The organism is Fictibacillus sp. B-59209, from assembly GCF_036216745.1.
In the GTDB taxonomy this organism is placed as follows: domain Bacteria; phylum Bacillota; class Bacilli; order Bacillales; family Fictibacillaceae; genus Fictibacillus_C; species Fictibacillus_C marinisediminis.
The window spans coordinates 57,672-115,342 of sequence record NZ_JARMMC010000003.1 but is presented as its reverse complement, the minus strand read 5'-3'; the positions used below and the strand labels follow the sequence as shown (position 1 = coordinate 115,342).

At 44.1% G+C, this 57,671-nt stretch carries 48 protein-coding genes and 1 pseudogene (2 of these 49 cut by a window edge); 7 read left to right on the top strand and 42 right to left on the bottom strand.

Features of this window, described 5'->3' with window-relative positions; genetic code table 11:
• On the bottom strand, positions 1-294 hold the 5' end (the start) of the coding sequence (locus P4361_RS01635; protein WP_328088069.1) for a malate:quinone oxidoreductase. 1,212 nt of this gene lie to the left of the window's left edge; the window shows 294 of its 1,506 coding nt (coding positions 1-294); the start codon lies at positions 292-294; its stop codon lies beyond the left edge, outside the window.
• A gap of 519 nt (positions 295-813) precedes the next feature.
• Here P4361_RS01635 and P4361_RS01630 point away from each other — a divergent pair.
• On the top strand, positions 814-1,530 hold the full coding sequence (locus tag P4361_RS01630; RefSeq protein ID WP_328088068.1) for a DUF4163 domain-containing protein: 717 nt from the start codon (positions 814-816) through the stop codon (positions 1,528-1,530).
• A 473-nt stretch (positions 1,531-2,003) separates the two neighbouring features.
• On the opposite strand, the gene P4361_RS01625 is transcribed toward P4361_RS01630, so the two are convergent.
• The 4 genes from P4361_RS01625 to P4361_RS01610 all read right to left on the bottom strand — a co-directional run bounded on the left by P4361_RS01625 (position 2,004) and on the right by P4361_RS01610 (position 6,728).
• Positions 2,004-5,378 carry a hypothetical protein gene (locus P4361_RS01625; protein ID WP_328088067.1) on the bottom strand — a complete coding sequence of 1,125 codons (3,375 nt, stop codon included), beginning with the start codon at positions 5,376-5,378 and terminating at the stop codon, positions 2,004-2,006.
• A 371-nt stretch (positions 5,379-5,749) separates the two neighbouring features.
• Positions 5,750-6,358 carry a hypothetical protein gene (locus tag P4361_RS01620; RefSeq protein ID WP_328088066.1) on the bottom strand — a complete coding sequence of 203 codons (609 nt, stop codon included), beginning with the start codon at positions 6,356-6,358 and terminating at the stop codon, positions 5,750-5,752.
• 6 nt (positions 6,359-6,364) lie between these two features.
• Positions 6,365-6,505 carry a hypothetical protein gene (locus tag P4361_RS01615; RefSeq protein WP_328088065.1) on the bottom strand — a complete coding sequence of 47 codons (141 nt, stop codon included), beginning with the start codon at positions 6,503-6,505 and terminating at the stop codon, positions 6,365-6,367.
• Entirely contained in the window at positions 6,486-6,728 is a 243-nt protein-coding gene (locus P4361_RS01610) for a hypothetical protein (RefSeq protein WP_328088063.1), read from the bottom strand. The genes P4361_RS01615 and P4361_RS01610 overlap by 20 nt, the downstream gene beginning before the upstream one ends.
• A 519-nt stretch (positions 6,729-7,247) precedes the next feature.
• Between P4361_RS01610 and P4361_RS01605 the strand changes: the two genes are divergently transcribed.
• The gene (locus tag P4361_RS01605; RefSeq protein WP_328088062.1) at positions 7,248-9,101 is read left to right on the top strand and encodes an acyltransferase family protein; all 1,854 of its coding nucleotides are present in this window, start codon (positions 7,248-7,250) and stop codon (positions 9,099-9,101) included.
• A 90-nt stretch (positions 9,102-9,191) separates the two neighbouring features.
• Here P4361_RS01605 and P4361_RS01600 read toward each other — a convergent pair whose 3' ends face one another.
• The 5 genes from P4361_RS01600 to P4361_RS01580 form a co-directional block, all read right to left on the bottom strand.
• A complete protein-coding gene (locus P4361_RS01600; protein WP_328088061.1) occupies positions 9,192-9,542 on the bottom strand; it encodes a hypothetical protein in 351 nt (116 codons plus the stop codon).
• 1 nt (position 9,543) lies between these two features.
• Positions 9,544-9,945 (bottom strand): flagellar export chaperone FliS, encoded by a 402-nt coding sequence (gene fliS, locus P4361_RS01595; protein ID WP_328088117.1) that lies wholly within the window; start codon positions 9,943-9,945, stop codon positions 9,544-9,546.
• Positions 9,946-9,972: 27 nt separating this feature from the next.
• The gene (gene fliD / locus P4361_RS01590) at positions 9,973-12,033 is read right to left on the bottom strand and encodes a flagellar filament capping protein FliD (protein ID WP_328088059.1); all 2,061 of its coding nucleotides are present in this window, start codon (positions 12,031-12,033) and stop codon (positions 9,973-9,975) included.
• 15 nt (positions 12,034-12,048) lie between these two features.
• The gene (gene flaG, locus P4361_RS01585; protein WP_328088058.1) at positions 12,049-12,384 is read right to left on the bottom strand and encodes a flagellar protein FlaG; all 336 of its coding nucleotides are present in this window, start codon (positions 12,382-12,384) and stop codon (positions 12,049-12,051) included.
• A gap of 114 nt (positions 12,385-12,498) precedes the next feature.
• Positions 12,499-13,695 (bottom strand): hypothetical protein, encoded by a 1,197-nt coding sequence (locus tag P4361_RS01580; protein ID WP_328088057.1) that lies wholly within the window; start codon positions 13,693-13,695, stop codon positions 12,499-12,501.
• 591 nt (positions 13,696-14,286) lie between these two features.
• Here P4361_RS01580 and P4361_RS01575 point away from each other — a divergent pair.
• A complete protein-coding gene (locus tag P4361_RS01575) occupies positions 14,287-15,147 on the top strand; it encodes a DNA endonuclease (protein ID WP_328088056.1) in 861 nt (286 codons plus the stop codon).
• A gap of 386 nt (positions 15,148-15,533) precedes the next feature.
• Here P4361_RS01575 and P4361_RS01570 read toward each other — a convergent pair whose 3' ends face one another.
• From P4361_RS01570 to P4361_RS01510, 13 genes are all read right to left on the bottom strand, one after another.
• Entirely contained in the window at positions 15,534-16,814 is a 1,281-nt protein-coding gene (locus tag P4361_RS01570; RefSeq protein ID WP_328088055.1) for a flagellin, read from the bottom strand.
• A 149-nt stretch (positions 16,815-16,963) separates the two neighbouring features.
• Positions 16,964-17,188 carry a carbon storage regulator CsrA gene (csrA, locus tag P4361_RS01565; RefSeq protein WP_328088053.1) on the bottom strand — a complete coding sequence of 75 codons (225 nt, stop codon included), beginning with the start codon at positions 17,186-17,188 and terminating at the stop codon, positions 16,964-16,966.
• A 3-nt stretch (positions 17,189-17,191) separates the two neighbouring features.
• Positions 17,192-17,635 carry a flagellar assembly protein FliW gene (gene fliW / locus P4361_RS01560; RefSeq protein ID WP_328088051.1) on the bottom strand — a complete coding sequence of 148 codons (444 nt, stop codon included), beginning with the start codon at positions 17,633-17,635 and terminating at the stop codon, positions 17,192-17,194.
• A gap of 12 nt (positions 17,636-17,647) precedes the next feature.
• Positions 17,648-18,223, bottom strand: coding sequence for a DUF6470 family protein (locus tag P4361_RS01555; RefSeq protein ID WP_328088050.1), 576 nt, complete (start codon positions 18,221-18,223; stop codon positions 17,648-17,650).
• Between the two features lie 48 nt (positions 18,224-18,271).
• Positions 18,272-19,186 carry a flagellar hook-associated protein FlgL gene (gene flgL / locus P4361_RS01550; protein ID WP_328088049.1) on the bottom strand — a complete coding sequence of 305 codons (915 nt, stop codon included), beginning with the start codon at positions 19,184-19,186 and terminating at the stop codon, positions 18,272-18,274.
• Between the two features lie 10 nt (positions 19,187-19,196).
• Entirely contained in the window at positions 19,197-20,708 is a 1,512-nt protein-coding gene (gene flgK, locus P4361_RS01545) for a flagellar hook-associated protein FlgK (protein WP_328088047.1), read from the bottom strand.
• A 15-nt stretch (positions 20,709-20,723) separates the two neighbouring features.
• Positions 20,724-21,182: a flagellar protein FlgN gene (locus tag P4361_RS01540; RefSeq protein ID WP_328088046.1), complete on the bottom strand. Its 459-nt coding sequence runs from the start codon at positions 21,180-21,182 to the stop codon at positions 20,724-20,726.
• Positions 21,183-21,191: 9 nt separating this feature from the next.
• The gene (gene flgM, locus P4361_RS01535) at positions 21,192-21,452 is read right to left on the bottom strand and encodes a flagellar biosynthesis anti-sigma factor FlgM (protein WP_328088045.1); all 261 of its coding nucleotides are present in this window, start codon (positions 21,450-21,452) and stop codon (positions 21,192-21,194) included.
• Between the two features lie 102 nt (positions 21,453-21,554).
• Entirely contained in the window at positions 21,555-21,947 is a 393-nt protein-coding gene (locus P4361_RS01530) for a TIGR03826 family flagellar region protein (RefSeq protein ID WP_248253932.1), read from the bottom strand.
• 100 nt (positions 21,948-22,047) lie between these two features.
• Positions 22,048-22,761 (bottom strand): ComF family protein, encoded by a 714-nt coding sequence (locus P4361_RS01525; protein WP_328088043.1) that lies wholly within the window; start codon positions 22,759-22,761, stop codon positions 22,048-22,050.
• On the bottom strand, positions 22,758-24,257 hold the full coding sequence (locus P4361_RS01520) for a DEAD/DEAH box helicase (protein WP_328088041.1): 1,500 nt from the start codon (positions 24,255-24,257) through the stop codon (positions 22,758-22,760). The genes P4361_RS01525 and P4361_RS01520 overlap by 4 nt, the downstream gene beginning before the upstream one ends.
• A 304-nt stretch (positions 24,258-24,561) precedes the next feature.
• Positions 24,562-25,410, bottom strand: coding sequence for a DegV family protein (locus P4361_RS01515; RefSeq protein WP_328088040.1), 849 nt, complete (start codon positions 25,408-25,410; stop codon positions 24,562-24,564).
• A 127-nt stretch (positions 25,411-25,537) separates the two neighbouring features.
• Complete coding sequence (locus P4361_RS01510; protein ID WP_328088038.1) at positions 25,538-26,512, bottom strand: ROK family protein; 975 nt, start codon at positions 26,510-26,512, stop codon at positions 25,538-25,540.
• A gap of 214 nt (positions 26,513-26,726) precedes the next feature.
• On the opposite strand from P4361_RS01510, the gene P4361_RS01505 reads away from it, so the two are divergent.
• Positions 26,727-28,529 carry an ATP-binding protein gene (locus tag P4361_RS01505; RefSeq protein WP_328088036.1) on the top strand — a complete coding sequence of 601 codons (1,803 nt, stop codon included), beginning with the start codon at positions 26,727-26,729 and terminating at the stop codon, positions 28,527-28,529.
• Positions 28,530-28,826: 297 nt separating this feature from the next.
• Here P4361_RS01505 and P4361_RS01500 read toward each other — a convergent pair whose 3' ends face one another.
• Complete coding sequence (locus P4361_RS01500; protein WP_053356968.1) at positions 28,827-29,567, bottom strand: response regulator; 741 nt, start codon at positions 29,565-29,567, stop codon at positions 28,827-28,829.
• The gene (locus P4361_RS01495) at positions 29,564-30,724 is read right to left on the bottom strand and encodes a sensor histidine kinase (RefSeq protein WP_053356967.1); all 1,161 of its coding nucleotides are present in this window, start codon (positions 30,722-30,724) and stop codon (positions 29,564-29,566) included. The genes P4361_RS01500 and P4361_RS01495 overlap by 4 nt, the downstream gene beginning before the upstream one ends.
• A 346-nt stretch (positions 30,725-31,070) precedes the next feature.
• On the opposite strand from P4361_RS01495, the gene P4361_RS01490 reads away from it, so the two are divergent.
• Both P4361_RS01490 and P4361_RS01485 read left to right on the top strand, forming a co-directional pair.
• The gene (locus P4361_RS01490) at positions 31,071-31,706 is read left to right on the top strand and encodes a YigZ family protein (RefSeq protein WP_328088035.1); all 636 of its coding nucleotides are present in this window, start codon (positions 31,071-31,073) and stop codon (positions 31,704-31,706) included.
• 104 nt (positions 31,707-31,810) lie between these two features.
• Positions 31,811-32,893, top strand: coding sequence for an LCP family protein (locus P4361_RS01485; protein WP_328088034.1), 1,083 nt, complete (start codon positions 31,811-31,813; stop codon positions 32,891-32,893).
• Between the two features lie 428 nt (positions 32,894-33,321).
• On the opposite strand, the gene P4361_RS01480 is transcribed toward P4361_RS01485, so the two are convergent.
• From P4361_RS01480 to P4361_RS01425, 12 genes are all read right to left on the bottom strand, one after another.
• Entirely contained in the window at positions 33,322-34,404 is a 1,083-nt protein-coding gene (locus P4361_RS01480) for an MraY family glycosyltransferase (RefSeq protein WP_328088033.1), read from the bottom strand.
• A gap of 225 nt (positions 34,405-34,629) precedes the next feature.
• Positions 34,630-35,298, bottom strand: coding sequence for a hypothetical protein (locus P4361_RS01475; RefSeq protein ID WP_328088030.1), 669 nt, complete (start codon positions 35,296-35,298; stop codon positions 34,630-34,632).
• Positions 35,299-35,310: 12 nt separating this feature from the next.
• Positions 35,311-36,795, bottom strand: a complete 1,485-nt coding sequence (locus P4361_RS01470) for an O-antigen ligase family protein (protein ID WP_328088028.1) — start codon at positions 36,793-36,795, stop codon at positions 35,311-35,313.
• Between the two features lie 71 nt (positions 36,796-36,866).
• A complete protein-coding gene (locus P4361_RS01465) occupies positions 36,867-37,589 on the bottom strand; it encodes an N-acetyltransferase (protein WP_053356961.1) in 723 nt (240 codons plus the stop codon).
• 26 nt (positions 37,590-37,615) lie between these two features.
• Complete coding sequence (locus tag P4361_RS01460) at positions 37,616-38,764, bottom strand: DegT/DnrJ/EryC1/StrS family aminotransferase (protein WP_256224633.1); 1,149 nt, start codon at positions 38,762-38,764, stop codon at positions 37,616-37,618.
• A gap of 166 nt (positions 38,765-38,930) precedes the next feature.
• A complete protein-coding gene (locus tag P4361_RS01455; RefSeq protein WP_328088026.1) occupies positions 38,931-40,193 on the bottom strand; it encodes a glycosyltransferase family 4 protein in 1,263 nt (420 codons plus the stop codon).
• Positions 40,135-41,352, bottom strand: a complete 1,218-nt coding sequence (locus P4361_RS01450) for a glycosyltransferase family 4 protein (protein WP_328088024.1) — start codon at positions 41,350-41,352, stop codon at positions 40,135-40,137. The genes P4361_RS01455 and P4361_RS01450 overlap by 59 nt, the downstream gene beginning before the upstream one ends.
• A gap of 275 nt (positions 41,353-41,627) precedes the next feature.
• The gene (locus P4361_RS01445; protein ID WP_256224636.1) at positions 41,628-42,968 is read right to left on the bottom strand and encodes a nucleotide sugar dehydrogenase; all 1,341 of its coding nucleotides are present in this window, start codon (positions 42,966-42,968) and stop codon (positions 41,628-41,630) included.
• Positions 42,968-44,002 (bottom strand): Gfo/Idh/MocA family oxidoreductase, encoded by a 1,035-nt coding sequence (locus P4361_RS01440; RefSeq protein ID WP_328088021.1) that lies wholly within the window; start codon positions 44,000-44,002, stop codon positions 42,968-42,970. The genes P4361_RS01445 and P4361_RS01440 overlap by 1 nt, the downstream gene beginning before the upstream one ends.
• 319 nt (positions 44,003-44,321) lie before the next feature.
• The gene (locus P4361_RS01435; RefSeq protein ID WP_328088019.1) at positions 44,322-45,239 is read right to left on the bottom strand and encodes an NAD-dependent epimerase/dehydratase family protein; all 918 of its coding nucleotides are present in this window, start codon (positions 45,237-45,239) and stop codon (positions 44,322-44,324) included.
• 18 nt (positions 45,240-45,257) lie between these two features.
• Positions 45,258-46,586 carry a flippase gene (locus P4361_RS01430; protein WP_328088017.1) on the bottom strand — a complete coding sequence of 443 codons (1,329 nt, stop codon included), beginning with the start codon at positions 46,584-46,586 and terminating at the stop codon, positions 45,258-45,260.
• Position 46,587: 1 nt separating this feature from the next.
• Positions 46,588-47,865 (bottom strand): glycosyltransferase, encoded by a 1,278-nt coding sequence (locus P4361_RS01425; protein WP_328088016.1) that lies wholly within the window; start codon positions 47,863-47,865, stop codon positions 46,588-46,590.
• 453 nt (positions 47,866-48,318) lie between these two features.
• Here P4361_RS01425 and P4361_RS01420 point away from each other — a divergent pair, with 453 nt between their 5' ends.
• Entirely contained in the window at positions 48,319-49,386 is a 1,068-nt protein-coding gene (locus tag P4361_RS01420) for an LCP family protein (protein WP_328088015.1), read from the top strand.
• Between the two features lie 517 nt (positions 49,387-49,903).
• Here P4361_RS01420 and P4361_RS01415 read toward each other — a convergent pair.
• From P4361_RS01415 to P4361_RS01395, 5 genes and pseudogenes are all read right to left on the bottom strand, one after another.
• Positions 49,904-53,254, bottom strand: a complete 3,351-nt coding sequence (locus P4361_RS01415) for a CDP-glycerol glycerophosphotransferase family protein (protein WP_328088014.1) — start codon at positions 53,252-53,254, stop codon at positions 49,904-49,906.
• Positions 53,255-53,476: 222 nt separating this feature from the next.
• Positions 53,477-54,262 (bottom strand): annotated as a pseudogene (gene tagH, locus P4361_RS01410) (teichoic acids export ABC transporter ATP-binding subunit TagH); the annotation flags it as partial.
• A 15-nt stretch (positions 54,263-54,277) separates the two neighbouring features.
• Entirely contained in the window at positions 54,278-55,096 is an 819-nt protein-coding gene (locus P4361_RS01405) for an ABC transporter permease (protein WP_053356949.1), read from the bottom strand.
• A 29-nt stretch (positions 55,097-55,125) separates the two neighbouring features.
• Complete coding sequence (locus P4361_RS01400) at positions 55,126-57,444, bottom strand: CDP-glycerol glycerophosphotransferase family protein (protein ID WP_328088012.1); 2,319 nt, start codon at positions 57,442-57,444, stop codon at positions 55,126-55,128.
• Positions 57,428-57,671, bottom strand: partial view of a CDP-glycerol glycerophosphotransferase family protein gene (locus P4361_RS01395; protein ID WP_062237712.1) — the end only. It continues 956 nt past the right edge of the window; the window shows 244 of its 1,200 coding nt (coding positions 957-1,200); its start codon lies off the right edge, out of view — the gene reads right to left on this strand; the stop codon is at positions 57,428-57,430. Before P4361_RS01395 ends, P4361_RS01400 begins: the two co-directional genes overlap by 17 nt.

The following is a 57,671-nucleotide window of genomic DNA, read 5'->3' as shown; positions in this document are numbered from 1 at the left end:
AAGATAGGACCAGAACTGCGTTGAAAGCTGAAACTGTTCATTAATTTTTATAGCTTTACTAATATCTACAGACCCATCCGGTTTTTCGACCGTGTAGTTAAGCTCGCACAGTGCCGCATGCCCCGTTCCCGCATTATTCCATTCGTTAGAGCTTTCCTCTCCTGCGTTTTCGAGCTTCTCAAACACTTTAATTTCCCATTCCGGTACTAATTCTTTCAAGATTGTCCCTAAAGTCGCACTCATGATTCCGGCGCCAATTAAAATGACGTCAGTGTTAGTTTCTCTGCTGCTCATTTTTACCAACCTTTTCGCCTAAAATTTGCAGAAAAGATGCAGGCCTCACACCAAGCTAAGATGCGATCTAGTCACACACTTTTTCTGTCCCAGTTATAACCATATCATAATGTATTACAATCATTTAAATACTAAATCATCTACTATTATATGATAATTATAAGTTTTTTAAAAGTTGATAAAAGTGATTAGTCCGTCCAAAAGGCCTAGAAACACACAAAAACCAAAGCATTAATGATTTTTTGTCCCAAAAACTTCTTTTACCGTATGGTTAAAATGCAGTTTGGGATGAAATATATTAAGGAGATTTTACCCGCGTATCTATTCAAACTCTGCTGCATATCATCGGCGTACAGTGCAATATACATGCCCTTAAATAAAATTTTGTAACTTCCTACTAGACATTTCGACTAACATATAAAGGGTTATTGGCGTAGGATATTAATACCAAAGTTCAAGCGGAGAATTTCTTTACCCATATGATCAATTAGAAATCTTTTGGGACTGGGAGGATTTCACATGAAAAAACGATCATCTTTTTTGAGAATGGTCTCAGCAGTTCTGTTAATTATGGTTTTTTCCTTTTCTTTTTTCGCGCCAAGTACAGACTCTGATGCAAGCTCACAAAAAGCTGAATTTACAAAACACTCATATAAAGGTATTTATTTATTACGGTATCCTCAAGTTTACGGAATCAATAAAAATGCGGCCAGTAAGATTAATTCCACACTTAAAAAAGCAGCTGAAAAATCGTACAATTCTTACCTTAATGTTAAGAAAGCAGAAAAAGAGGTTCCAAAAAAAGAGTTATGTAAAAAAACTCCTAAATGTAAATATTCATTCAACTCTCTTTATCAAGTAAAGCATAATTCAAATGGTAAATTGAGTATCTATTATTTGGAATACACTTATACTGGGGGAGCACATGGAAAAGGCAAAGTAACAATGTATAACTTTGACCTTTCAACAGGTAAACACTATAAAATTGATGATATTCTTAAAACATCTTGCAATTATAAAAAAGTACAAAAGTATGCATTTAAATATCTTAGTACACATAAACCATATTCTCATTCTGTATTTCAATTAAGCGACGTTACAGTTAACAAAAACTCTCAATTCTCGTTTTATAAAGACGGAATTTATCTGCTATTTCAAGATTATGATGAATATGAAATTGCATCATATGATGATGGGAATCCATTTATTAAAATTCCAAAGTCAGTTTATCAATAAGTGACCCGAATTGGCGTAAGATATTTTTTATTAAGCTGTTTTCTAAAAGATTGTTGCTTGGGAACCTTCTTGTAAAGATGCTTCATTGATAAGTTGATTGGAGTGCAAGGTGCGAGACTCCTCGAAAATGAATTTCACATTTTCTTCGTGCGATATAACGCTGCCGAAGCCTTCCTTGTCCTGCGGGAGCAGCGGGACAGGTGAGACCCACAGGCGCTGGCGCCGAGAAAGTAGGCGCTGGCGCCGGTAAGGCTCAACGCCCGCCCCGCGAAAGTAGGCGTTTACGCCGGTAAAAGCGAGCATCCTGAAACGGAAATCAACCACTCCCAAAAGCAACAAAGCTTACGAAAAAAGCCTTTTATTAAATGCTATATAGCATCTTTATACCAATAATGTACAAGTACGATGAACAATCTTTCCACAAACACCCCAAAAAAGACAGCTCCTATAAGAGGAACTGTCCTTTCGCTATTTTACTTCCAGGCCCCGAACCACGTGCCCCATTTTTGGAGGAGCTGTTCTTTCAGCGATGGAGACTCAATGCCCTTCTGTTTTTTAAATTCATTATAGCCGGCAAACCCGATCAGCAGGATTCCTGCGATCAACAGGTACACCCACCACGGCATGTTGCCCCAGTATGGCCGGGTCTGCACGAGTACATTGACCAGCAGCACGATCAAACCGCTGAAAAAGTAGCTTTTTTGTTTGGAAACAAAGCCATAGAGGATAGCGATAACAGCCAGTGTACCGAGAATAATCGCATCGATAATTTTATAGCTGTACATCGCATCAATCATAAGAATCAATGAGATGACGCCGATCAAGCTGTATTGAACATACATGATCACCTTTTCGCTCAGATTCCACGTCTTTCGCGTCAGCAGATAACTGATCAGGATCCAAGGCAAGACATACAGCTCTGTCATGAGATACTCAGGGAAATCAATCATGTCGATGATCGTATAGTAGGTTAACAGACAAACGAGCAGCGACAGCGTTTGAAGCACTTTTTGTGCGATGGGAACCTCATTGATCCGTCTTGAATGCTGATACAGCAATATCGCAATCAGGGTGAATCCTGCGATAAATACCCATTCCACAGCCTGCATGCAGCCGGTCCATACATAGACCAGCCCCGCTATTCCGTAAAAATCAACTTTTTCCTCATTCTCGTGATGATACAGCTTTTCATATAAAAAGATTCCGATTGCGGTAAACAGAATACCGATCGCATACCACACGACCGCACGGAGTGGAGAAGAAAGACTGTAAATATCCATCAAATCGGCCATCCCGAGCCAGAAAAAAATCAACGGAAAGGCTGCAGCCGTTCTCCAATACCCTTTTAGTGAGTGGAAAAACGCCATGAACACAAAGATGACACCGATATAGAACCAAAGAGAGATTACGTCTCCGCTGTAATAGGAATCAGCCAGGTATTCGGCCATCACCAGAATGGAGAACGGAACGATATACCATCTAAGCCGTTCCTTCCAGGCTTCTGAAAGAACAAAATAAGCAGCCAGCAGCAACAGGCTGTAGACGAGACGGTTCTCGTTAGGAAACCATTCGTTGACCATGAAACCGAATGCCGCGGATAAAACGGTCAGTCCAGCGTAAAGACTGTATTTTCTCTCCGCTTCAAACACGGAACGCCATACATATAACCCATACAAAACCGTCAGCAAGAGATACGGCAGCGTTTCACCCGAAGTAATAAAGTTATAGAATACCGCGTACAGAAGAGCCGCTTGGCCGACAACCAGCGCAGGCAGATGGCTTTGGCGTTCCACCCGCTTTAACACTTCATAGGAAACAAAAAGGAGAGCGGCAATCGTGATCAGTGTGAGCCGTTCGCTCAGCGGATCTGCCGTCAAGTGAAGCAGCGCATAAAAAACAAAGAACAATCCTGCCTGCACCACTCCATAACCGACACTCTGTTTAAAATACCGCGTCCCCACGAACATCATAAAACTAAACAGCAAACTGCAGACGAGACGGATCCAGTCGGCTTCCGTGTCAAAGGAGACAAGAAAACTGATAAGAGAAACGAACATCGCACCGATCAATGCGTATTGACCGAGAATGCGGTCTGTTTTTTTCCAATAATACAGTGCAGCCAGAAGTATTGTTCCTATTCCAATCGCGAGCGCACGATCTGGGTCAGGAATAAGCGCCATTCCCATTGAAAAGCCCGCAAAGAACAGGAAGACCGAGACACCTGCACCAAATACTTTTTGGGAGATGCCCTGCTCGGTCAAATAATGTCTGGCCCCTAGTCCTGTCAGCAGAAGGGCGAGAACCACTGTCTGCCAATACTCAGGAATCAGCAGCGTCAATCCGAAACCAGCCATCAGGAACGCTCCGGCAACATAAAGGCTGGAACGACGGATCGGCACAATGAACTGGCCGATTACATACGCAACCAGCCCGGATATTCCGATAGCAAGCGGCCAATACTTTATGCTGGACGGGCTTGTGAGATGATACACCTCCAGCGCAGCGCTGAAAATGTAAAAAGGCGCAAGATACGTAAAGAGGCGGAAAGCCGTGTTATAGCTTAAGTAAACAAAGTTACCGGCAATCACGAGATACCCCAGAAACATCCACACGCTTCCCTCGCCGCTTGAAAGCATCAGCCCTTTTCCCGTAACGAGTAAAAACGCAAGAGCAGAGACAGCCCCGTTGGCGATCTGGTAGTACTTTTTCAAATTGCCCTTCGAATAGCGGGCAACAGCGAGAAGCACCACTGGCACAATTGGAATGAGTACCAGGCTCAGGCCGGCACCAGCCGCTTGTTCAACGAGCTGATAGAGGCCATACGAAACAAAAGCCATAAACAAGAGCTCATACTCCACCCGTTTGTTGACCATTCTCATCGCCAAATACAGAACAGCGGTCAATATCAGGTTAAAGCTCTGAGAAAGCGGCTGTTCAAACGAAATGATAATGAATAACGTGGATAAGATCAGATTGCTTTGAATAAAGATGGGCAAGACCTTTTGAGAAATGTCTGCCTCCTTCGCTTTTCGTACATGAAAAAGATAGATGTAACCCGCATTTCCGAGTGCATATGCAAAATAGAACGCGTTCTTCTCAATGCCGAATGCCAAAAGAACAAACGCATAGCCGATAGCTGAAGCAATCAGCGTAAACCAGGCGAACAATTTGGATGAAAACGACTTCGTGAACATCCAATAAATCGGCAGACAGATCAGACTGGTTACCGCCCCCAGCACATATTTACCGTCCCCCGAAAAACTCAGCCAGCTGCCAAACAGCTCAAAATATCCTGCCGACAGAATGGTGATCGGCACGAATAGCGCAAACAACACAAAGAACGCAAATGCTGTCTTCCTGATGTAAAGCACCCGCTGTGACAATGCACCGAGCCCTCCGAATAGAGCGGCGATTCCGCCTACAAGCAAGGTTTTCGCCAGAGAACTGAATACGTCCCAGTTGCTCGTTGCAAGGGTAAGCCCGCCAAGCAGAAGAAGCACGACACCCGCTGTCATGAGCAGCGTCAAGTTCCGCTCCCGCTTTTGTTCAGCGGTCAGTGCCGGCTTGGGGGCTGGTTGAGTCACTGGCCTCAGCTTCGGTACAGGCTGATCCTGAGCCGCTGGCACCGTGCTGGTGATGATCGGCTGTTCCCTCTCAAACTGTTGTGGTTCCTCCGAGCGCTTTGGTCCGGATGTTGCCTGTATATACGGTTCCTTTCCTTCTTCAATTCTTCTCTGGTCTTTTTCATAGCGGTTGATCCCTTCAACCACTCTTAAGTAATCTTCGTATTTCAAATATCCCTTTTCCTTCAGGTCAAACAAGTCCTTGATCAATTCTTGACCCTTCATGCGACACCCCGCTTTTGCATCGTTATTGCTAAAAACCAACAGATGAACATTTATTCATTCTATGTATCAACCACATTATACATCACTTTTGGAAATAAAAGGGTGCTTATTGCAGACATATCTACAAAAAATGAGCTTTAGAAGGAAGCCCTCTAAAGCTTGGATTCTTAGGTTTATAATTCTCGTACCTTCCCGTTGAACCTAAACAACCCATTTAAGTAATCCTTTCTGTTTAAACAAATATAAAAAGGGGCTGTCCAGAAAGTCGAAAATTGACCTTCAGGCAGCCCATTTTTGGCTTGAAAAAACTTCAATGAAAAGTTAATTGAAGTGGAAGATGCGAGANNTCTTGGACAGCCCCGTTCGAAAAATTATTTAATAAAAGTTTCAATATCTTGATCATTAAAACTAGTATTTAATATGTTGTCTTCTTTTAGTTTCTCTTCGACCATCTTTAAAATATGCAAGAAATGAGTAAGTCTATACATAACAAAAAATCCTCTTTCAAGCGGCAAAGGCATAGTAGTAAATTGCTTCTGCTTATTTTCGTTAATATAACTAATTATTAAGGTTTGATTTTTGTCCATCTCACCATATATTTGCTGAGGTTCTACATCTCTAAAACTGTATAGCCTTTCCTTAATCCCTATATCATCAAAAAGATCTTTTAATTCTTGAGTACTTTTCACATCGTGAGCTGGATTATTAGGTGGAAATACCTCATAGAAATACGCTTCTTTTAAAACATTTATAAAAAAATGTGTAATTGCAGACTCTTCATCCGAAAAAACTTTTACATTAGTTTTCTTTGGAGGTGTCCGCCTTTCAAAATTAATGACTGAATACTCCCAAATACCATTTATATTTTCAATTTGACTATAGGCCTCATAGTCTCCTTTTATTTGTAAGATGTTATCGGGATTAATTTTTATCTTAATATTTAGCTCGTCACAAGCCTCTAATAATTGGTTCCTATTCAACCGTTATCACATTCCCAGGCAGGCCGCATGGAGAGCGAGATAATCCCATTTTAACGCACCTTTAATCTCACTGCACTGGCTCTCCAGTTTATCGATATCCGAGGCCAGCGCTTCCAGTTCATCCGGCTTAACGCTTATTTGACTCATCCAGCTTTTGCTGCCTCTCGATATCGTTCGCCTTTTCCCTAAGCCTAGTCGCTTCTCTTTTCAACGCATCCTTCAATTGTTCCCCAGTACTTGCTGACGAAAAGTGGGTACTTGCTGCTTCTGACATGATCTGCTTATAGCTCGCTTTGCTTTTGCTTTCCCAGTCTTGAGCTTTGGTCAATACGTGTGCGCGGTCTCGTCCGAGTCGATCCAGCTTATGCAACGACTCCGATACCTTGCCGGATTACCAATCCAGCATATCCGCCTGCATTCTGTATTTTTGCTTGTCAAAAAACATTCGATCACCGCCTGCTTATTCTCTCTCTTCCTATTGTAAAGAAGGCACACGGGCAGAGGTACTAGCCGTTTTTACTAAAATCAGGTAATTACTCAGTCTTTTATCCCCGTTCCACTGCGACATATTTCCTATTCCCGCCTCATTAGCCATTTATTCCTTGATTCGGCAAATCCAATTGCACTATAGTAGACTCTAGGCTAAATTCCCCCGTCATCAGGGATTTTTTAACATAAAAATTTGTCGAAAATAGTAGAATTGTTTTGTTTCCAATACCCTTGAAAACCACTAAACTATTATGGGAGATAAAAAGATCTGCTTTATGCGAAGGGAGAACGACCATGTTTTACATCGCATGCTGCCAGCAGCAAGAATTCACTGCGGGTTATGAGGCGGCAACGTTACAATATAATAAGAAGAAAAATTTCAGGGTAAGGGGGGAGCTGGATGCCTGAACCTACCCAGAAAAACAAGCGGTATATGCCCGGGATTGACGGGCTGAGAGCGTTCGCTGTTCTCGCAGTCATCGCTTATCACTTAAATCTTGGATGGGCACCTGGCGGATTATTGGGCGTGGGCATCTTTTTCGTTCTATCCGGCTACCTGATCACAGATTTAATCATAGCGGAATACCATCGAACCGGAAAAATCGACTTTAAACAGTTCTGGATCAGACGGGCACGCAGACTCCTGCCGGCTTTACTGTCCATGCTGGCTCTTGTCATTCTTTGGGTCCTTCTTTTTGAACGATCGTTTTTACTGGACCTCTGGGGCAATGTTCTATCTGTCCTTACGTACGTAAGCAACTGGTGGCTAATTTTTCACAAAGTGTCTTATTTCGCGCAGTTCGGTCCTCCCTCTCCGCTCAACCATTTATGGTCGCTGGCGGTGGAGGAACAGTTCTATCTTATATGGCCGCTCGTGCTGTTACTCGGCCTGCGTTACATAAAAAATAATAGATTGATTCTCGGGAGCATACTCGTTGCAGCTATCCTTTCCGCCATTGCGATGGCTATGATTTACACACCGGGAGTAGATCCAAGCCGGGTATATTACGGAACAGACACGAGAGCTTTTTCCCTGCTGATCGGAGCCGGACTTGCGATCATTTGGCCAAGCCGAAAGCTGTCCACTCGTCTGCCGAAGGAACAGCGAAAAGCACTCGATATTGTTGGAACGCTCAGTCTCTTTGGGATTTTGCTCTTAATCGGATTCACCAGCCAATTTGATAGCTTCTTATATCGCGGCGGTATGGTCATTCTGTCGATTTTCACCTTATTTGTCGTGGCGGCGCTTGCCCATCCGTCCAGCCGGCTCGGCATGGCCATGGGATGGAAGCCGCTTCGCTGGATTGGTGTCCGGTCGTACGGCATCTATTTATGGCATTTTCCAGTCATCGTTTTCACCAACCCTGCACAGGAAAACGCCCATCCATCCGCATGGCTCAGAATCGCTCAGTTTGCATTAATCCTTATTCTGGCCACGCTGTCCTGGCACTTTATTGAGGAGCCTATCCGTCAAGGAGTATTGAAACGATGGAGAGCGAAACTGAACATGACGGCACATTCCTGGAAACGTGCGACACTCGTGCAAAAGTCGATCCTTGGCTGCTCAGCAGCAGTGATCGTCGTCATCTTTTTCACGGTTGTCATCCCGGAGCTTCACAAGCTTGAAGCCGGACAGAAAAAGAAAGCCGAGCAGGCCATCATGCATCCTGAGCCTGTAAAACCGAAAGAGAAACCGAAGCAAGTACAACCAAAACCGGAAGAAAAGCCAAAACCGGATTCTGATCAAAAGCCTGATCCAAAACCAGCACCTGTCTCGCCGCCTAAACCGGCGGACGAACGAATTTCAGTGATCGGTGACTCGGTCATGGTGAACGTGGCCCCTTATATCAAAGAAAAATTCCCCAAGGCAACGGTTGACGCCAAGATCGGCCGCCAGTTGAAGGATGCTTCAGATGTCATCGATCACATGAAGGCAAACGGAAGCCTGGGACACACAGTCGTCATCGGACTTGGAACGAACGGCCCCTTCTCAAAAGACCAGCTCGTAAACGTACTCGATAAAGTTGGTAAAGACAAAGAAATCGTACTGATCAACAGCCAGGTTCCCCGTTCGTGGGAAAAGCAAGTGAACCGGACGCTCGCGGAAGTGGCTTCTACACATCCTCATACCAAGCTTGTGAACTGGAACCAGGCGAGTGATGGACAAACCTCGTACTTTTATAATGACGGCGTCCATCTCAAGCCAAAAGGCGCTTCCGCCTATGCGAAGCTTGTGGAAAGTGCAGTGAACTAGAATAATAGAAGGATTAGAGAGCAACGGTTTAGCGGCCGTTGTTTTTTTATGGCAAAGAAAAAAACTCCGGCTCACATAAGCCAGAGTTCATTAGTTCTTTTTATCAAAAAACATGCCGTCACTCGAAACTGCCGCATAGGGATTAGCGTACTGTGCGGAGTGGGTTTTCTTTTGGTTCATCAAAGTAATGTCACGCTTAATTTCTGCGAGCTGACGGTCGAGCAGAGGCTGAACAACTTCGTTCAACTGAAGAATGACAAGCCCCATACGCTTCTCTTCATCAGTAAAAGTAACAGGAATTTCGCCCAGCAGCGATTCCCGCTGATCCAACAGCTCATTCAACCGCTCAATGTAGGGTTCGCGCTCTTCTTTTGGAAGACCACTCGCCACGTGACCGTGCAAGTTATGTGTGATCTCAAGTAAAACGCTGACCGCTCCCATCTTATACTCTTCCTCCCTGACCATATTGCTGACGGCGGTTGATCTGGATAACTTCCTTCCACGTATCACGGAATTCCGCCACAAAGCTCTCCACCTCATCCAAGATTTCAACACTGCCCTGAATGTTTGCCTCAATCAAGCGGCGGTTTAGATAGTCGTACATCGGCATGAGTGTCTGTGAAACCGGAGCATCCATGTTCAGTGTTACCATGAGCTCCTGGATGATCTTTTGAGCCTTCAAACAGTTAGTGTTTTTCTCTTGAAGATTTTTATTTTGTATGGCTTGCTTCGCCTGAGTAATAAACTTCAGACAGCCATTATACAGCATCAATGTCAGTTCTCCGGGCGATGCCGTCTGAACCGAGTTATTCTGGTACGACTGATACGGGTTTGGTAAAGACATCATGTCACTCCCTTATTGTATTGCTTGTTACTTGCTGAAATACTGGGACAGGTAGGTGCTCTGCTGGTTGGACCGCTGAATGGCTTGTTCCATCGCGGTAAATTGGCTATAGTAACGATCTTCAACTTGGGTCAAACGTTCATTAAAAGCATCAATGCGCGTATCAAGATCATTCAGCTCTTTCCCGATCACAAACTGGCTGTTTACCAGTAGCGAATTACCTGCTTTATCCTTAACACTATTCATAGTCTTGTTTAAAGTGTCGTATAGTTTTTGCATGAGCCCGTTCTCGCTGCTGATGCTGCTCGTATTGGTAAAGAGTTTTTCAACAGACGCTGGATCATCTTCAATCGCTTTTTTCAGTTTCGCCTCATCAAGAACGAGCTTTCCACCTTCTAAATAATTACTCGAAGTCGTTATTCCTATTTTGGCAAGCTGATTATAATTTGGGTTGATGGAACTATCCGTTACGGTTGCAAACATGTTTTGGCGCATTTCATTTAAAGCTGAGGAAAGCACTGGATCACTCTTGATCAAACCGCTTTTCGCTTTTTCATCCCAAAGCTCAGCTTGCTTATCAGTCATGGCTGATCGCTGTTCATCTGATAATGGATCGTATTTACGATAACGCTCTTCTGAAATTTTATCTTTAACCTTAGAGATGGTTTCATTGTATTTATCGACGAAGGCTTTTATGTTTTTGATGACATCGTCTGAGTTGTTTCCAACTGCCAGTGAAACTGAACCGGTATTGAATGTCTGTTTTAAATTAAACGTTACACCGTTCATTGCAAACGCATTAGAATTCCGCTCCGTTTTAAGGCCGTTTATCGTTAGAACAGCATTATCTCCGCCACTCTCAGTGACCGTACCATCAAATCGTGCAGCCCATGTTAAAAAATCTCCCGAGGTATGAATTTCATTGCCAGTTGGATTAAAGTTTCCTGTTTGCGACCTTGTAAGGGTCATACGATCCGTCTGTGTATCATAAAAGGCAGATATCCCAACACTTGATGAATTAATTTGGTTAATGACACTATTTAAAGAAGTAGAACCATTAATAGCGAACGTCTGATTAACTGCTTTCCCATTCGTATCGTAGGATTGAAGGCCAAATGTAAAATAGTTTTCTTTATAGGTAGCAGATACCTCGGCACCCTTTTCAATAGTATCCGCAAATGATAGAAGACCTGTTTTCTCATCGACATAAACGTTTTTTGTTCCGCTTGTAAGCTGAGTTTTATCGGTGACAACTGTATAGTTATCAATACTCCCAGAAGAAGTTTTTACTGAAACGGAAGTTAATGATCCTGAGGCAATGGAAGTTTTGGTGAGTTGAAAATCTTTGATTCCTCCTGGGACGGTAATGACGTCCGTGTGATCAGGTGTAAAATATGTGACAGATACGGAACTGCCCGCTGTAAGTTGCTCACTGAAGTTCAGCTTACCGTCTGCACCTACAATGACTTGTCCGGGCAATTTAGGATCAGTAAATGAACTAACTACTTGATAATCCTTTCCATTGACTTTAACGCTCGAACTTAACAGCAAATTGTTATCTAAATTCGCCTGTTTTAATTGAATCGTATCCGTTGCCGATTCAATTGTTTTTGATTCTTTTTCTATACTACCCTTCTTCCAATTAAAGCCAGTGCTTGTATTGTCTACGTAACTTGCAAACTTGGTCATTTGATCGTAAAGTCCGGAATCGGCATCTATTTTATCAGTCGCTGATTTAGATAATGCTCCAGCGTTTACCTTTGTTGCGGCACTTGCTAGTTTATCTACAGAAGAGATATTATACGAAGTCAGGCTTGCTGACGAACTTGCTGTGGCTGTAATACGGCTTTCATCTGAAGAAGTAACCGTTCTTGAACGGTAAGAAGAGGTTAACTTCATAGAAAAAGACAAATCCTTCAAACCGGATAGCAAGGTATTCATCGAACGGTAGTCATCTCTTTGCCACTCCAGTATTTGCTTTTTCTGATTCAGCTTATCCATCGGCACCCGCTGAGCTTTCATCATCTCCTTGACCATGGAATCTACATCCATCCCACTGGCAAGTCCGCTAATGCGCAATGTACTCATTCACATCACCTCTCATTAAATTTTTTTATCAATAAACAATCCTACAAAATCTAGCATGGAAGCATACATGTCCAGAAACTTTTTGGAAGGAAGCTCTTTGATCACTTCCTGTGTTTTATCATCAATAATTTGAACGTAATAATCATGTAATTTTTCATGAAGCACAAACTTGGAGGAAGTGTGAGCCGGAATTAACAAATCATTGATTCCTTTCACCATTTCCTTCAATTCTTTTGGGTTCGGTGAGCTTTCACTTTTTGATTGCCTGTCCGTTGGGAATTCACTGACTTTTTCTGCTGGATCTATTTGTGTATTTGGAGCTACAGATGAAGTGATACGAGTTAATTCCACAATAATCTCTCCTGAAATGAAAAAATTGATCTACTAGTTTTATCGGTAAACATCTCTAAAAATCAAGATGAAATCAAAAAAGAACCCTAGCATTTGCTAGGATTCTTTTTGAGATTAGTTTAATGGAAGTTCTGTTGTTTCTTCTTCTGGTACTTCAACTTCGACCTGCTCACTCTCTAAGCTGTAATAGCTTGTCAACGTCACTTGAATTGTGTCTTCCGCTAACTGTGTTTTTAATTTTACAATTACATCGCCAGCTTTTGATGCCTTTGCTGTACCAAGCATGATTTCACCGGAAGCGTCGTATACTTTTATAACATCTTTTGCTGCAACTCCCTGAACAAGTACAGTATCTGCAACATTTACGTTATTGTTTACAATAACCATGTCTGTAGGTACCATTTGAGATATAAAATCGCCTGATACTGAAGCCTCAACTTTTTCACTTTCAAGCTTACCAAAGCTAGTGACACTCAGCTGAATGGTATCCTCAGCTAAAGGAGCCTTAAGCTTAACAATTACACCCCCATTTTTTGTGGCTTTTGCTGTCCCCAACAGATTTTCACCCGATGCATCATATACTTTCACAATATCTTTGGCAAAAAGGTTATTAACGGCAACTGTATCTGGCGCCCCTGTATTGTTATTAACAACAATATTAGCCGGTAATAAAGCATCGGTTATCATTTCGTCTGGTACTTCTACATCCGTTTTTTCACTTTCAAGACTGTTGTATGTACTCAAACTGACTTGTACATAACCTTCTGTTAACTGGGACTTTAGTTTAACCGTTAACGATCCGGTTTTTGTTGCCTTTGCTGATCCAAGTAAGGTTTCACCAGAGGCATTATACACTTTTACTGTATCCTTCGCTTTGACTTCCTTGACCGATACAGTATCTGAAGTACCGACGTTATTATTAACAGCTAAGTCATCTGAAGATAATGCATCGGTTATTGTTTCATCCGGTACTTCAACTTCAACCATTTCACTTTCTTTCTTGTTGTAATTGGTTAAGGTCACTTGAATAGTGGGCTCAGTAAACTGATCCTTTAATTTAATCGTTAAGTCTCCACCTTTTGAAGATGAAACACCTTTTCCTAACAAAATGCTTCCATCCGCATTATAGACTTTTACAGTATCTTTTGCCTTTGTATTTTTAAAAGTTACTGTATCATTTGTTCCTACATTATTTTCCACTTCAATGTAGGATGGTCCTTCTGCATGAACAGGAGATTGCAATGCAGGAAATACGATACTTCCTGCAACTAATGCACTTGCTAATAACCTTTTATTTTGTTTGGTACCCATATGTAATTAACTCCTTCTTAAATATTTTGATGGCTTGTAATATTAAGTACAATATTAATGCACTTTGTTTAACAAACCATCTAAGAAAATAGACCTAGTATTTTTATCGGTACAAAAACTCCAAAATTTAGCAAAAAAATAAAAAAGAAAGCTATTTTTAGCTCTCTTTTAAAATGGTTTATTGTATACTGGTGGTAGCTATACTCCCTATCATTTCTTCTAACATCTTTTCCATATTTTTGGTACAAAAGGTTTTGCGTCAATCCCCGAATTTTCTAATGCTTGCTATCATTCTTTACAACTTCAGCAACGGTTCAATAGTCCTTTTCAGCCAATCCACCTTTGCTCTTTGTGGCTTAGCATTTTCTCCAGTCACATTGGTATCCTTGCCGAGCTTCTCTTTCTTCTCTTCCTCAAATGCTGAAACAGGCTTACTTTTTACCGTCTCACTTTTTTTGTCAGCAGAACAGCCTGACAACAAAATTCCGACAAACAAAAGTTTTAACTTAGCATAATTTGCTCTTTATGTTACTCGACCAGTTTCCCTTTTATTATATAAGAAACCAGTATGAATTTAGTAGAGGTGGTTGTATGAACCAATTTCTAAAGTTGGATATGTATACACGGAGTTTAATAGTCGGAAGTATTCTGGGAGATGGGGAAATTACGAAAATCTATAAAAACTCTAGAAGAAAAAATCATAGTTACAGAGAGCATTTCGGCGTTGCACAACTAAAGTATAGAGAATGGAAACAGCACGCCGTTCCTCAGCTGTTTTATATAACGATTAAAACCCATACTCTTCGTTCACGTTCGTTACAGCTTTTTACTGAACTCTATCCCTACTTTTATAATAATGCCGGTAAAAAACAAATTCCTTTTGAGCTCTTTCCATATTGTGATCTTTTGACAATTCTTGCTGTTTTATATATGGATGATGGTTCACTATGTTTATCAAAACGAATAAATACTAAACAAAAAAGCGTATGCTTGTCTCCTCATATTGCTCTTTATTTACAATGCTACAGCTATCAGGAATTAGTGCGTTTCAGCAATATATTATATGACCAGTTAAATTTAAATCTTCGACTGAGTAAAAGAAAAGATGGTTTAGGATACATTCTTAAAAGTTCTAAAATAGATGATACCTTGAATTTTCTAAGTACAATCAGTCCTGTTACAAAAACCTGTGAATCTATGCGATATAAGACAGACTGGGAGTACAGGTTTTCCTTAGAGAAGAACAAATACAAGATAATAGACCCTGAATATGTAATTGTGGCATCCTGTTCATATAGAAACAAAAATTACTCCAACATTGAGGTGGAGAGGATGATCACTCTTAAACAACAAAAGAAAACCGATCAATTTATTGCGGATGCGATAGGAAGATCTTATTGGTCAGTAGTTTATAAGCTCAGTGAATTAAGAAAAAATGGCCACCTCCTGTGAGATGACCATCAATAAGATTAACGAAGAAGTTGAAGAACTCCTTGTGGTTGTTGGTTGGCTTGCTTTGCCGCTGTGCTTTTCAGCTACAGAATAGACTATATCTTCACCCTTAACATATAAGGGGCTGGGCACTTCGAATGATTTCTCACCCTACGAATCTCATTGTCATAGCGTTAGCCTTAGACAGTACATTCTAGTCGTTGAACCTTCTCCACTCTTTCGAGACAGGAGCTTGGCTGCTGATTATCCATTGTTCATCCTTCTCATTTTCAAACCGTCACGCCTACTGTTTCCAGTTACGCTGTGGTTGAGAAAGCTTTAGGAAGTTCCAGCAATTCACCCAGTAATGATCTAGCTCGTTACCAAACTAGACGCCCTTCTAATCATTACTTCAAGAGTTGTAAAACACCTTGAGGCATTTGATTCGATTGAGCCAGCATTGCTTGTGCTGCTTGAGAAAGAATAGAGTTCTTTGTTTGGTTCATCATTTCTTTTGCCATGTCAACATCCCTTACACGAGACTCAGCAGCTGTTAAATTTTCGCTAGAAGTATTCAAGTTGTTAATAGTGTGTTCTAAGCGATTTTGGTAAGCACCAAGTTTTGAACGTTCTGCAGACACTGTTTTAATTGCTTGATCAAGTACTTTTGTTGCAGCTGAAGCCTTTGTAGCATCAGAAACATCTAAACCATGTTCTGTAGAATTTGTATAATCAGTTAAATCATTTGCTGAACCTGAGGCAGTAAATGTAGCACCTACTACCCCTGTATCAACTCCTACAGCGCTTCCTGAAGCTGTACCAGCTATTCCTAAAGCTGCAGCTCGCATATCATTAATAGTTACAGTAAATTGTTGTGATTGGTTAGCACCAATTTGAAGAGAAGCTGCTCCATCTTTTACTGTTCCTCCTGTTGCTGAACCTGAGTTATTACCACCTGATAAACCAAGATACGTTAAAGTTCCTGCTGTTGAAGTTCCATCAATATTAATAGAAGAAGATGTCCCTGTTGTTGTTGATGTTAACTTTAACTTTCCAGTTCCATCATCAGAAGCAATTGTGGAACCTGCTGCAGCATTTATTTTTCCAATAACTGCCGATAAATCGTCACCACTAGCAATTGTTGCAGTCTTTGTGGTTCCCCCATCAACAGTAAATTTAAAGGAACCCGCATCTGGAGCACCTGCTGTAGCTACTGTACTTGAACCAGTAACTGTTCCTGCAATTGAACCATCTGAAGCGGCCCCGACTTTGTTACCATTTAATAATTTTTGAGTATTAAACTCAGTTGTATTACCAATTCGATTTACTTCAGATGTCAATTGATTCACTTCTTTTTGAATTTCTTTTCGATCATCAGAAGTATTTGTATCATTTGCTGCTTGTACTGATAATTCCCTCATTCTTTGAAGAATATCATGAGTTTCGTTCAAAGCTCCTTCTGCGGTTTGGATCATTGAAATACCATCTTGAGAGTTACGAGAAGCTTGATCTAATCCACGAATTTGGCCACGCATTTTTTCCGAGATTGCTAGTCCAGCTGCATCGTCACCAGCACGGTTGATTCGAAGACCAGAAGACAATTTCTCCATTGATTTACTTTGTGCAGTACTTGCACTGTTTAATTGACGGTACGTATTAAGTGCCGCGATGTTGTGATTAATTCTCATTATAAATTTCCTCCTTGAAATGTGTCCCGCCCACATCCTTGTGGTTGGTCATGTTATCAAACAAAAAAGACGATTGCGGCCGTCAAACATCTTGATTGTTTGCTCACCACTAATATCGTCTTTTGATTTGAAATGTTTATAGCATAATTTTATTTTTTTATCTTTTTTAATTGATCCATCAAGCTTAGAGAGGTGTTCGCAGCATCACTGTTTTCCTGCTTGATTGAGAGATAGATTTCCTTGCGGAGGATTTCCACTTGTCTGGGTGCATTTATTCCGAGCTTTACTTGGTCACCTTCAACCCCAAGAATGGTAATTTCAATATTGTCACCAATCTGTATCGCTTCTTTAGTTTTACGTGTTAGTACAAGCATATTTTACACACCTCGCTCTTCAGCCACTTTTGTGAAGATAAGATGCCTTGATGTATACTGGTTATCATTAAGCACAACTTGTTTTCCGAGACTCTTTACCTTGTTAATAATTAAGGGTGCCTGCAAGTTGGCCGTCGATTCTTTTAATTCGTCTCGTAACGTTACAATAACTTGGACGAAAACATCCTGTTGTTCTTTAATTTCCAATTCATTCACAACCGATTCAGGCAATGTTAAATCATATCCTGAAAAGTGCATAAAGGGGTCAGCTGTTACAAAAGCTAGTCCCGATGTAGATACAGACTGCATGACAGAAAAAGGCGTGTCTTCAAATGGAAGAATAACAAATTCTCTTTCCTCTTCAAACCCTGGGATACCATGCTCAAATGTTATAACATCTTCTTGCTCAACTTCTATATCACCATGAAATTTGGTTTTCAGTTCCATGTTTTCACCACTTTACTTTTTTTGGTCGATCTCCTGGCCAGCCACATCAATAGTTAAGGAAGGCCGTTTCCTCATATCAATATGCACCTCACCAGGTTTATAGCTGTGGCGAGGTCTGTTAATCCTTGCTTCAATGATTGGTTTGTTAACCCGCCAGTCAATATTAACCTTTGCTGGGTCATAGTTTGTTTTTACACTAAAAGGAGACGGAACAAACCCAATGTTGAATTCCAGAATTGGATCCTCTCCATTTTCCTTAGCCTGATCAGCAATTGGCTGGCCGCCATTTTCAATTCGCATCAGCTCATCACCCTGCTGAGCCATACGTGCTAATCCATCGAGCCAGTCGCTGTAACCTTTTTGAGCAAACTCTTCAATTCTCCTGCCGATGGATTTTAAATCCATATCTGCCCTAGCCTGTGACTGGTCAATAGTCAATTTTCCTGGTGTGGTTTCAATACTTAGGTCAGCTTTCGGCTGCTGAATTTCAAGATCAGCCGGCTGCTGTTCAAGTTCCTGTACCGGCTGGATGGTCGTTATTCCGATTTGCCCTTTTGTGGATTCCATTCTAAGCTGAGGAACGCTCATTATAATTCCCCCTAAAAGGATAGAGCTATCACATTGGATAGCTCCATTTTAACGTAAAAAGTCCAATAATGACGGCTGAATAATACGGGAGCCCACTCCCATGGCCGCCCGAAGAACGCTTTCCTGAGATTTCATGTCAGTGATGACACGCTCCACGTCAGCATCTTCATTGTCAGATAGGATGCGGTTCGCGATGACTTCCTGTTCATCCACCCGATCTTCCATCAGTTCAAGACGGTTGTTTTTCGCACCAAGTTCCGCTCTTTGAGAGACGATTTTATTGATATGCCCATCAAGCAATCCAAGGAAGTTACCGATTTCTTTCGTATAGCCTGTCGGTGTGGTTTGAGAGTCCAAGGCTTTTTCTAATGCAGAAAGGTCACTGAACAAACCATCTCCAGGATTAGTACCGGTTGTAAAAATGTCTGATCCTTTCACATTGACACCGAGCTGGATGCCTTTGGAGAGTTCGATTTTTACATCATTACTGTTTTTCGACACTTGGGTGACTTCACCATTTACTATCGTAACCGGGGCATTCGTCGTATCATTTCCATTAAAGATATACTTTCCTGCAACCTGTGTATTAGCAATGGTAACTAAGTGCTCTTTTAGCTGCTTAATTTCTGCTCCAATAGCCGCTTTTTGATTATCTTCATACGTTCCGTTGGATGCTTGAACCGTTAGTTCACGAATACGCTGTAAAGCACTGGTTGCTTTATCAAGAGCATCGTCTGAGCTTTCCACCCAGTTATAAGCTTCTCCAAAGTTACGTTTAAACTGCTCTACCTCTGTCAAATTTGTACGATAGGCCATCCCTTTCATCGCGACTACCGGATCCTGTGATGGTCTCGTAATCTTCTTTCCTGTGGAAAGCTGATCCTGGTATTCTCCCATTTTTGCATAGCTGCTGCTAAGGTTACGCAGCATATTTCCTGATAGCATGCCTTGTGTTACGCGCATGATTTGTCACCTACCTTCCTCCAACACCCATACCGTTAATAATTTTATCGAGTATTTGATCAACCATTGTAATCATTCGTGCAGATGCGTTGTAAGCATGCTGGAATTGAATCATATTAGTCATCTCTTCGTCCAGTGAGACGCCGCTTACTGATTGACGGCGCTGGTCGACGGAATGTGTGAGTGTGTCCGAGTTCGCAGCCATACGGTTCGCCTGCTGAGCATCGACCGCCATTTTTCCAATCGCACTTTCAAACTTTGATTTTAGATTGGTAGAGTCCATTACAGCAGAAAGGTTTAAAGCGTTGCTTCCATCCCCAGCTGCTTTGCTTGAAGCAGCCGCAATATTTTTTAGATCGTTAGTAATTTCAGATGAGATTTTAAGAAGCTTTGCCACACCCTTAGCTTGTGTGGAGCCATCGATCTTCACTTGATCGTTTGCTGTGGTTGCCGGATTCTCCAACACAAAAAAGTCGTGTGGTGTTTGAGTTCCACTATTGATATCATTCAAACTCCAGCCACTGTTATGAACGGAATTAAATGCTTTCGCAAAAGCAAGCGCCAGATTGTCCAGCTGATCAAGCATTGCTGGGTAATCATTATTATAAGCGGAAGTCATCCCTTCAAGCTTTCCTCCAACTGAAGTGGTAGAAAACGCTGTACCCCCTAATGAAAAACCGGAAATATTACCGTTACTCTCATTAACTGACAGTGTTTTAAAAGAGAGCGGAGTGCTCGTGCCATCTACCAGTTTCCCTAATGAAGTTCCAGACGAATCCATCAGCTCGATCGTGTATTTACCTTCAGCAAGCGGCGAACCTGTTGAACCGCTCTGCGATTTAGTTACTTTCACATTCACAAGCTGTGAAAGCTGGTCGACGAGATTATCTCTTTCATCATACAAATCATTCGGCAAATAGCCATGCGGTTCAATCTCACTGATCTGCTGGTTGAGGTTATTGATCTGTTCAGCGATGGAGTTGATCTCTTTGACGGAGATATCCACTTGGCTCTTGATGTCATCACGAATGCTGGATAACGAGTTTGATAGATAATTAAAGGTTTCCGCTACAGCAACACCGCGCTGGCGAACGACCGATCGTGCTCCCTCGTCCTGAGGACTTGTGGCAAGGTCCTGCAGGGATTGCCAAAATTGATCAAGGGTCTTCGATAAGCCGTTATCGGTTGGCTCATTCATGATATCTTCCATTTTCTCAAGAGCTTCGCTTCTGGCTCCCCAATATCCGGATTTTGTGTTTTCTCCGCGGAACTGGACGTCAAGGAAACTTTCCCTCACTCGTTGAATCGAACCAGCCTGCACCCCAGTCCCCATCTGTCCAGGGACTTGCGGGCGGTTCATGGCAGGTGCCGGATAAGGCTCGGTCTGGGTAAAGTTAACGCGCTGGCGCGAATATCCGGTTGTGTTGGCATTGGCGATGTTCTGCCCGGTCACTTGAAGGGCATATTGCTGGGTTGTCATTCCGCGGCGGGCGGTCTCTAACCCGTGAAACGTTGATACCATGAATGTTCCTCCGTTCTAGGCTTTTGAATCAAACAGAGAAAAGCTCCCTGCTCCCGCATATTCCTTTGCCTGCGGACGGCTGTATGTTACTTTTTCCGGCTCCGGCATGAACATGTTCAATGACATGTTCACAAACTGCAGTGACTGATGGATCAGCTGCTGGTTCAGCTCGTTGCGTTCCTTCAAAAGCATGTATTCTTTAGAAAGCTCATATTGAAGAGATTCAAGCTGTTCCTTTTCACTTGCCACAGCCTGCTCAATCAGTTCGGACATCGTAACGTCGCTTGTTCTGTTCCGCATTTCTTCAAGCTCCATCAGAGTTTTCACATGCTCGTTCTCTTTAAGCATCAAGGCATCGAGCGCCTTTACGTCACCTGTTTTTAATATCGCTGTTTTTTGTTCAGCGATGCTGTTGAGCTCACGGTGGACGTGGAGCAGCTCGTTTAATAAAGATTTCATGTCCTTTAGCGCCATGAGATCCTCCTAGTTATTCCAGAACTGATAGAACTTCCGGGCGACCTTTCTTGCGTCTGGCTGGTACTGGCCGGAATCAATCTGGGTTTTAATTTCATGTATTTTATCCTGACGGCTTACTGAAAATTGCTGTGATGATTGAAGTTCTTTCGCTTCAGCTGAGATTTGAATTTCGTCGCTCTGCTTCATCTTTTCCTCGTTTTTGGAATATTGTGGGTTTCGTTTAGTGTAAGGGTTAATATTGACATGATTAAAGCTATTGATCTTCATAGGATTCACCTCTATTAAGCAGGATCGCTCCTGCATTTCCTATTTCTTATATCGGTTTAAAATAACAAGACTGAAGCTATTCACTAAAAATAGGACTTTTGATTAATCGGTATAGTAAGACCTTCCTAGATCAACAAGCTTCTTTTGCGCTTCGAATTCATTGGTTTTGAGATCACCCATGATTTTCTTTTTACATGAGCTGCAAAGTCGCCCTTCCTGGGTTGGCCCTTCACATGTTTCACATGGATAATAAAAGTTCGGGAACCCGACCACACGGATTCTGCCCTGGCGGATAAACTTTGTGATTTTCTCTTCATCCACCCCTGTTTGCTGATGAACATCAAGCAAGGTTGCCTGCCGGTTCTCCCGCTTCCTCATATACTGAAACACCTTTTCAAACATCAGCTCTTCTTCCGTGTAGCACGAATCACATACTGAACGAAGGTGCTGAACATACAAATTTCCACAGCTTGGGCAATTTTTCAATTCTCCCATTCCGATCACTCCTCTAATGTCTCTACCGTAATTATCGGAAGGAAGATTGGAATGTTGATAGACCCTCATCCTAACTAAACAAAAAAAGTGAAAACCTTCCTTAACGGCCGAGTGTCATGGACGAAACCTGCACAGCATCTGCCTCCTTTAGCACCCTTGCAGCCTGCCTGATCGTCGCCCCCGTTGTATAAACGTCATCAACTAGAACAATGCTTTTCCCATAAACCAGCTTACTATTATTAGCATGCTCAAAAATCGTTTCCTTCATCTCCAGCCGCTCCTGTCTCGACTTCTTACTCTGCTTCTTTTCATGCAAGACCCTTTTCAGTGCATGCACGACATCCACACCCAATAATTCCGCCAGCAACTGTGCCTGGTTAAATCCCCGCTCATAATGCCGCTCCTGGCTCAATGGCACAGGTACAACTACATATCCTTTAAACTCGTGCCGAAAGATGCTTTGAAGGTCCTGCCTAAACCCCTTCACCAGCTCGGCATCACCTCTATATTTCAGCCGGCTGATCAGTTCCTTCAAAAAATCGTTGTAGACATACAATGACCGGTTCTTAACAAGAACACCGCGCCAATTGTCGTCTTCTTCCCAACGTATACAGTCGTTACAGCGGTTATCTTGTCGATATTGCTCGGGAAATAAAGAAAAAGAACGTCCGCAGATCTCGCATATTTCCCCTCCAATTCTCTCAAAGGATGAGCTGCATTCCTCGCAAAAATGCATTTCACCAGCAATGCCAAGCACAAAGCTCCAGCTCACCGTCTCGTAAAAGCCTTCATCACAATACAGGCAATAATTCATAAACCTGCCTCCCGATTCATCCCTTCAATGTGCCGTTTAGCATCCACCATCGCATTCGTTTTTCCATAATGAAAAAACACAACCTCTCCTGCCGGGTCGTCCTTGCTTCGTCCGGCACGACCGGAAATCTGCACGAGTGCACTCTCCGTAAAAATATCCTCTTCTGCACCGAGCACTGCTACATCCGTATAGGGAACTGTAACCCCGCGCTCGAGGATCGTCGTTGTCACCAATATGGATATATCGCCCTTCCGAAACTTCATGACCTTCTCTTGCCGATCAGGGTCTTCCGCATGCACACCCTCAATACACGGGAAAACTGCTTGCAATAATGCCGCCACCTGATGTAGAGCCACAACAGAGGGAACAAACAAAAACCCCTGCCGTTTTACTCCCAACCGATGCTCCACCCAGTGCATCACGTTGCTTGGCAATCTGCCTTTCTTCAATCTCTTCTTCCAATTCCTGCACCATACAAACTTTGGAACAGGCAGTGGGTAGCCATGAAACCGAAGCGGAATCTTCACATGCGGAAGTCCTCCTGCCACCGTTCTTTTCTTCATCTTCCTTCCCGGGGTTGCACTTAAGTAGAGAAGCAGAGCATCCTCCTTCTTTGCCTGGTGAACCGCATGCTCCAGGGACGAGTCATACGAATACGGAAAGGCGTCCACTTCATCAACCACCACGAGATCAAACGCATCCCGATAACGATATAATTGGTGTGTTGTTGAAACCACAAGCTGTGCACCTTCCAGCTTTTCCTCACTTCCTCCATACAAACCTGCCAAAGTAATACCAGGAAACACTTTGCGCAGCCGAGGGAGCAGTTCGAGCACAACATCGGTTCTTGGCGTGGCCAAACAAACTCTCTGTCCAGCCTTCAGCGCTTTCTCTACACCATGAAAAAGCACCTCTGTTTTCCCAGCACCGCATACCGCCCATATCAGCAACTCGCCTTTACCCCCAACCCGGAAAACCAACTCATCCGAAGCCTTCCTCTGAGCAGCCGACAACTTACCCGTCCACGTCAAAGCAACCTCATCCACCTTCCACTCCACCTCAGGAACGCACCAGCGGACAAGCGGGGTACATTGGCTCACCCTCCCCATCACAAGGCACTTCCGGCAGTATACACATTCCTTTTCCTTACACCGAAAACAGGAAAAAGACGAAAACAAACGCGGCTTATCATTCCCACAACGCTTGCAAATAAACGAACCGCCAGCTTCTTCAATTCCTTTTTCGTAAGCTAAGCAGCCATTAAGATAATGCTCATGAATCACATCAATCGAGTAGGGAAGTTCTTCAAACAAGAGGAGTTTGCCTGATAAAGAGGCTTGTAGTTCAGCAGAAAAGGGGTATACCTCACTAAAATCGGGGGTATCAAGGACTTGAAGCTTGTGAAAGGAAACAGGCGCAGCACTGACATCTGGCGGCTTCAGCACTTCAGGAACCGCAAGACTTTTTCCATCAACAAAAAAAGAGACGAACCTCATGGTGCCGTCTCCTGTTGAATAGGAATTTTCATATAAAATCCCTCCGTATGTTTATTTAGACTTTGATTCTTTTCTAAAGGCTCTTTTCTAAAAGATTGTTGCTTTGGGAACATTTTTCTAAAAAACCTTCATTGACCAGTTGATTGGAGTGCAAGGTGCGAGACTCCTGCGGGGGTAGCGTGACAGGTAAGACCCAAAGGCGCTTGCGCCGTGGGGCTTAACGCACGCCCCGCGGAAAGCGAGCTGCCTGTAACGGAAATCAACCACTCCCAATAGCTACAAAGGTTACGAAAACAGCCTTTATTTAATTTTTCATCCACGTGATGCCGATCGATCCTTCGCCAAGGTGGGTCCCAATAACAGGACCAAAATAATCTACAGAGACATCAGCATTGGGATATCTCCCCTGAATATCGGCTGCGATTTCCTTCGCTTCCTCTTCACGTTGGGCATGGATCACACTGACTTTGAAACTCTCATCCGGCTTTACCGATTGCTCCATGAGCTGATGAATACGGGCGATCGCTTTTTTCTTCGTACGGATTTTTTCGAAAGGAACTATTCTTTTATCCTGAAAATGAAGCACAGGCTTGATCTGCAGAAGGTTCCCGACGAGAAGCTGGGCTGCGTTCATACGTCCGCCGCGATGCAGGTGGTTGAGATCATCGACTACGAAATAGGCGGGAATGCCGCGCTCTTTAATAGAGTTCAGTTTCTCCATGATTTCCGTTGCATTTGCTCCCTCCTTCGCCATATCGACTGCTTTATACGTATAAAAGGCTTGCGGGGCGCAGCTGATCTCAGAATCAAACACATGGAACTTGATGCCTTCGACCATGTCTGCGGCGCTTAGAGCGCTTTGGTATGTACCGCTGATGCCGCTCGATAGGGTGATCATGATCGCCTCATCATATTCCTTTGACAATCGTTCGAGCGTGTCTGCCAGTTCGCCGATGGATGGCTGTGACGTTTTAGGAAGTGCTCCTCCCTTGCCAACCATCCCGTAAAAATCATCCTTGTTAAGCTCCACTTCTTCCTTATACGATTCGTTGCCAAAAATAACGTTGAGCGGAATCATTACAATGTTTTTTTCGTTTCTGATGTGTTCCGGTATATATGCCGTGCTGTCTGTCATTATCGCTACCTTGCTCATTGTAATTTCCTTTCTTGACAATATTTCGTCCATTGTCTCATCTACGTTAGTAGATTACACGAAACAGGCACCGTTTTCATTAAAACGGCGCATTTCTATTTTTTATTTTTCTTTCTTCCTCCATCTTTCATCCATTTCCTGCCTGAACCTTTTCCTCTTTATCCATGAGCTGACAAAGAGCCAGCGCCCCATAGAGCGGGGATTGATCCTTTAATCCCGCAAGGACAACCTCGGTCGGGCACGGCACAAACTCTTCAAGCATGCTTTTTATTTTTCCGAGGAACCAATTTCCCGACTGAGCAACGCCTCCGCCGATGACGATCGTTTCAGGATTGATAAGGGCTGCAGCATTGACGATGGCCATCCCCATATGAAGGATGCCTTCCCGTATAATGCCCTGGGCGAGCTTGTCTCCCTCCTCCGCGAACTGAAACACATCTGATGCTTTCAGTCTATTTAGCTCTTCTCCAGAAACCTCACCGTCCAGCCGCTTTGCCTCCCGGTAATGGTGTGCGATGGCCACACCGCCCATTTTGCTGCTTAAAAAGCCGTAGCCGTCCTTGATTGGAATAAATGAACCCGTAGCCGCTTCAGGATCGCTGATCATATGGCCCACCTCCCCTGATGCCCAGTGGGCTCCGCGGTAGATTTCACCGTTGATCAATAACCCTGCCCCGATGCTCGTTCCGATCATGAATAGCAGGACATTTTTCTTTCCCTTTGCGGCTCCGTAATAGACCTCTCCCAGCAATCCGCCATTTACGTCATTATCGATATGAACAGGTACGCCCAGCATTTCTTCTGCTTCTTTTTTCAGCTCATAATCCTTCCACTTTAGATTAGGGGCATGAAACACTACGCCCTTATCCGGATCAATGACACCTGGTGCCACGATCCCTGCCGAAACAATATCCTTCCAGCTGACATTCTTTTCTTCAGCCATCTCTTTAGCTTGTTTCGCCAATTCTATTAAAACACCGGAATCCACAAATTCCTGTGTCGGAAATTCTCTGTTTGCCAGCATTGTACCATCTGCTTCAAAAAGGGCTGCTTCCACATTGGTACCTCCAATATCTGTTGTTAGGTAATATTTATCTCCCATGTATGCTATCACTCCTGTTTTTCTTACTATTACCCCTGGCAGGATAGAAAAAAACGGTTTAAAAACAGGACATGGTTCTATGGTAAGAGTCCTTCTTAAAGAGGGTTCAATGGACCTGATATTTTTTTGTAAAAATTTGAGAGTAAAAGAAGGAAAACGTCGAAATTGTAAGAAATTAGTAAAATATATTCATGAATTGGAGGTACTTCATACTATGCAGCATAATCTATATATCGTGGCACTATCTGTCGTCGTTTCCATTGTCTACACATTCGTCGCCTTAGATTTTGTCCGCAGAAGTAACCGTAAAACGATGTCATCCCACCGTTTGTGGCTGTTCATCGCTTCATTGACCATGGGGATCGGAATATGGGGTACGCATTTCGTCGGGATGATGTCTGTGAACATGTCTTTGACTGCAGCCCATCATATTCCCGCCATCAGCCAATGTATGCTGATCGCTGTTGCCGGAACATATGGGGCCTTTTATTTCACCAAATCCTTTCATAAAAAAAGCAGTGTCTTTCTTTCTGCCTTCTTCATGGGCTCCTGCATCATCGCCCTTCATTATTTCGGAATGAAAACAGCAGCCATAAACTCCAATCTCCACTATGACTTTTTTGTGTCTACGCTTGCAGCTGCAGCCGCTTATCTATTTTCAGGCATCGCGCTCTACCGCCAATTTTCTGCCTCTCAGCCCTCATTATTCACCCAATTCATCAACTGTCTGTTTATGGTTTTGGCATTGACGGGATTACATTATATCGGTGAAAAAGCGATGCTTATGAAGTCTCATCACATTTTTCTCGTCATGCACGATCCACGCCTCGGAAGTCTTTCTTTGATCGCTACGGCTATTGTAATCGTTGCTTCGTTGTTCATCGCACTTCTGTATGTACTGGGGGCAATGAGTGATCAGCAGCTGAAGCTGAAATCATTGCAGCTGGATGAAAGCGAGCAGCGCAACCATTCCTTAATCGCACTGAATCCAGATGGCGTTTATATGATCGGCAAGGACAGAAAGATTACAGGCGGCAATCATTCTTTAGAAAAGATCACGGGCTATTCTGCAGATGAACTGCAGGGCTCTCTCTATACCTTTCTCCTGGCCCCATCAGAAGCAGAGAGAACAGAAGAGTTTTTTCAGCGTACACTTGCCGGTGAACCGATCAAACGCGAGACACGCATCAAACATAAAAACGGAACAGTGTTCGAGGCAGAAATTACAAATATCCCTTATTTTGTTGAGAACAAACTGATCGGCATTATCGGTACGATCAAGGACCTAACAGAATTCAGGCGCATGGAAAAGAAATTACGCCTGTCGGAAAAATTAGCCGTAGTCGGAGAACTTGCAGCCGGGGTTGCCCATGAGATCCGCAATCCCCTCACCTCGCTTAAAGGTTTTACACAGATGTTCAAAGATCATCCCAACATTCCTGGCCGTGAAGAATATTTAAATATCATGCTGGAAGAGATTGAATCCATTAATCTCATTACCAATGAATTTATGGTGCTGGCTAAGCCTCATTTGACGATGACAAAGCGGTTCAACCTGCTCCCCATGATCAAACAGGTCACCCTGCTTTTGACCGGGCAGGCAAGCCTCAACAATACACAGATTGAGACGCAGTTTTACATTGACAGCGGAACAGTTAAAGGCGAAGAAAACCAGTTAAAGAAAGTGTTTGTTAATGTGATCAAGAACGCGATCGAAGCTATGCCTGATGGCGGAAAGGTAACAATAACCGTTACAGGCATTCAAAACGAAAATCTGCTCATTCAGATCAAGGACGAAGGTGTGGGAATATCTGAAGTCCACTTAAGACAGCTCTTTCATCCTTTTTTCACGACGAAAGAGAACGGCAAGGGACTGGGATTGATGGTCAGCCAAAAGATTCTGGATAACCATATGGGGCATTTACGTTTCACGAGTACGCTTGGTGAGGGGACGCTTGCAGAGATCACGCTCCCGGCTGAAAGTGTGACAGAACTTCCAAGCCCGACAGCAAGCTGAAGGGTTTTAAATGAAGGCTGTTTTCTAAAAGATTGTTGCTTTGGGAACATTTCTGTAAAGTGCCTTCATTGACAAGTTGATTGGAGTGCAAGGTGCGAGACTCCAGCGGGACGAGTGTGACAGGTGAAACCCGCAGGCGCTTGCGCCGAGGGGTTCAGCGCACGCCCTGCGAAAGTAGGCGTTTACGCCGGTAAAAGCGAGCATCCTGGAACGGAGATCAACCGCCCCCAAGAGCTGCAAAGGTTAACAAATAAAAAAAGCCTGGCTCAAACAGAACCGGGCTTCCACAAGCATTTACTATTTTACTTTTACCCAGCCGTTTTTAATGGCTTCAACAACCGCCTGGGTTCGGTCGTTCACGTTCATTTTTTGAAGAATATTGCTCACATGGTTTTTAACCGTTTTCTCAGAAATGAACAGGTCTTCTCCGATACCGCGGTTGCTTTTTCCGTCTGCCAGCAATTGCAGTACTTCACATTCACGGCGTGTCAGGATATGAAGCGGTTTGCGGTACTCAATTTCGTTAAGGCCGATGTTGTTCGGATTGTTGGCATTGTTCTTCGTTGTTGTAGACAAACGGCGGAACTCATTTAATAGATTGTACGTGATCTTCGGGTGAAGATACGCTCCGCCATCTGCTACGACTTTCACTGCTTCGATCAGGGAGTCAGCATCCATTTCTTTTAACAGGTAGCCGGAAGCCCCTGTCTGAACCGCATGCGTCACATAGGTCTCGTCATCATGGATGGAGAGAATGATCACTTTCGTATCGGGAGCCTTTTCAACCAAACGGCGAGTTGCTTCTACACCATTGATATGCGGCATGTTGATATCCATCAGCACAACATCAGGATGGTGCTCGTTCACGATATCCTCGGCTTCTGAACCGTCATCTCCTTCGGCTACAACAGAGAATTCGTCCTCCATATCCAGGATGCGCTTTACGCCTTCCCGGAACAATCGATGGTCATCAATAATTGCAATTCTTGTTTTGTCCGGTGCAGAGGCACTGGATTCATAAACATCTACACTTCTCATTCTGAACCCTCCCGATCTCGTATAGGTATTTGAATATAAACGTTGGTTCCAATGTTTAGACGCGAATTGATTTTCAGAGTGCCTTCCAGCAGCTCCACGCGTTCTCTCATGCCGATCAGCCCAAATGAATTGGTCTTTTGCGGTACTGTGGCATCGAAACCTTTACCGTCATCTTTTACAAATAAGGATACATTGCGGTCCGTGAATTCAATTTTCACCGAGATGTTCTTCGGCTCTGCATGCTTGCATGAATTCTGGACAGCTTCTTGAATCAATCGAAATAACGCTATTTCCATCTTCGTATGAAATCTCCGCTCATTCCCCATCGGAACGAGTTCGATCTCAATACCGGTACTTTCCTGGACGTTGCGCAAGTATTTTTTTAATGTAGGGACGAGCCCAAGGTCATCAAGCGCCATTGGCCGGAGATCATAGATAATTCTCCTGACTTCCCTTAAGGAGGCTCTGACCATCTCTCTTAAGTCTCTAATTTCAGTTACTGCTGCTTTTGTACCTTTTTCATTAAACACCTTTTCGACCAGCTCGGAACGAATCAACACATTAGCCATAAGCTGGGCCGGACCGTCATGGATCTCACGTGATACCCGGCGGCGTTCTTCCTCTTGAGCTTCAATGATCTGAAGGCCAAATTCCTGCTTTTGCTTGGCATCTTCCACAAGCTCATTAATTTTCAGTAAATCTCCGCTTAAATAGTTCAGGACAACCGATATCTGGCCGACGAGTGATTCTGCTTTAGACACCGTCTCTTTCAGGCCATTTAAGCGCCTTTCCAAATCGTTTCGTTTTTCCCGCAGCTGTTTTTCCGTCTGGCGGGCAATGGACATTTCGATCTGAATGGCGTTCGCGCTTTCGTATGCGTCGCGAATATCGCCCTCACTGTACTTTTGAAAATGTTTGCTTACTTGAGCGAGCTTTGACCTGGCAATCTTGGACCTTTCTTCAAGCAGGTCCGACCGGTCAATGGCCTCGAGCGCTTTTTCCTTCACATCTTCAAGCTCTTTATTCAGCCGAAGAAACTCCTGCCGAGATTCCTCGCTGATATCGAACACTTGAGTCTGGCTTACTTTAACGGTATTGATGGTTTCTGTAAGAATGCCATCTAAAAGCTTTGGATCGATTTGTGTTTTAGCTGCCATCTTGTAAATATCCTCCAATTAAAACGATAAAGAAGAACAGACTTTAGTTCTAGAACCATCCTACCTAATTTAAGATTAGGTCTTTCTTACTATGAATCCAAATAAAAACATTTATTCCATAAATCTTTCGTATGAAAAAGGAAGTTTATGTCTATTCTGCAAAGAAATTTGTAGGAAGGTTGCTCGCGCCTTATAATGAAGGATAGCACTAAATCCCCTGAATTTGTAGTTTTTTCGGGATAATTTTTATGAGAACTTTACATTTTTCCATTACCATTTATCTTATTGAAATTTATTACTAATTAAAGGTTTTTACTTAAATCCATTAGTAAGGAGCACGCTAAAAATGTTATCCCATTATTTTACTGTCAAAGAAACCGGCGAGCATGAGATTGTCATCGAGCGGTCAAGGTTCCTCGCTCATTTCGCCAGGGCAACGACTGAGGCTGAAGCGATAGAATTTATTCAACGCATCAAAAAAATGCATCATAGCGCCAACCATAACTGTTCCGCCTATCTGATCGGGGAGCAAGACCATATACAAAAGGCGAATGATGATGGAGAGCCGAGCGGCACAGCAGGTGTTCCGATGTTAGAAGTTCTGAAAAAAAGGAAATTAAAAGATGTAGTCGTTGTGGTTACCCGTTACTTCGGCGGCATTAAACTCGGAGCAGGAGGATTGATACGCGCTTACGGGAAGAGTGTGAGCGAAGGATTGAACGCCATCGGGGTCGTTGAACGGAAACTCATGCAAATTGTGCATACTAAAATCGACTACACTCTTCTCGGCAAAGTAGAAAACGATATAAGGTCCTCTCCCTATATAATCAAAGAGATCAATTACCTCGAAAAGGTCGAAATTTTAACGTATGTTGCGGTAAAAGACTTACAAAACTTTAAAGAATACTTAATAAACCTCACGAATGCACATGCTACAATAGAAGACGGTTCATTGGAATATCTGGAAGAAAAAATCTTGTGATTCTATCCCCATTTATCTCAGATATTGTCGAAACCTATGGACTGTAGGGTTGAATTATTGAGAGATCAATTAGGGAACTTTTCCGTTAAAGTGAGGAATAAAACATGAGTTATTATAATGAAGAAAGGCAGCCGACACGGCTTGTCAGAAGGAGAGTCAAGAAAAGGAAACGCCGTCCTTTTCGGCGCTTGATCCGTATTATTCTCCTTCTCCTTGTGCTTTGTATGCTGGGCGGAGTCGCGTATGCCGGCTATTTGGCGTATAAGGTTAAATCAACGGCAGACAACAGCTATAAAGGACTTGCCCATGGCAACAAATCCGATCTTCGCATGGATAAAGTCACAATGGGTAAAGACCCTGTCAACATTCTCCTGATGGGTGTCGAAGACTATAAAGGCTCACCAGGCCATTCCGATGCGCTGATGGTACTGACCATCAACCCGGATACCAAGGAAGCATCGATTGTAAGTATCCCGAGGGATACTAGAACGTACTTGCCTGATGCGGGACGCAAAGACAAAATCACCCACGCTTATGCTTACGGCAAGAAAGGCCATAAAGAGCAGGCTACGATTGATGCGGTAGAGCATTTCCTTGATGTTCCGATCGATTACTATGTACGTACAAACTTCCAGGGCTTCAAAGAAGTTGTTGACTCTGTCGGCGGAATTACAGTAGACGTACCATTCGACTTCTATCAGAAGAACCTGAAAGGCCACAAGATCTACTTCCATAAAGGAAAAATGGATCTGAACGGCGACGAAGCACTAACCTACGTACAAATGCGTAAACAGGATAAACGCGGGGACTTTGGACGCCAGGAACGCCAGCAGCAGGCAATGAAAGCTGTAGCGGACAAAGCGTTGTCCATCAAGTCCATCTCAAGGGCGGACAACCTGCTGAACTCTGTAGGAGACAACGTTCAAACGAATATCTCCTTAAAAGAATTGTTCGGCATGAGAAACTTCTACAAACAAATTCAAAGTAAAGAACTTGAACGCATGAACATCGGTGGACAGGATGAATACATTAACGGTGTTTACTACTTCAGCCCTGATGAGCAAGTCGTTCAAAAAGTAAGAGACCGTATTAGAGAGATCCTTAATTATAAAGGAAAAGGCTCCGCTTCCGCTGACAGCAGCAGTTCTAATGGGACTAGCGAGCAAAGTCAGGGAACAGGAGAATAAGATAAATGAAGAAACCCGCCGATTGGCGGGTTTCTTTTTGTGCCTTTTTTTGAAAAATGCTTTAGTTTGCAAGTAAAGTTTAGGTTTTCGCAAGTAATTGGGTAAGTTTCGCAAGTATTTTGTGTCGAACCGCAAGTAATTCGACTAATTTCGCAAGTAAAACAGTTATTTTTGCAAGTAAGCGTCACTGGCTGCGCAGTTATGCCTTTAAATGAGGGCCTACTACCCTAGTGATAGAGTATAAAAGGAGAGCATCCCCCTTCTGTAAGCCTCACATCTCCCTTATTTAACGCTTTTTAAACAAGTTTAAGGGGAAGAGTTTTCTACTTGAACAAATTCCTATACAAGCCTGTGAGACAAACAAAAAAGGTGCCAGGCACCGGCTTTTGACATATGTCAAAAACGGGTGCCTGGCACCTTATATTTAGTTACTCCTTGTCCGGGCTGTTGACCTGCATGGTGCCGATGAACTTCTTGTAGAGGAAGAGCACCGGGCGGTATTTGTGATGGACGAGTCCGATGATCTCAGCGATGACTTCAAGCATCAGCAGAAGTCCGATGATGATCACGACAGAGCCCCACAATGTACTGGATTCAAACACGACGGCAGCGACACTGAACACGATGCTGAGCGCGTAGATAACGAGTACGGTCTTGCGGTGGGACCAGCCCAAGTTGATCAGACGGTGATGCAGATGTCCTTTATCTGGTGCAGAAATCGGCTTTTTGTTCGCCATTCTGCGGATGATGGCAAAGGATGTATCGAAAACCGGCACGCCAAGGATGATGATCGGTACAACGAAACTGAACAGAGTAACGCTTTTATACAGTCCGAGCAGGGACAGAATCGATATGGAGTAGCCGAGGAACAGAGATCCTGCATCACCCATAAAGACTTTGGCCGGATTAAAGTTGTACATCAGGAAGCCGGCAGTAGAAGCTGCGATGATGAGGGCAAGGGAAAGAATCATCATGTTTCCGTTTAATCCCGCCATGATCGCGATGGTCACCATCACGATGACCGATACACCCGCTGCCAAGCCATCCAGGCCGTCAATCAGATTGATCGCATTGGTGATGGCGATAATCCAGAAGATGGTCGTGATGTATGCCCATGGACCTAAATGAAATGTACCAACAAAAGGTATGGTGATCAATTCAATGGTTAATCCTGTAGAAGCCACGAGAAGGGCCGCAAAAATCTGGCCGACAAGCTTAACTCTCGCACTTAATTCGTATTTATCGTCAATCATGCCGATCACGACAATAAGAACTGCACCTACAATAATCCCGGTTAGCTGCATTTCATACAGGCCCGAGACAAAATATCCGACAACTACGCCAAGGAAGATACCGACTCCGCCCCAGCGAGGCATTAATTTTTGATGTACTTTTCGTTGATTTGGTTTGTCGGTCACATTCAGGCGGACCGCCAGCTTAATGATAAAAGGCATGGCGACCACGACAACCGCGAACGACACAACCGCAGCAATGATCAATTGAACATTCATGTTATCCCTCTTTTTCCAACTCTTCAATGGATTTAAGCAAGGGTCCTCCTGCTTATGTTGTCCAACAACGCCCCATGAAAATTCGCATTCATCTTCTTCAGAAATTATATCTCGAAACCGTGATAAACAAAAGCAAAACTATGCTTGTCCGCTGAAGAACCGGAATTTTCCGCTTCATAATTGCTGATCATCTCTACTCTTTACCACTAAATCAGAGGTTTGAAGCTACTTTTTAAAAATTTCCGGCAGCAGCAGAATGGAGGCGCTAAGCATCAGTCCCACCAGGAGACCCAGCACAGCCTTCCTTTTCGGATCCCCGGCCATGTCTGTCGTATCTACTTTTTCAAGAAGCTTTGGTTCTTTTACTTTCAGCACTCTTGTTTTCAGGTCAAATAAATATTCTTCCTTCTTAATGGTGCCTTCACCAGAGACTTGTGTTCCTTCTACCTTCTTGATTTGATCCTCCAGCGTTGTTTTCCATTTTTCAGTTTGGTGGTTGCTTTCTTTCATGAATTCTTTCACCACTGGCTTCAATTCGGACTTTGCTTTGCTTTTATCCTCATCCATCAATGACAGCGTGATGATCGTATCTGTTTCAGGAACGACCTGAAGCTTGTCTTTCATCGCCTTTTCTTCATCCTTGTTCAAACCTTTGACAGAACGTAAAAACTCTTCGCTCGTAAGGTACTCTTTCGCACTGTCCGGCGTGTTCAGGATGGAGTTTTCAGCTTGTCCCAGCTTCACTTTCGCGGTCGCCTGGGACGTGCTCGGCGCTTTTGAAGCCATAAAGTAGGCGATCACTGTCGTTAAAACAGGAATCAGCAGCAATAGAACGAAGAATTTTTTGAACCGCTGCCAGATACTTTCCGTGATTTCTTTCATTTGCTTGTCCATACACTTACTCCCTTACTTCATTGGTCGATATTGAACCTCATTTTGTTTCACTCTCCAGAAATTAATATAGCTGATGGAGAACGCGAAAAGCAGCCAGAGGTAGTTTAGAGAAATTTGCGAGCTTGGGCTGATGCAGGAAAGCGAGAAAGCAATCATGCCGCCAAGCAGCCCTTCACTGATCATTTTTTCATAAAGGGTATCACTTTGCCTGAAGATGCGGAAAAGCTGCAGGATGACCCAGAGATACAGGAGGACATAACCGGCAAAAATAACAGCTCCGTAATTGACGAGAATCTCGATCCACCAGTTATGGACATTGATGATTCCCTTCGTCGGAAATTCCGCATAATGCATGAGATAGTATTTAGAGTTCCCCGAACCGATGCCGAATCCAAAGCTTTTTTCAAAAAAAAGCAGTCCGTTCTTAATAAGGTTGGACCGGATATCAACCGAGGCGATCTCGGCTTGCGAACCGCTTGCCAGCAAGCTGTGGAGCATGCCTTCTACTTTTCCGATGGCAGCAGCAAACTTTTCTTTAAATAAAACCACCAAAGCGGCCATACCTATGAAACCGAGAATGACAAATCTCCTTTTCACTTTCTTGTTTGTTAAAAAGACAAACCAGAAGGCAAGACCCAATGGGATCGCGATAAAATTCGCCCTGGATGACGTAAAGACCATCACATAAAGAGAGAGAAGCATCAACACGGCTCCCGCAGCCTTAAGCAGCCATGACCTCGTCCGGTGGACAAAGGCTAATACGAGAAAAAAACTGACCGAAATAAAGCTCGCAAAATCATTCTCGTTCACAAAAACGGATGTCGGTATCCCCTTTTGATACTCTGCTACTTTATTGATCCTTGAGATGGCAAGATGATGATGCGTCACATGGTTCCACAGCCCGATCACGGTCAGCACGGCGAACATGCCAAGCCAGATCCAGTACACATGCTTAAACTCCTCTTCCTTTTTCATGAGAAAGACCATAAAAAAGATAAGAGAAATCCCGATGATCAAGAAGATCAGGTCAACCGCACCCATTGAAAGGGAGCGGCTCCAGCTCAGGGAGAAGAGGGCGTACAGCACCCAGAACAGGTGGAAGTACAGCACAGGTTTGACCTTTACCTTCTCCCAATCCAGCACGTCTCTTCTAAAAAGGGCGAGATAAAGAACGGCTGGAACCATCAAAACGTAAATCATCCTGTACGGAAACATCGAGATCGGCCCTACGGGAATGCTCATGATTCCCGCGCCCAGGAATGATGAAAAAATCAGGAGATAAAGCAGCAAGTTCATCATCGGAATCTGCTGCACAACCGGTTTGATAGCGATAAAAACAGCCATTAAAGCGACGTATCCTGCAAGTGCCGCTGTCAGAAGCAGCGGTGATTGGACTGGCACTCTGTCGATCAGCCAGCTGCCCGTAATGGCCGCAAAGCATAACGCCAGAATGAGCTGTGTAATTTTCGATTGAAAAAGACTCCGCAAATCAGGCATGTACTTCCCTCCCTTCGCCTTTCCTTCATAGATGCAAGTTTCATCGCTGTTTTCAAGGGAAACACGGGAAATTACGCCTCTTGATTTTTCAGCAGCTGGTCGTCTGGCACGCTTTTGAATTTTCTGGCCGGATGGCCGGCCACGAGATCTTGGCTTTCTACATCCTTTGTAACAAGGCTTCCGGCTGCTACCGCTGCTTCTTGTTCAATGACTTTGCCGGGAAGAATCGTGGAGTTGGCTCCGATCCTCCCGCCTCTTTTTACGGTAACGCCTTTAAAATGTTTAAACCGTTCTTTGGACCGGGCCATATAGTTGTCATTGGTCGTAACAACACCCGGTGCGATGAACACGAGGTCTTCAAGCTCGGAATAAGCCGTAATGTAAGCATTTGTTTCAATCTTGCATTTTACTCCGATGACGCAGTCGTTCTCGACCGCAGCGCCACGTCCGATAATCGTTTTATGGCCGATTGTCACCCGCTCGCGGATGGTCGCAAGGTCAGCGACGAAGACATCGTCAGCCAGCTCTGCGCTGGCGTAGATGATCGAATTGGTTCCAATCGTTACCCCTGAACCGATTTTTGCGGGCGGCAGTGTTTTTAATTCCGGCAGCGCTGAATTCTTTGCTCTTGCTGGCTGCTTGCCGATGACCGCATTATCCTGGATGATGCAGTTATCTCCGATTGAGACTCCGTCGTAAATGACCACATTATGCCCGATGATCACGTTTGAACCGAGCTGTACGTCTTTTCCTAATACTACATTACTCCCCTGGCTGACCGTCAATGAGAACACCCTTTCTTCCTAAAAGCTGAATGCGTTTATGCGAATGATTTTTCTTTTGATTCGTTTACAGGATTTTTGCTGAAATAAGCGGCGATCTGTTCAACGACATACTCCTGCTGCTCCCTCTTCAGTTCAGGGAACATCGGAAGTGAAAGTACTCGGTCTGCTGCTTTTTCTGTTTCAGGCAGGTCACCTTCCTTGTAGTCGAGTTCTTTGAATACCGGCTGAAGGTGAAGCGGTTTTGGATAGTAAATCATAGATCCAATTCCCTGCTCTTTCAAAAACTCCTGCAAACCGCTGCGGTCTGGCACTTGAATCGTGTATTGGTGGAACACATGATAGTTGTGTTCTTCCACAAACGGAGTGATAACAAGATCACCCAGCTTTTCCTTCAACAGTTCTGTGTAAATCGCAGCTTTTTCACGTCGTGCTTCGCTCCATGTGTTCAGATGAGGAAACTTAACGTTCAGGATTCCAGCCTGCAGCTCGTCCAGACGGCTGTTGTACCCCAGGATGTGGTGATAGTATTTCGGCTTGCTGCCGTGAACACGGATCACACGCATCGTTTCAGCAATGTCTTCATCATTCGTGATGATCATGCCGCCGTCACCGTACCCGCCAAGGTTTTTCGTCGGGAAGAAGCTGTAGGTTGCTGTCGTGCCAAGCTCACCGACATTTTTCCCTTTGTATTTGGAACCGATGGCTTGAGCTGCATCCTCAATGATCGCCAGGTTATGCTTCTTCGCGATTTCAGCGATCGGCTCCATGTCTGCCATCTGGCCGTACAAGTGAACCGGGATGATTGCTTTCGTTTTTTCTGTTACCGCTGCTTCAATTTTTGCTGGATCAATATTGTACGTTTTAGGATCGATGTCGACAAAAACAGGAACAGCTCCTGCACGAGCCACCGCACCTGCAGTTGCAAAGAACGTAAAAGAAGGAACGATGACCTCATCCCCCTGTTTCACTCCGCATCCAAGCAAAGAAATGTGCAGGGCATCACTGCCGTTCGCTACCCCCACTCCATGCTTTGCCGCGCTGTATTCTGCTACATCCTGCTCCAGTTTCTTAACGTTATCTCCCAAAATAAAGCGAGACCCTGACATGATATCTTCCAAGCTTGCAAAAATCTCCTCTTTCAATGATTGGTACTGTTCTGATAGATCAAGCATAGGCACTTTCATCTATGATCCCTCTTTCTTCCTCTATATTTGTATTGCATACTGTTGTTAAAACCTTTTGCTACCGATGTTTAGTCGGGTTGGCCTACTGGCGGCTCGCTTTGCGAACCCCAGCCGCGCGCTGAAGGGGAGACTTCGAGGGTCTCTTTTAGCGGCAGTAAGCTATGACTTAATTCTCTTTAACACTGAGCTGATACGCCTTAGAAGTTTTCCCGGTTTCCTGGAAAGCACAGATATCAAGGAAGCGGTCAGCAAGCTTCGTGATGTTGTGCTTCTCGTTCACATACCGATAGCTGTTCCTTGAAATCTCTGCTTTTTCTTCTTCACTTAAATTCAATAACTCTTCCAATCCTTCAGCAAACTCTCCCGGCTTTTCAGGAGCAACCGACTTGCCGGCTTTCGCTTCTGCCACAATGTCGTTGGACACATTGCCGGCAAACAGGATCGGTTTTCCGATCAGAAGGTAATCGTTCAGTTTATTTAACGAAATTCCGTATTTATAAAGCTGGGTATCCAGCATGGAAACTAACAATACATCTGCAAGAGCAAGTGTTGGCATCACTTCTTTTTTCGGAATGCCATCAAAGAAATACACGTGCTCATATTCACTGGCGAGATTTTTGAGATTGTCTTTTTCCGGACCGTCTCCGACAAGGACATAGGCTGTTTTCTCCGGAGAGACAAACTTGGCGCTGTTCACAACCGTTTCCAGTGAGTTGGCTACACCGTGGGAGCCGACATACATCGCGACCTGTCCGTGCTTTTCTTTGATCTTGCTGATCTCATCCTCAAGCGAGCTTTTGCCTTCTTTTTCTTCCATACGGTCCATGTTGATGCCGTTCGGGATTACGTGGATGATCTTTTCATCCACTCCCATCTCCTTAATGTACTGTGCCGCACCCGGCAGCGTAACGATGATCTGGTCCGCACGTTTATACACGAACTTCTCGATTGCACCGAACATAAGAACTGCGGGATGGTGCTTCGACATCGAACCGAGCTCGATCAGCGTCCGCGGCCATAGATCCCGGATCTCCACAATGTAAGCAGCCTTCTTCCATTTGCTTAAAAAGTAGGCAGCCAGGCAGGCAAACAAGTGAACCGATGAGCCTACGATGGCATCAGGACGCTCTTTTTTCATCATCCCGCGCCACATCGCCATGAAAAAGAAGGAAATCATGTTCAAGATCCGCATGACCCCGTTCCCTTTGTAAGGCAGGGTCCAGAGCCATTCAAAAATAACGCCGTTCACGTTTTCCTTGTAATTCTTCTTCTGCTTGTTTCTCCAGACAAAGCGATAAGCCAGAAAGCTGCTTGCGAAAATCCGAATCTTATGGTCTTTTTTTACGAGTTCATGGGCAATGTCATAGTGTCTAGTTATTCCTGTTTCCGACGGTTTTAACGCTACGTGATTTAAAATCCATACCTTCATCTGCTTGTTCACCCCATTTTAAAGACCTGTTGTCAGCCATGGCCAACCTTTCGTATAACGCAACCAGCTCTTGGCTTTCTTTTTCCCAGTTGTACTTCTCAATGACGGCCTTCCTGCCGTTTTCACCCATCTGTTTCGCTTCCTCCGGATGTTCCATGATCCATCTCATGGCATCGGCTACCGCGTCAGGATCGAGCGGGTCCACACATAGTCCGCAGTGGTTCCCGATGACGAAATCCTCCCAGAGCGGGAAGTTGGAAGCGATGGATGGAAGTCCGGCTGCCATGTATTCAAACAATTTGATCGGGTAGGAGACCATGTATCTCGGTTCCGGCCGGATCAGTACGAGCCCGGCGGTAGACTCGTCAAGCACGTCCTTTACTTCGTTTCGGCTGAGCCAGCCTTTATGGTCGACATGGCTCCAGCCTTTCTGCTGCTTCATTTCCTGTTCCAGCTGTTCCGGAGCAAATTTGCCGGCGAGAACGAGCTCGCCTTGTTTTCCTTGTCCGTTCAGAACTTCGATCGCCGAAACCATCTCTTTGATGCCGCGAAGTTCCGTGATTCCCCCGATATAAAGGAAGCTGTTTTCTTTCCGTTTCGCAGTATGGCTCTCTGACGGATTTCCCATCAGTTCTTCCAGGATCGGGAAATTGTGAACCGTCACCGTGCTGGCGTTATACGTTTTAAAACGCTTCGTGATCGTCGGTGTGGCCGTCACAACGGCATCAAACCTGCTGGCTGCGTATTTCTCCATCTTTTTTACCGAGACCGAGATGTTCTTTCTGAGCAGCTTCGGAATCCACTGTTTGGAGAGGACCTGCTCAGGCACATCTTCATGAACATCATAGATGACTTTCTTGCCTTTCTTTTTTAAGAGAAGACCGATGATCATCAGCTCGGGATCATGGAAATGGTATACATCGGCGTCTACTTCAATCGCCGCCTGATACACACTTTTTGCAGCAGCAATCATCCGTGAATAGCGGTTGCTTGCCGTTGAGGACACACCAACAACTTTTACGCCGTCTATTATTTTATTTTCGGTATTTGGTGCTATTAAATATACATCGTGTCCCGCAAGAGCTAGCGACCGGCATTCTTTCACAAAAATTCGGATGTCGTCAGCGGGATGAACTGAAGTTAAATGACAGATTTTCACGGCAACGTTCACTACCTTTGGTTTGGGAGTTAACCATTTGCATGGAAAACCAGACCTTGGCTGGCCTGGTTTTTTATTTTTTGGCTGTTTCGTAACCTTTGTTGCTCTTGGGAGTGGTTGATTTCTGTTCCAGGCTGCTCGCTTTCCGCGGGGCGTGCGCTAAGCCCCACGGCGCAAGCGCCTTTGGGTCTTACCCCGCAGGAGTCTCGCACCTTGCACTCCAATCAACTTGTCAATGAAGGCTTTTTACAAAAATCATCCAAAGCAGCAATCTTTTATAGAAGGTGATACTTTTTCACTTTCGCTGACAGATCTTTCATCGCGTTTCGTGTATCGAACAATACCGGGCTGTGTTCAGCGATCAGTTCATAGTCAAACGCTGTATGATCGGTTGTTAATAGAACAAGGTCGGCACTTTCAAGTACTTCTTTGGAAAGGTCATGAGTTTCCACGATACCGCCCATGTAGCGGAACGTGTTAACGTGCGGATCAACAACCGTGTAATTGGCTCCCGCTGCATCCAGCTTTTCAAGAATCGGAATGACCGGTGATTCCCTCATGTCCTCGATGTCTTTTTTATAAGCGACTCCTAGAATAACGACTTTCGCACCGTTCATCGCTTTCTTTTCCTCATTTAAAATTTTCATGCTGCGTTCGATCACGAAGTCAGCCATGCTGTTGTTGATTTCCCCCGCTGTTTCAATCAGGCGGGTATGGTAGTTGTACTCACGTGCTTTCCAAGTGAGGTAGAATGGATCGATCGGAATGCAGTGCCCGCCAAGGCCCGGGCCTGGGTAGAAGGCCATGAATCCGTATGGCTTCGTTTTGGCAGCATCAATCACTTCCCAAACATTAATGTTCATCTTGTCGCAAAGGATGGCCATTTCGTTCGCCAGCCCGATGTTAATGTTTCGGAAGGTATTCTCAAGAATTTTTTCCATCTCAGCCACTGAAGGACTGGAAACTTCATGCACTTCTCCTTCAAGTACAGCACGGTAGAGAGCAGAAGCCACTTTTGTACATTCCGGAGTTACTCCGCCTACCACTTTCGGCGTATTCTTCGTATTGAACACTTTGTTGCCCGGATCGACACGTTCTGGCGAATACGCAAGGTGGAAGTCCTTACCGCACGTAAACCCTGAAGATTCAAGGATCGGACGAAGAAGCTCTTCTGTCGTTCCCGGATATGTCGTGCTCTCAAGAACGATCAGCATGCCCTCATGCAGGAACTGTGCGATTTCTTTACCTGAGCTCTCTACATAGGATGTATCCGGCTGGCGGTAAATATCCAATGGAGTCGGCACGCAGATCGCAACGGCATCCACTTCTGAGATCAGAGAGTAATCCGTTGTCGCACGAATCTGTTTTGAAGAAGTAAGCATCGCCAGCTCTTCGTCCACAACGTCTCCGATATAATTGATTCCGTCATTCACCATTTCAACACGGTTTTCCTGAACGTCAAAGCCAATTACCTTGTAGCCTGCTTTTGCTTTTTCAACGGCAAGCGGCAGTCCGACATAACCAAGGCCAACCACTCCGATGACAGCCTCTTTCGTTTCGATCTTGTTCAATAGTTGCTTTGTAACATCTCGCTGTGTAGTCTGTAGAGTTTCCATTAGTTTAAAACCTCCTGAGGTTGCATTTTGACAGGCTGATTGGTTTCTGCTGATTCGTACATGGCAAGGACCAGTTCTAACGCTTTTTTGCCATCCTCACCTGTTACGATCGGCTCCCGGTTCTCTTTTATTGACTCGACCATGTCTTCGATGATGCATTGATGGCCGGGCTTTCCAAATGGATCTTCTTCTATCATTTTCTTAAGTTCGGCCGTTTCTTCTTCACTCGTGCCTTCAACGTTCCAGTGCTCCACGTTGACTGCAGTAGGACCGCCGATCTTAATGGTTCCTTTTTCACCAAAGATACTGAGTGATTCTTCAAAGTTTTTCGGGTAGATGGTGGTGGCTGTTTCAACCACTCCAAGGGCTCCGCTCGTAAACTTCACGAGCCCGGTGCAGACATCTTCTGCTTCGATGTCACGGATGCGAGTGGCGCTCATGCTGAACACCTCGTTCACATCACCCATCATCCAGAGCATGAGGTCCAGGTTATGAATGGCCTGGTTCATGAGTACTCCGCCGTCCAATCCTTTCGTTCCTCTCCATGGCGCCTGATCGTAATACGCCTGGTTTCTGTTCCAGCGGACCGTTGCGTTAATGTGGCTGATCTTTCCCAGCTTGCCGCTCCAGACCACTTCTTTCAGCTTTTTCATCGCCGGTCGGAATCGGTTCGGGTGAACGACCGCCAGCTTCACATCGTTGCGTTCACACGCTTCGATGATGGCATTTGTATCATCCATTAAAAGAGCAATCGGCTTTTCTACGACTATATGCTTTTTCGCTTCCGCACCCTGTACGGCAAGCGTTGCATGAAAGCCGCTCGGGGTACAAATGTTAATCACGTCTATGTCCTTATCGGCCAGCAGCTCCGCATAATCTGTATACGTTTTGGCGTTATACGTTTCCTGATAGAACTCCATGTTTTCCGGGATCATGTCACATACAGCAGCAAGTGCTGCGCCTTCTGCCCGGTCAATGGCTTCTGCATGTTTCTTCGCAATATGTCCGCATCCTACAATCGCAAAATTAAGCATCGACAAAACTCCTTTTGATTAAAAACAATAACTTTCTGTTCACTAGATTTCTTCGTTCATTTTATATTATTTCCAAGGAATTTCAGGTAAATTCTCGGTTAAGAGATTGTTAAGGTCATTTACAAAAAGGCGTTGCAGGACAGGGATTTTTCCCATTAGCCTTGTCATGGCCAGTGGTATGGGATTTACATTTTCTTAACAAAGGACATGTTGGATCGCACGTTTTGACCCCCTTAAAGGAACCGGAATACATAAGAAAAGCACCCCTCTGTAAAAAGAAGAGTGCTATATATATATTCTTATTGTCCGTGCATTTATGTTAAATTCTCTGTGCTTGCATCTGATCCACCGTCTGTTTGATGCCTTCTGCAAGGGGCACCTCAGGCTTCCAGTTCACAAGCGCCATGAACTTGCGGTTGTCGAGGCAGCTGCGGTAGATATCACCTTCACGCGGCTCTCCGTAAACAGGCTCCAGGCTGCTGCCCATTTCCTTCGCCATAACGCGGTATAGCTCGTTCACCGTGATCTCTTCGTTCGTGCTGACGTTAAAGATGCCGTCCTTACATAACAAGGCAGCGGTATTGGCCCGGGCCACGTCCTCAACAAAGATAAAATCACGGGTCTGATTGCCGTCGCCATAAATGGAGACCGGCTGTCCGCTCAGCAGCTTATCAAGGAAAATCTTGATAACGCCGCCTTCTCCATCCTTCGTCTGCTTCGGTCCATAAATGTTGGAATAGCGAAGTATCGAGTAGCCGATGCTGTGTGTTTCGCAAAAGTTAGCGATGTACATTTCACATGTAGCTTTTGAAATCCCGTATGGAGCAGTTGGCTGAAAATGCTCACCCTCTTTGAGCGGCACATTTTCATTGTCCCCATAGATGGCCGCTGTTGATGCGAAGACAAACTTCTTCACATCTAAGGCTTTCGCCAGCTCCAGCATTCTGACCGTCCCTTCAATGTTCATCCTCATATCGTTAAGCGGGTCTGCTACGGAAGAAGGCACACTTGTCTGGGCCGCCAGATGGATGATCGCGTCAATTTCATAAGGCTGCAGCCGTTCCGGCAGAGAGGGATCAAGAATATCACTCTGGATGATCACATCCTCCGTGTTTACATTGCTTTCACTTCCCGTCAGAAAGTTATCCACCAAAATCGGGGTATGCCCTTCCTTCATCAGTGCGTTTTTCGTAAATGTCCCGACGAATCCTGCTCCGCCTGTTACCAATACATTCATGCTGAATCCTCCCGTCAGTCAGTACCTGAGTTTTAGTTTTCGAATAACCGTTCTATAGAGCCGCAGGTCGCTTTTCTTGATCAGCAAAAAGCGGTGGTACGGCTCGTTTGTCACTTTTTTGTATAAGACGACCTTTACGAGGAAGCTGACAAAATACGTGATCGTCGCAGAAAATGCGGCTCCGGTCACTCCATACCTCGGAATGAGCACCACGTTCAGCACCAGGTTAAACAGCACATTGAAGATGGAAAGATACATGTTTAACTCGGGCTTTCCGCGGCCGGCAATGTCATTGGACAGAATCTTCTCGACCGACAGAAGCGCCACACCGGGCAGAGTGATTTGAAGCAGGCTCGCACTGTTCTCATACTGATGTCCGAAAAGCGTAACGATCAGATCCTTTGCGACAATAGTCCCTGCCAGCGCAATGACCAACGTAATCGCCATAATGTTTCTTGATACGAGAGAGGTGAGATGGTTTCTCTCTTCATCAGTTTCAATGGCTGCGATTTTTGGGTATAGGACATTGGATATAGAAGCCGCAAAGATAGTCAGCCTCTCCCCGATATTCATTGCGGTTACGTAGATCCCTACCGCTGAATCCACCATGAAAAACCCGATGAGGAAAACAACGATACGATAGTTCAAAAAGCTCGCAAAGTTACTGATATGCGCTTTAAGCCCGTAATTGACAGATTTGCGGAAATACTCCCAAGAGAATCCCCTGATATTAAAACGGAGTCTATGCTTTTTCTTCAGCTGATAGACCATGTAGGCGACGTTGATCAAGTTCCCGGCGATGAACGCCATAATCGCCCCTGGAAGGCCGAGCCTGAAAATAAGGACGAAAACAGCGACAAAGCCGAGAATTCCCACCTGGTTCACGACCATGGCCGTATTGAACAGCTTAAAATCCTGCAAGCCCTGAAAGACCGTCTGAAAATACTCGCGCAAAAACATGAACGGCAGTGCCAATAAGCAAAGGTACAGCAGCGTATGAGGGGTGTGATTGAAAAACTTTTCCGAGAAAAAGAAGATCACAATCGCCCCGATCCCCATACTGACCAGGCTTAGAAGCGTACCGATGATGATGTTATTGTTGTAGACCGTATTCAGCTTCACGTCTCCCCTGCTGATGTAATAGATCGTCGACGTGTTGATGCCGAGCGTCAAAAAGGTCAGCAGAACTGTCGGCAGCAGGGTGATCAGTGCATACTTACCTTGTCCGGCAGGTCCCAGAATCCTGGCCAGCACGACAAGCAGCAATATGCCGATGACGATATTGGTCACCTGTCTAGAAAAAGTTAAGAAACTGTTTCTGACGAAGCTTCGATTGCCGTCGCTCATATCACGATCCGCTCCCTTTCTTTACACTTTTTAAAAAGTCTGTGTAATTTTTCTTTGCATCATATTCCTTTTCCCATTTGGCAAAGGCGTTCGAACGGTACTTCATTTTCTTTTCATCCGGCAGCGCGGCGAATCGTTCGATATCATCCGCCAGCTCAGCAGACGATACCTCTGACGGAATCAAGAAACCATTGCTTTCATCAACGAGTTCCCTTACACCGCCGACATCTGTCGCTATGACCGGAATCGAAGTACTGAACGCTTCCATAATGGTCACGGGAATTCCTTCACTCTCGCTCACGTTCACAAAAAGATCAACCTGCTGTGACTGATAAAATTCAAAGATCTGCTGCTGCGTCCAATGTCCTTTAAAATCGATGGTAACATGTTCCGGTAGCTCATTTTTCGCTTTGTTTTCGATCTCTTCCCGCTGTTCACCGTCTCCAATATGCGTCCAGTGGATCGGAGATGCCGTTTGTTTTAACGCCTCCACCAACAGATCCAGCCGTTTTACCGGCTTTACGTATGAACAGGAAACAATCCTGAGAATTCCGTCTTGTGAAGGGGCTGCGGTAAAGCCAGGTTTTTCAGTCCCGAGCCGGTTCACGAGAAGATGAGCATTCGCGTTTGGATATTTCGATTCAAAATAGTTCTTTCCGTCATCAGAAATCATCCGCACCGAATCGAGTGACGAGATCACTCTTTCCTGAAACGGCAGATAAGGCAGTGAATGCCGGTAATCGTACACGTCCCCTCCGTGGGCGCGGGATACCGCAAAAAGATCCCGGTGCGTTTCCTTCAGCATCGCAAGAGCTACCGCTGAAGGCGTCAGCCAGTACGAATAAAAAACGGAATTGCTTATATCAAAATTCGGATCATCCAGCCACTTTCTCTTGATTTCATCACGGATCCGAATTGCATGGCTCAGCCAGTTAGCCACCTGCATCAACCCTCTGCTGCCAAACATACGGGCTTTTGGAAGCTCTCTTGAAAGCCAGCGGCGTCCCTGAGGATCTGCCGTCACACTGTAAAACGTATGAATGTATTTTTTTGTGCCCCCAGGCCTTCCCGGCAGCTGGTGGACTTGCACTTTTTCAGGAACAGGCCGCTGCTCTCCGGTTCCGTTTACAGCAGCAACTTCAATCTTTTCAAATAAGTGTTCCATGTATTTCATTTCGGTTTCTAAAAACTGCTCCCCGGGCAGGTAAGGATAACGGTTGGTTATCAGGATCATGTGCTCTCTTGCTGTTTTTATGCCATTCTGCAATGTGTTCACCATCCTTTGAATCCTGAAGCTCTTAATCATTCTTGCCAAAAAGAGCATGTATAAGGCTGTTCTCTTAATCTTTCGCAGGCCGATTTTTATTTTTGCAATTCCGTTTTTCGCATAAAAAGCCTAACGGAGGCCTGAACTATCATGATAGGGGTCATTTATTAACTCAACTTAAATTTCTCATGAAGCTTTTGTAAATCTTTGTCCGAATTGTCTTTACAGTTACCGAATTCTTCATTAAACTGTAATATTCTTTATATGATTTTTATTGTATTTACACAACTTTAAAGGTATCTTTATTGTATGCTTCCATAAATTTACGTTCCTTATGTCGAGTCATTTCGACAAGGATTACGAAGTTGCTTTGTCTGTACGATCCTATTCTGTCACCAGAAAAGAAAATAACAGACCAACAAAACCATAGATATAGATGTAGAGAAGAAAAGGAGATTACTATAGATGGACCGTCAACAAATGCGGAAAAAGAAGAAGAAAAAGAGACGTATAAAGTTTATCGTCTTCCCATTGATTCTGATTCTTTTAGGAACAGTCGGTTTCGGATCTTATTTAACCTATAAATTAGCCAATGCATCATCCAAAGCACAGGAGACCCTTTCACGGGGGGACAAATCCGAGCTGCGTATGAATGAAGTCGACCCGGGCAAGGACAACTTTTCCGTCCTTATCGCAGGGATCGATGACAGCAAACACCGTAAAGGAGAAAAGGGATTTGAAGGCAACCGGACAGACGCCCTCATCCTTGCTACCTTCAACCGTGATCAAAAATCCGTAAAAATGGTCAGCATCCCTCGTGACTCCTATGTTACGATTCCGGGGCGCATCAACAAGGACAAGATCACCCACGCCCACGCGTTCGGCGGCATGGATCTTACCGTGGATACAGTGGAACATCTGTTCAACATCCCGGTCGACTACTATGTAAGAGTAAACTTTGATGCATTCTTGCAGATTGTAGATACACTTGGCGGCGTTGATGTCGACGTACAGAAGAAAATCGTCGAACAGGACAGCAAGGACCGTCCTAGAGCCATCACAATCGAGCCAGGCCAGCAAAGGCTAAACGCTGAGGAAGCTCTCGCATACGCGCGTACGCGTCATGCCGACTCAGACATCATGCGCGGCGACAGGCAAAAACAGATTGTCGAAGCTATCCTTAAAGAATCAACACAGATCAAATCGATTCCTAAATACGGCAAGCTTATCGAGAACGTCGGCGACAACATGTCCACCAACTTTACGTTCGGCAACATGCTCGCACTTCTCAAATACGCGAAATCCGTAGGAGATGTCGAATCGCTTAAATTAGAAGGAACAGACGCAAGAATCAATAATATTTATTACTATTCCTTAAACGAACAATCAGTACAAAATGTGTCCGCCCAGCTGAAAGAGCATCTTGCTTATGACGGCTCAGGCACACAGGACAGCGGAACGGGAACCGGAACAGATTCCAGCAGTACCGATTCCACTACAGATAGCACTTCGGAAGCAAGCAACGGAAATTAAGTTTAAGCCGGCCATCGGGGCCGGCTTTTTTCTTTGGGGTTTGGTTGAGGGCGGTTAAGGTGGGCATGGGCGTGATCGATGAAATGAATGCGTAAAAATCAGTCGAAAGATGTCGAGCTTATTCCGTTTGAAAATAAAACATGCAGTTTTGAACATAAATTAATTTTTTTGAACATAAAATGGTTGTTTTTGAACATAAATTAGGATTTTTGAAAATAAAAGATACAACGCCATAAAACAACTCTTAATAATCTTTAAAATGCTGTTAAAAATAACCCTGATTCGTTATTTTTACGGTATATAGAGACTGCATTAAAAGAACAAATCCGCATTAGTCCTTATTTTTAATAAAAAACCAGCAAAAATGGACGAAAATCACTGCAAAATCGCCATACCCGAGGAAAAACCGCCGATACCTCACCACAAATGGCTCTCAGTCACAACAACAAACACAAAAAAACCCGAACCTGAACACTGCCCTCAAGCAGCCCCAGATCCGGGATCCTCTTAAATCCACTTAATCAAAAAACCGATCCACTACACGGCTTGCCGCATGCCCGTCTTCCAGTGAACAAAACTTCTCATGAAAGGCTTGATAACGGCCTTCATAGTCATGCTTCACCTGATCAATGTTCTTGATCGCCGCTGTTACTTCATCAGATGTGCGCAGCAGCGGGCCGGGCGCTTCATTTTCAAAGTCCATATAAAAGCCGCGGAGCTGATCACGGTACATCTCGAAATCATAGGTGAAGAACAGAATCGGGCGGTTCATGTTCGCAAAGTCAAACATGACCGAAGAATAGTCGGTGATCAAAACATCAGTCACAAGATAGAGCTCCTGAATATCCGGATAGTTCGATACATTGTACACAAAGTCTCGATATTCTTCCGGAATGTACACTTTATTGCTGACAACGACGTGCATCCTAAGCAGCAGCACATACTCATCGCCGAGTTCTCGCTGCATCTGTTCAAAATCAAACTGCAGCTCGAACGTAAACTTATTGTTTTTCGACGTCTGGTTATCCCGGAAGGTCGGTGCGTAGAGAATAACCTTTTTCCCCTCTGGGATGTTCAGGCGCTGGCGGATCCTTTCGGCCAGCTGCTCGCGGTCATCGCGGTAAAAGATATCGTTGCGCGGATAGCCGATCTCAAGCAACTCGCCTTCATAGCGGAACGCACTGCGGAAGGCTTTCGTTGCATAGGCACTTGGTGAGATGAGATAATCCCATGTCTTCGTCGCCCGATGCACACGCTCAACATAACCTTCATCACGGCCTTCAACCTTTTCGATATCAAACAGCATTTTCTTGAGCGGTGTTCCGTGCCAAGTCTGGATATACGTCGTTTGCGGGCGTTTCCCAAGATAGGTCGGGAAGTTCTGATTGTTCACCCAGTAGCGTGCTTTAGCGAGATAGTAATAATAGCTCGGGCTGAGCCGCTTAACAATCTTCGTGTTCTCATCGGAAAATCTAATATTCTTGTTATAGATCCATACCTTCTTATAGTTCAATCCACGGCTGACGATCTCTTCATAAATCGCCCGCGGGCTGTCGGCATACTGCTTGCCTACCCCGCTTTCAAAAACGATCAGGTTTGGGTCAACAGGGATCAACCGCCGCGCAACATTATAGAACAAACGCATGGAAGGAAAATAATATTTGCTCTTTCGGTACCGTTTAAACAACACCTGAAAGAGCTCACTTTCTTTAAGCTTCACAAACCAGTTCTTACGGGGTTCAAATTCCTGAATCGCTTCATAGATCCGATCATTATGATGCCGATCGCGGTATTTTAAGAACTTAGCCGATCGCTGAATATACTCTTCTTCAGCTTTAAATTGCTGATTCGCATACTTTTCTACTTCATCAAGAATGTCATCCACTTCATAGACAATCTGACCGGGTAAATCGTTTTCAAGATCAAGATGTGAGCGTCTTTTCCCGATAAATCGGTTCTTGTCAAACTGATAATACAAAATGGGCTTATGAAGAAAACTGAAGTCAAAACCGACCGATGAATAATCGGTAATCATCATAGCCGATTCTTTCAAAAGCCGCTGAACATCCACTTCTCCCTGGCTGATGATGCGCACGCGCGTACCTGTAAAATAGGAAGTGAATTTCTGCATGTTAGGGTGAAGGCAGAAGATCAACTCAAAACCCAGTTTATCGGCCAGTTCATGCAGTTTTGGATGATTGATCAGTTCCCGGTATCTTTCAAAATACTCACTTTCCAAAAAGATATCGTCATTGATGATCCAGTCCCGCCATGTAGGGATGATGAGAATCTGGCGTTTCGTTTCCACGTCTCCTGCAAGAAGGCTGTCAAACCTTGAGAGCCCCGTAACTTTAACCTCATCGTAATGGTAGCCAAAGTCGCGGACAATCATATTTTTTTCAAAATCAGAACTGACAAGAAATAGATCTGTATCAAATCCCGGTGCTCTCTTTCCATAATTGGCGACCATGTTCTTTGTTCCCATAATACCGTGCTGCAAAAAGACTTTTGTTGCTTTAATCGCCTTTTTATAGCTTTTCGTGCGTAATGGAAACAAATAATCAGGATGATGAGACCCAATCACTTTTCTTGCCATAAATGCATGGAATATATGTTCCTTGGACTTATAATAGAGAACATTGCCAAGCGGTTTCACCTGATTTAATTCAGGCGACGTTTCTTCGATCACGTAATACGCTTTTCTTTTCGGATGCTTCTCCCTGAGATATTTAAAGAAATGAAATCCTGTATCTTGTGCTTTATAAGGCCGCTCACCGACAAGCCATATGTTTTGGCTGCGGTAAAAGGGGCGTAGGAGCCATGACCATCGCTTAATTTTCTTCATATACCAGTAAGCCTCGTGAGAGAATTCATCTGCCTGAAGGGATAGATTAAATCCTTTAAACGTGAAATACGGGGTCAAAGCATAGATATTCTGTCCTCTTTCAACATAGCCATCTTTTAAGAAGTTCCTCGCTCTAAATCGTGGTTTTCCTATACGGATCAGCAGAGGTTCTTCAGCAAAATCAAAGGTTAGTTCAAAAAAGAAATCATAGATGTCCTGTCCGAACGCCAAATCTTCATAAATCCTTTGAAAGTCAGCTTCCACTTCGTATTTATAACGGTGCATCCCGTATTTATTCAACGTCTGTTCACTTAATTTTTCCGTAGTAACATCTATTCTTACTTCATTATTTGTATCGCGCCCTTTCAGCAGCAATACAGCTTTCTTGATGCTTGCATCCCTTGTAAATAGCTTTCCGTTAAAGAATAGCTGGTGATTACGGATGACAATCTCATCGATCTGCACCTTTGGCTTGAGCCTGACCATAGCATTAGCAGCCAGCGACACGTTGCCTTTCTTTGTTACGTAAATGAACGTCTGCAGACCTTGATCCTCATAAGGAACGTAATGCAGTACCTCCATTTCGTTAAAACGGCCGAGGCGGACGGGGTAGATGACATCTGTACCTTCATCGTCTCTCGTTTGCAAAACCGCCCGTTCTTCAATCTTTGTAAAGGATTCCTCGGTAAAGTGTTCTTTAGGTCGCTGTATATTTAGATACAGATCAAAATTGCTCTTTTCCCCTTCTTTAAAATAGGGAAGAATCTGCTGAATGGAGAATTCAAAAGTGAAATCTGGCGAAGTGCCTCCTTCTGCTACTTTAATCATCTCTCCATCTTCCCTCGAGGAAAGAAGCAGTTCTTTTGCAATAATATCTTCTTTACCCAACCGGCCGGTCAGCCTAATAATTTCGTTGTCCTGATGGATCGTCAAGGCTTGTTTATAAGAGTTTCTTTTTTTTATCTTGGGTTGTGGTGTAAAAGGCTTAATCATACGATTTAGGAAATCCCCTTGTCTCTTCATCAAAACTTCTCCTTTTTCTAAATGAACCTTTGTGTTGCCGTAGATCATTATCTGTTTTTTCATTTTCGTTTAAAGAAAAATTATGGTTAGAAACTGTATCAAGTTCCCTTATCTTGTCTAAAAAAAATAGGATGCATTCTCTTTTTCAAGAGCAGCACCCAATTTATTTTCAGTTATATATTATTTCGTTGATTGCAACTCTTTTTTATCCACTGGCGACAGTCCGCTTTGCTTTCTTTGCACTTGCTCTTTAAATCGTTTCTTCTCTTCTTTTGTCATCGCCTTATATTCTTTTAAAAATGCCTGATACTTCGGAAGTACGTCCTTCATTGGTCCGTAATCCCTGACTTCTCCGTATTCTAGCCAAAGAATCTTTTCACAGAACTTCTTTACCTGCCCCATGGAGTGGCTGATAAAAAAGATCGTTTTTCCACGCTCTTTGAATTCGTTCATCTTGTCGAGACACTTATCGGCAAACGTCTGGTCACCGACAGAAAGCGCTTCGTCAATCACGAGGATGTCAGGATCAACCGTCACAGAAATAGCAAACCCGAGACGCGACTTCATCCCGCTCGAATATTTTTTAACCGGCTGATCGATAAACTTTCCGATTTCAGCAAACTCAATGATCTCCGGTTCAAGCCTTTTGATATCCTGCTTGCTGAAGCCAAGCATCAAGCATTTCAGCTCAATGTTCTCACGGCCGGTCAGTTCATTGTTCAGGCCAGAGGCGATCGCGATAAGCGATACCTCTCCCTTTAGATCGATCGTACCCGACGTCGGCGGGATAATCCCGGAGATCAAGTTGGAAAGCGTGGATTTCCCTGATCCATTAACCCCGACGATGCCGATGACATCGCCTTGATCTGCCTCAAAGCTTATATTTTGAATCGCATAAAAATCTTCGCCATATCCGTTGGGCAGAATGATGTCCAGCAGCTTTTCAGCGGGCTTTTTATACATTTTAAATTTTTTCGTAACATTGCTTACTACAACAGTTTTACTCATGTCCATCTCTCCGCATCATAAGTAATCCACGAATCGGTTTCTTAATTTCACATGCAGCGTGGAACCAATCAGGAACAATACCAGCACCAGTCCCCAGAAATACAGCGTGTATTCGAGTTTATCACCGAAAAACCAGCCTTTGCTTAAGAGGGCATCCCGGTACCCTTCTACAATATAAGTAAAAGGATTGGCTTCTACAATCAATTTTAGAAAATGCGGCAATTTTGGATTGTTAAATGGATCCCAAAGAATCGGAGTCACATAAAACAGCATCCGCATGATGGATTGCACAAACATCTGTACATCGCGTACGATCGTTGACAGTGTCGAGGTGATCAATGACAGTGAAAAAACGAGTGCTACCGCAGCTAGCATGTAATAAGGAAGCTGCAAATAATATAATGAGATCTTTCCTTTTTCAGTAAATTGAAAGATAACTGCTATGATTCCCAATAATATAGCATTAGGATATAGAATCGAAAATATAACATAGCTTGGAATAACACTTAATGGAAAGTTCATCTTAGCGATAATTTTAATTCGTGTATAAATCGATTTTGACCCTTGCAGGATGGCCGGGCTGATAAAAAACCAGATGACAATCCCTGCAACAAGCCATTGAAGGAAAGGCACACCATCGACCGAACGGTTGCTTCGCATTCCCATCCCAAAGACGATCCAATACACACTGATCTGAATGGCAGGATTCAGGATCTCCCAAAGCATCCCCAAATAGTTATTGTTGTTTTTAATTTTAAGCTCATACATGGATAAACGCATCATCAGGTAAAAGCTGTTAAGTTGTTCTGTTAGTACTTTAAAAGCTGAAATCATTTTCGTAATCCTCTCCCAAAGAGATTGGTTTAGAATACTTTTTGAACGGCTTTGTGAGAAGATTGTCCATTTTCCAGGTAGCAAAATCGTTCATAAAAGTCATCAAAGATCTCTGAATGAATCGTAAATCCGTCTGACTCAAACTTCTCTATTGCTGCAATGACTTCATCTGTTGTCTTCACGAGCGGACCAGGCGCAAGCTGTTCAAAGTCAAAATAGAAGCCCCTCAGCTTATCGCGGTACGATTCGATATCATAAACAAAGAAAATCATCGGCCGCTTCAGGTTCGCATAATCGAAGAACACAGAAGAATAGTCGGTAATCATGACGTCAGATACGAGATAAAGCTCATTGATGTCCCCATGGTAAGAGAAATCATAAGCGAAACCTTCGTATGGCGACAGATCAAAGTTCTCCGCCACAAGATAATGCATCCTTAACACTATAACATAATCTTCCCCAAATTTTTCCTTCAATTGCAGAAGGTCTAGCTCAAGATCAAACTTATATCGTCCTTTGCCGTAGAACTGGTCATCACGCCATGTTGGCGCATAAAGGATAATCTTTTTATCTTGAGGAAGCTCAAGTTTTTCTCTAAGTTCCTTGATGGCCGCAGGATTGTTCTTCGTGTAGAGTACATCGTTCCGCGGATAGCCGACCTCCACTACTTCTTTATTGAAATTAAACGCGCGACGGAAAATCTCGGTCGAATAAGCGTTAGGTGATAGAAGATAGTCCCATTTGCTTGATTCTTTATGGAAGTTCGCTTTGTATTTCTTTGTGTTCGTTCCAGGCATATGAACTTCATCCATATCAGCGGCCAGACGCTTAAGCGGTGTTCCATGCCACGTTTGGAAATAAACCGTATGTTTGGCTTTTGGAATCCATAGCGGCATCCTGCTGTTGGTCACCCAATAGCGGGCACGTGCCATCTTAAAGAGCCATTTTATTGAGAAGCGTTTGGCATAAGGGATGCCGGCATTCTCAAACTTGCTGATACTTCTTCCGTCAACACTCCAGACAAGCTCAAATTCAGGACGGTTCTCTTTTAAATATTCGTAGATCGCACGCGGATTACAGCTGTACTGCTTGCCGAGAAAACTTTCAAACATGACCAGGTTCTTCTTAACAGGCAGATAGCCAGCCATCTTAAAGGCAACCATATAAGCTTTTTTCGTCTTTTTGTGCTGTTTTACCTTTGTTATCGTGCGGCGAACTTTCTTTTTCAGCTCTTGCACAAAGCTGTATTGAACTACCTTAATGAGCATCGATCTCGTTTTCTTCCGTGCAATGAGTGAGACCTTCTTCTTTCCGCTGTCCGTATTGAGAATAATATACTTGTTGATCCTTCTTTTAAAAGAAATCAGCTGAAGCGGAATTGCCAAATCTCCTTGATCCGGCCCTGCAGTGTCTTCATCCTCCCACTTGAAATAGAGGCGGAATGTCAATGAATTCTCATCTGTATTGCACAAATCCTTTACATGGAGGTGCACCTTAAAGCCTTTTGCTTTATATGGCTGCTGCTCCTGACAGTAAGGATTAAGATCTTCCCGTACAACGTTCTCGAACGGAATCACACGTTCTTCAAAGCCTTCAGGGCCTCCGATGACTAACGTTTTTTCCAGTTCTTCATTTTCGTATGGAAAAGGAGAAAAATAGAACCCCTCCAGCGTCACGTTTCCTCTTTTATCAAGATCCGCATTTTCCACTTTAACAACTGGACCGCGGTCATGGACTTTAAAGGAAAGGTTTCCTTTGTTCGTCGTATAAGGTGTAATCGCCTGCTTCGTTTCAGGATCGACTATAGAACCAAGTTCAAGGAATGAATGCTTCGTCCTCATACGGTATTTCTTTTCGATAACTCCAAACTCTTCAATGGTTTCTTCCGGTTCGGGATCATCTTCACTGTCATTTTCGTTTACGCTGTCATTGTCAGCATCTGTTGCTGTTTCTTCTTCAGCAGCTTCCCCTTCGTCTGCGTCATCATCTGCATTAACGTCTCCTGGCTGTTCCTGTTCCTCAGGAGACACTGCTTGTTCCGCATGAATGATGAGGTAAACGTCCCAAACAAGCCCTTTTACCATTTCAGCCTGATCCAGCCTGGATTCAAGGACATAATATTGTTCATTTGCCTCTAACACCATAAAAGGAATCTGCCATTCACGGCCTGACATACGCTCAACAAATAGAAGGTGCCCGGCTAAAGGCTCCTGAAAGACTGAATTGTATTTCAAAAGATATTTTACGATAGCAATATCTTGTTTGAATTCAATATTATGAAGAATACATTTTCTTCTTTTGGTGGGTGCAAAACCTTCTTGGATCTGTAAGTTAGCTTCCGCTTGCATTTACGTTTCTCTCTCTTTCTGTTTCAAGAATATATTCAGCCAATAACCGGCTCGAGTGCCCGAAGTGATATTGGTTCCACATGGCCGAAAATTGCTGAACCTTATTCATGTCATAACCCTTTTCTTTAATTACCTTTACCATTTCGAGGCTGTCAAACACGATCGGCCCCGGGACGAGTTTTTCATAGCTGTCCCAAAGCCCCCTTGTTTTACTATACTCTTTTAGA

Coding starts and splice junctions, on each gene's coding strand:
- P4361_RS01630 (WP_328088068.1), top strand. CDS start 814: ATGAAAAAACGATCATCTTTTTTGAGAATGGTCTCAGCAGTTCTGTTA.
- P4361_RS01625 (WP_328088067.1), bottom strand. CDS start 5,378: ATGAAGGGTCAAGAATTGATCAAGGACTTGTTTGACCTGAAGGAAAAG.
- P4361_RS01615 (WP_328088065.1), bottom strand. CDS start 6,505: ATGAGTCAAATAAGCGTTAAGCCGGATGAACTGGAAGCGCTGGCCTCG.
- P4361_RS01605 (WP_328088062.1), top strand. CDS start 7,248: ATGCCTGAACCTACCCAGAAAAACAAGCGGTATATGCCCGGGATTGAC.
- P4361_RS01600 (WP_328088061.1), bottom strand. CDS start 9,542: ATGGGAGCGGTCAGCGTTTTACTTGAGATCACACATAACTTGCACGGT.
- fliS (WP_328088117.1), bottom strand. CDS start 9,945: ATGTCTTTACCAAACCCGTATCAGTCGTACCAGAATAACTCGGTTCAG.
- fliD (WP_328088059.1), bottom strand. CDS start 12,033: ATGAGTACATTGCGCATTAGCGGACTTGCCAGTGGGATGGATGTAGAT.
- P4361_RS01580 (WP_328088057.1), bottom strand. CDS start 13,695: ATGGGTACCAAACAAAATAAAAGGTTATTAGCAAGTGCATTAGTTGCA.
- P4361_RS01575 (WP_328088056.1), top strand. CDS start 14,287: ATGAACCAATTTCTAAAGTTGGATATGTATACACGGAGTTTAATAGTC.
- P4361_RS01570 (WP_328088055.1), bottom strand. CDS start 16,814: ATGAGAATTAATCACAACATCGCGGCACTTAATACGTACCGTCAATTA.
- csrA (WP_328088053.1), bottom strand. CDS start 17,188: ATGCTTGTACTAACACGTAAAACTAAAGAAGCGATACAGATTGGTGAC.
- fliW (WP_328088051.1), bottom strand. CDS start 17,635: ATGGAACTGAAAACCAAATTTCATGGTGATATAGAAGTTGAGCAAGAA.
- P4361_RS01555 (WP_328088050.1), bottom strand. CDS start 18,223: ATGAGCGTTCCTCAGCTTAGAATGGAATCCACAAAAGGGCAAATCGGA.
- flgL (WP_328088049.1), bottom strand. CDS start 19,186: ATGCGCGTAACACAAGGCATGCTATCAGGAAATATGCTGCGTAACCTT.
- flgK (WP_328088047.1), bottom strand. CDS start 20,708: ATGGTATCAACGTTTCACGGGTTAGAGACCGCCCGCCGCGGAATGACA.
- P4361_RS01540 (WP_328088046.1), bottom strand. CDS start 21,182: ATGGCGCTAAAGGACATGAAATCTTTATTAAACGAGCTGCTCCACGTC.
- flgM (WP_328088045.1), bottom strand. CDS start 21,452: ATGAAGATCAATAGCTTTAATCATGTCAATATTAACCCTTACACTAAA.
- P4361_RS01530 (WP_248253932.1), bottom strand. CDS start 21,947: ATGGGAGAATTGAAAAATTGCCCAAGCTGTGGAAATTTGTATGTTCAG.
- P4361_RS01525 (WP_328088043.1), bottom strand. CDS start 22,761: ATGAATTATTGCCTGTATTGTGATGAAGGCTTTTACGAGACGGTGAGC.
- P4361_RS01520 (WP_328088041.1), bottom strand. CDS start 24,257: ATGAGGTTCGTCTCTTTTTTTGTTGATGGAAAAAGTCTTGCGGTTCCT.
- P4361_RS01515 (WP_328088040.1), bottom strand. CDS start 25,410: ATGAGCAAGGTAGCGATAATGACAGACAGCACGGCATATATACCGGAA.
- P4361_RS01510 (WP_328088038.1), bottom strand. CDS start 26,512: ATGGGAGATAAATATTACCTAACAACAGATATTGGAGGTACCAATGTG.
- P4361_RS01505 (WP_328088036.1), top strand. CDS start 26,727: ATGCAGCATAATCTATATATCGTGGCACTATCTGTCGTCGTTTCCATT.
- P4361_RS01500 (WP_053356968.1), bottom strand. CDS start 29,567: ATGAGAAGTGTAGATGTTTATGAATCCAGTGCCTCTGCACCGGACAAA.
- P4361_RS01495 (WP_053356967.1), bottom strand. CDS start 30,724: ATGGCAGCTAAAACACAAATCGATCCAAAGCTTTTAGATGGCATTCTT.
- P4361_RS01490 (WP_328088035.1), top strand. CDS start 31,071: ATGTTATCCCATTATTTTACTGTCAAAGAAACCGGCGAGCATGAGATT.
- P4361_RS01485 (WP_328088034.1), top strand. CDS start 31,811: ATGAGTTATTATAATGAAGAAAGGCAGCCGACACGGCTTGTCAGAAGG.
- P4361_RS01480 (WP_328088033.1), bottom strand. CDS start 34,404: ATGAATGTTCAATTGATCATTGCTGCGGTTGTGTCGTTCGCGGTTGTC.
- P4361_RS01475 (WP_328088030.1), bottom strand. CDS start 35,298: ATGGACAAGCAAATGAAAGAAATCACGGAAAGTATCTGGCAGCGGTTC.
- P4361_RS01470 (WP_328088028.1), bottom strand. CDS start 36,795: ATGCCTGATTTGCGGAGTCTTTTTCAATCGAAAATTACACAGCTCATT.
- P4361_RS01460 (WP_256224633.1), bottom strand. CDS start 38,764: ATGAAAGTGCCTATGCTTGATCTATCAGAACAGTACCAATCATTGAAA.
- P4361_RS01455 (WP_328088026.1), bottom strand. CDS start 40,193: ATGAAGGTATGGATTTTAAATCACGTAGCGTTAAAACCGTCGGAAACA.
- P4361_RS01445 (WP_256224636.1), bottom strand. CDS start 42,968: ATGGAAACTCTACAGACTACACAGCGAGATGTTACAAAGCAACTATTG.
- P4361_RS01440 (WP_328088021.1), bottom strand. CDS start 44,002: ATGCTTAATTTTGCGATTGTAGGATGCGGACATATTGCGAAGAAACAT.
- P4361_RS01435 (WP_328088019.1), bottom strand. CDS start 45,239: ATGAATGTATTGGTAACAGGCGGAGCAGGATTCGTCGGGACATTTACG.
- P4361_RS01430 (WP_328088017.1), bottom strand. CDS start 46,586: ATGAGCGACGGCAATCGAAGCTTCGTCAGAAACAGTTTCTTAACTTTT.
- P4361_RS01425 (WP_328088016.1), bottom strand. CDS start 47,865: ATGGTGAACACATTGCAGAATGGCATAAAAACAGCAAGAGAGCACATG.
- P4361_RS01420 (WP_328088015.1), top strand. CDS start 48,319: ATGGACCGTCAACAAATGCGGAAAAAGAAGAAGAAAAAGAGACGTATA.
- P4361_RS01415 (WP_328088014.1), bottom strand. CDS start 53,254: ATGAAGAGACAAGGGGATTTCCTAAATCGTATGATTAAGCCTTTTACA.
- P4361_RS01405 (WP_053356949.1), bottom strand. CDS start 55,096: ATGATTTCAGCTTTTAAAGTACTAACAGAACAACTTAACAGCTTTTAC.
- P4361_RS01400 (WP_328088012.1), bottom strand. CDS start 57,444: ATGCAAGCGGAAGCTAACTTACAGATCCAAGAAGGTTTTGCACCCACC.